Annotated in this window: 52 protein-coding genes, 9 tRNA genes and 1 rRNA gene (2 of these 62 running past the window's edge); 7 read left to right on the forward strand and 55 right to left on the reverse strand. The window is 46.5% G+C overall.

Annotated elements, in window-relative coordinates:
- The 13 genes from EL84_RS29695 to EL84_RS29755 form a co-directional block, all read right to left on the reverse strand.
- Positions 1 to 970 carry the beginning of a methyl-accepting chemotaxis protein gene (locus EL84_RS29695; RefSeq protein WP_047844063.1) on the reverse strand. 1,319 nt of this gene lie to the left of the window's left edge, so the window shows 970 of its 2,289 coding nt (coding positions 1–970); it begins with the start codon at positions 968 to 970; its stop codon lies off the left edge, out of view.
- A gap of 234 nt (positions 971 to 1,204) precedes the next feature.
- Positions 1,205 to 2,533: a peptidase U32 family protein gene (locus EL84_RS29700; protein ID WP_047844064.1), complete on the reverse strand. Its 1,329-nt coding sequence runs from the start codon at positions 2,531 to 2,533 to the stop codon at positions 1,205 to 1,207.
- A 17-nt stretch (positions 2,534 to 2,550) separates the two neighbouring features.
- Positions 2,551 to 3,480, reverse strand: coding sequence for a peptidase U32 family protein (locus EL84_RS29705; RefSeq protein WP_047844065.1), 930 nt, complete (start codon positions 3,478 to 3,480; stop codon positions 2,551 to 2,553).
- A gap of 14 nt (positions 3,481 to 3,494) precedes the next feature.
- On the reverse strand, positions 3,495 to 4,535 hold the full coding sequence (gene mltG, locus EL84_RS29710; RefSeq protein ID WP_235431606.1) for an endolytic transglycosylase MltG: 1,041 nt from the start codon (positions 4,533 to 4,535) through the stop codon (positions 3,495 to 3,497).
- 76 nt (positions 4,536 to 4,611) lie between these two features.
- A complete protein-coding gene (locus tag EL84_RS29715; protein WP_047844066.1) occupies positions 4,612 to 4,926 on the reverse strand; it encodes a DUF1292 domain-containing protein in 315 nt (104 codons plus the stop codon).
- Positions 4,927 to 5,226, reverse strand: coding sequence for a DUF1292 domain-containing protein (locus EL84_RS29720; RefSeq protein WP_017686820.1), 300 nt, complete (start codon positions 5,224 to 5,226; stop codon positions 4,927 to 4,929).
- A 12-nt stretch (positions 5,227 to 5,238) separates the two neighbouring features.
- Positions 5,239 to 5,655: a Holliday junction resolvase RuvX gene (gene ruvX / locus EL84_RS29725; protein WP_036616953.1), complete on the reverse strand. Its 417-nt coding sequence runs from the start codon at positions 5,653 to 5,655 to the stop codon at positions 5,239 to 5,241.
- A 128-nt stretch (positions 5,656 to 5,783) separates the two neighbouring features.
- A complete protein-coding gene (locus EL84_RS29730) occupies positions 5,784 to 6,044 on the reverse strand; it encodes an IreB family regulatory phosphoprotein (protein WP_036616950.1) in 261 nt (86 codons plus the stop codon).
- 242 nt (positions 6,045 to 6,286) lie between these two features.
- Complete coding sequence (gene alaS / locus EL84_RS29735; RefSeq protein ID WP_047844067.1) at positions 6,287 to 8,917, reverse strand: alanine--tRNA ligase; 2,631 nt, start codon at positions 8,915 to 8,917, stop codon at positions 6,287 to 6,289.
- Positions 8,918 to 9,352: 435 nt separating this feature from the next.
- The gene (locus EL84_RS29740; RefSeq protein WP_047844068.1) at positions 9,353 to 10,420 is read right to left on the reverse strand and encodes an AI-2E family transporter; all 1,068 of its coding nucleotides are present in this window, start codon (positions 10,418 to 10,420) and stop codon (positions 9,353 to 9,355) included.
- Positions 10,421 to 10,715: 295 nt separating this feature from the next.
- The gene (locus EL84_RS29745; RefSeq protein ID WP_017686815.1) at positions 10,716 to 10,925 is read right to left on the reverse strand and encodes a hypothetical protein; all 210 of its coding nucleotides are present in this window, start codon (positions 10,923 to 10,925) and stop codon (positions 10,716 to 10,718) included.
- 10 nt (positions 10,926 to 10,935) lie between these two features.
- Positions 10,936 to 11,457, reverse strand: a complete 522-nt coding sequence (locus EL84_RS29750) for a PRC-barrel domain-containing protein (protein WP_017686814.1) — start codon at positions 11,455 to 11,457, stop codon at positions 10,936 to 10,938.
- Positions 11,458 to 11,621: 164 nt separating this feature from the next.
- On the reverse strand, positions 11,622 to 12,773 hold the full coding sequence (locus tag EL84_RS29755; RefSeq protein ID WP_047844069.1) for a cysteine desulfurase family protein: 1,152 nt from the start codon (positions 12,771 to 12,773) through the stop codon (positions 11,622 to 11,624).
- 132 nt (positions 12,774 to 12,905) lie between these two features.
- Between EL84_RS29755 and EL84_RS29760 the strand changes: the two genes are divergently transcribed.
- Complete coding sequence (locus EL84_RS29760) at positions 12,906 to 13,238, forward strand: hypothetical protein (RefSeq protein WP_047844070.1); 333 nt, start codon at positions 12,906 to 12,908, stop codon at positions 13,236 to 13,238.
- Between the two features lie 177 nt (positions 13,239 to 13,415).
- Here the strand turns inward: EL84_RS29760 and cymR are convergent, their stop codons facing one another.
- Positions 13,416 to 13,835, reverse strand: a complete 420-nt coding sequence (gene cymR, locus EL84_RS29765; RefSeq protein WP_017686811.1) for a cysteine metabolism transcriptional regulator CymR — start codon at positions 13,833 to 13,835, stop codon at positions 13,416 to 13,418.
- A 321-nt stretch (positions 13,836 to 14,156) separates the two neighbouring features.
- Here cymR and mnmA point away from each other — a divergent pair, with 321 nt between their 5' ends.
- Positions 14,157 to 15,281, forward strand: coding sequence for a tRNA 2-thiouridine(34) synthase MnmA (gene mnmA / locus EL84_RS29770; RefSeq protein ID WP_047844071.1), 1,125 nt, complete (start codon positions 14,157 to 14,159; stop codon positions 15,279 to 15,281).
- Positions 15,282 to 15,412: 131 nt separating this feature from the next.
- On the opposite strand, the gene crcB is transcribed toward mnmA, so the two are convergent.
- The 4 genes from crcB to EL84_RS29790 are packed head-to-tail and all read right to left on the reverse strand — an operon-like array spanning position 15,413 to position 18,444.
- On the reverse strand, positions 15,413 to 15,772 hold the full coding sequence (gene crcB, locus EL84_RS29775; RefSeq protein WP_047844072.1) for a fluoride efflux transporter CrcB: 360 nt from the start codon (positions 15,770 to 15,772) through the stop codon (positions 15,413 to 15,415).
- Positions 15,769 to 16,170, reverse strand: a complete 402-nt coding sequence (locus EL84_RS29780; RefSeq protein ID WP_047844073.1) for a fluoride efflux transporter FluC — start codon at positions 16,168 to 16,170, stop codon at positions 15,769 to 15,771. The genes crcB and EL84_RS29780 overlap by 4 nt, the downstream gene beginning before the upstream one ends.
- A gap of 33 nt (positions 16,171 to 16,203) precedes the next feature.
- A complete protein-coding gene (locus EL84_RS29785; protein ID WP_047844074.1) occupies positions 16,204 to 17,511 on the reverse strand; it encodes a replication-associated recombination protein A in 1,308 nt (435 codons plus the stop codon).
- A 42-nt stretch (positions 17,512 to 17,553) separates the two neighbouring features.
- Positions 17,554 to 18,444 carry a LysR family transcriptional regulator gene (locus EL84_RS29790; RefSeq protein WP_047844075.1) on the reverse strand — a complete coding sequence of 297 codons (891 nt, stop codon included), beginning with the start codon at positions 18,442 to 18,444 and terminating at the stop codon, positions 17,554 to 17,556.
- A 136-nt stretch (positions 18,445 to 18,580) separates the two neighbouring features.
- Here EL84_RS29790 and EL84_RS29795 point away from each other — a divergent pair, with 136 nt between their 5' ends.
- Together EL84_RS29795 and EL84_RS29800 are read left to right on the forward strand one after the other, a co-directional pair.
- A complete protein-coding gene (locus tag EL84_RS29795; protein ID WP_047844076.1) occupies positions 18,581 to 19,324 on the forward strand; it encodes an SDR family NAD(P)-dependent oxidoreductase in 744 nt (247 codons plus the stop codon).
- The gene (locus tag EL84_RS29800) at positions 19,321 to 20,223 is read left to right on the forward strand and encodes a DMT family transporter (RefSeq protein ID WP_047844077.1); all 903 of its coding nucleotides are present in this window, start codon (positions 19,321 to 19,323) and stop codon (positions 20,221 to 20,223) included. The genes EL84_RS29795 and EL84_RS29800 overlap by 4 nt, the downstream gene beginning before the upstream one ends.
- A gap of 124 nt (positions 20,224 to 20,347) precedes the next feature.
- Here the strand turns inward: EL84_RS29800 and EL84_RS29805 are convergent, their stop codons facing one another.
- The 12 genes from EL84_RS29805 to EL84_RS29855 form a co-directional block, all read right to left on the reverse strand.
- Positions 20,348 to 22,528 (reverse strand): HelD family protein, encoded by a 2,181-nt coding sequence (locus EL84_RS29805; RefSeq protein WP_047844078.1) that lies wholly within the window; start codon positions 22,526 to 22,528, stop codon positions 20,348 to 20,350.
- 225 nt (positions 22,529 to 22,753) lie between these two features.
- Positions 22,754 to 24,532 carry an ABC transporter ATP-binding protein gene (locus EL84_RS29810; RefSeq protein WP_047844079.1) on the reverse strand — a complete coding sequence of 593 codons (1,779 nt, stop codon included), beginning with the start codon at positions 24,530 to 24,532 and terminating at the stop codon, positions 22,754 to 22,756.
- Positions 24,533 to 24,617: 85 nt separating this feature from the next.
- Positions 24,618 to 25,916 (reverse strand): NCS2 family permease, encoded by a 1,299-nt coding sequence (locus tag EL84_RS29815; RefSeq protein WP_047844080.1) that lies wholly within the window; start codon positions 25,914 to 25,916, stop codon positions 24,618 to 24,620.
- 244 nt (positions 25,917 to 26,160) lie between these two features.
- Positions 26,161 to 26,919, reverse strand: a complete 759-nt coding sequence (locus tag EL84_RS29820; RefSeq protein ID WP_017686791.1) for a ThiF family adenylyltransferase — start codon at positions 26,917 to 26,919, stop codon at positions 26,161 to 26,163.
- An 18-nt stretch (positions 26,920 to 26,937) separates the two neighbouring features.
- A complete protein-coding gene (aspS, locus tag EL84_RS29825; protein WP_036616911.1) occupies positions 26,938 to 28,716 on the reverse strand; it encodes an aspartate--tRNA ligase in 1,779 nt (592 codons plus the stop codon).
- Between the two features lie 213 nt (positions 28,717 to 28,929).
- Positions 28,930 to 30,183, reverse strand: coding sequence for a histidine--tRNA ligase (gene hisS, locus EL84_RS29830; RefSeq protein WP_036674544.1), 1,254 nt, complete (start codon positions 30,181 to 30,183; stop codon positions 28,930 to 28,932).
- 600 nt (positions 30,184 to 30,783) lie between these two features.
- On the reverse strand, positions 30,784 to 32,052 hold the full coding sequence (locus tag EL84_RS29835) for an SEC-C metal-binding domain-containing protein (protein WP_047844081.1): 1,269 nt from the start codon (positions 32,050 to 32,052) through the stop codon (positions 30,784 to 30,786).
- 631 nt (positions 32,053 to 32,683) lie between these two features.
- Positions 32,684 to 33,130, reverse strand: coding sequence for a hypothetical protein (locus EL84_RS29840; RefSeq protein ID WP_036616903.1), 447 nt, complete (start codon positions 33,128 to 33,130; stop codon positions 32,684 to 32,686).
- 104 nt (positions 33,131 to 33,234) lie between these two features.
- Positions 33,235 to 33,741, reverse strand: coding sequence for a type 1 glutamine amidotransferase domain-containing protein (locus EL84_RS29845; RefSeq protein WP_036616900.1), 507 nt, complete (start codon positions 33,739 to 33,741; stop codon positions 33,235 to 33,237).
- Positions 33,742 to 34,007: 266 nt separating this feature from the next.
- Positions 34,008 to 34,175 (reverse strand): hypothetical protein, encoded by a 168-nt coding sequence (locus EL84_RS32100; RefSeq protein ID WP_017686784.1) that lies wholly within the window; start codon positions 34,173 to 34,175, stop codon positions 34,008 to 34,010.
- A gap of 76 nt (positions 34,176 to 34,251) precedes the next feature.
- Positions 34,252 to 34,713: a D-aminoacyl-tRNA deacylase gene (gene dtd, locus EL84_RS29850; RefSeq protein WP_047844082.1), complete on the reverse strand. Its 462-nt coding sequence runs from the start codon at positions 34,711 to 34,713 to the stop codon at positions 34,252 to 34,254.
- 12 nt (positions 34,714 to 34,725) lie between these two features.
- The gene (locus EL84_RS29855) at positions 34,726 to 36,903 is read right to left on the reverse strand and encodes a RelA/SpoT family protein (RefSeq protein WP_036616894.1); all 2,178 of its coding nucleotides are present in this window, start codon (positions 36,901 to 36,903) and stop codon (positions 34,726 to 34,728) included.
- A gap of 373 nt (positions 36,904 to 37,276) precedes the next feature.
- Between EL84_RS29855 and uraA the strand changes: the two genes are divergently transcribed.
- Complete coding sequence (gene uraA / locus EL84_RS29860) at positions 37,277 to 38,593, forward strand: uracil permease (protein ID WP_047844083.1); 1,317 nt, start codon at positions 37,277 to 37,279, stop codon at positions 38,591 to 38,593.
- 156 nt (positions 38,594 to 38,749) lie between these two features.
- Here uraA and EL84_RS29865 read toward each other — a convergent pair whose 3' ends face one another.
- The 6 genes from EL84_RS29865 to EL84_RS29885 form a co-directional block, all read right to left on the reverse strand.
- Complete coding sequence (locus EL84_RS29865) at positions 38,750 to 39,265, reverse strand: adenine phosphoribosyltransferase (RefSeq protein WP_047844084.1); 516 nt, start codon at positions 39,263 to 39,265, stop codon at positions 38,750 to 38,752.
- 37 nt (positions 39,266 to 39,302) lie between these two features.
- Positions 39,303 to 41,711, reverse strand: a complete 2,409-nt coding sequence (gene recJ, locus EL84_RS29870) for a single-stranded-DNA-specific exonuclease RecJ (protein ID WP_047844085.1) — start codon at positions 41,709 to 41,711, stop codon at positions 39,303 to 39,305.
- Positions 41,712 to 41,751: 40 nt separating this feature from the next.
- A complete protein-coding gene (locus EL84_RS29875) occupies positions 41,752 to 42,711 on the reverse strand; it encodes a cation diffusion facilitator family transporter (RefSeq protein WP_047844086.1) in 960 nt (319 codons plus the stop codon).
- A gap of 73 nt (positions 42,712 to 42,784) precedes the next feature.
- On the reverse strand, positions 42,785 to 43,693 hold the full coding sequence (gene secF, locus EL84_RS31055; RefSeq protein WP_053061658.1) for a protein translocase subunit SecF: 909 nt from the start codon (positions 43,691 to 43,693) through the stop codon (positions 42,785 to 42,787).
- Positions 43,683 to 44,933 (reverse strand): protein translocase subunit SecD, encoded by a 1,251-nt coding sequence (gene secD, locus EL84_RS31060; protein WP_051447453.1) that lies wholly within the window; start codon positions 44,931 to 44,933, stop codon positions 43,683 to 43,685. The genes secF and secD overlap by 11 nt, the downstream gene beginning before the upstream one ends.
- 91 nt (positions 44,934 to 45,024) lie before the next feature.
- Positions 45,025 to 45,264, reverse strand: coding sequence for a post-transcriptional regulator (locus EL84_RS29885; RefSeq protein ID WP_036617497.1), 240 nt, complete (start codon positions 45,262 to 45,264; stop codon positions 45,025 to 45,027).
- 227 nt (positions 45,265 to 45,491) lie between these two features.
- Between EL84_RS29885 and spoVB the strand changes: the two genes are divergently transcribed.
- Positions 45,492 to 47,126: a stage V sporulation protein B gene (spoVB, locus tag EL84_RS29890; RefSeq protein WP_047844087.1), complete on the forward strand. Its 1,635-nt coding sequence runs from the start codon at positions 45,492 to 45,494 to the stop codon at positions 47,124 to 47,126.
- A 3-nt stretch (positions 47,127 to 47,129) separates the two neighbouring features.
- Here the strand turns inward: spoVB and EL84_RS29895 are convergent, their stop codons facing one another.
- Positions 47,130 to 47,843 carry a DUF421 domain-containing protein gene (locus EL84_RS29895; RefSeq protein ID WP_047844497.1) on the reverse strand — a complete coding sequence of 238 codons (714 nt, stop codon included), beginning with the start codon at positions 47,841 to 47,843 and terminating at the stop codon, positions 47,130 to 47,132.
- 228 nt (positions 47,844 to 48,071) lie between these two features.
- On the opposite strand from EL84_RS29895, the gene EL84_RS29900 reads away from it, so the two are divergent.
- A complete protein-coding gene (locus EL84_RS29900; RefSeq protein ID WP_036616878.1) occupies positions 48,072 to 48,464 on the forward strand; it encodes a TIGR04086 family membrane protein in 393 nt (130 codons plus the stop codon).
- A 125-nt stretch (positions 48,465 to 48,589) separates the two neighbouring features.
- Here the strand turns inward: EL84_RS29900 and yajC are convergent, their stop codons facing one another.
- The 18 genes from yajC to rrf all read right to left on the reverse strand — a co-directional run.
- Positions 48,590 to 48,901 carry a preprotein translocase subunit YajC gene (yajC, locus tag EL84_RS29905; RefSeq protein WP_036616875.1) on the reverse strand — a complete coding sequence of 104 codons (312 nt, stop codon included), beginning with the start codon at positions 48,899 to 48,901 and terminating at the stop codon, positions 48,590 to 48,592.
- Positions 48,902 to 48,968: 67 nt separating this feature from the next.
- A complete protein-coding gene (tgt, locus tag EL84_RS29910) occupies positions 48,969 to 50,105 on the reverse strand; it encodes a tRNA guanosine(34) transglycosylase Tgt (RefSeq protein WP_047844088.1) in 1,137 nt (378 codons plus the stop codon).
- Between the two features lie 43 nt (positions 50,106 to 50,148).
- The gene (gene queA, locus EL84_RS29915) at positions 50,149 to 51,177 is read right to left on the reverse strand and encodes a tRNA preQ1(34) S-adenosylmethionine ribosyltransferase-isomerase QueA (protein WP_047844089.1); all 1,029 of its coding nucleotides are present in this window, start codon (positions 51,175 to 51,177) and stop codon (positions 50,149 to 50,151) included.
- 6 nt (positions 51,178 to 51,183) lie between these two features.
- The gene (locus tag EL84_RS29920) at positions 51,184 to 53,271 is read right to left on the reverse strand and encodes a SpoIID/LytB domain-containing protein (RefSeq protein WP_152683092.1); all 2,088 of its coding nucleotides are present in this window, start codon (positions 53,269 to 53,271) and stop codon (positions 51,184 to 51,186) included.
- 105 nt (positions 53,272 to 53,376) lie between these two features.
- The gene (gene ruvB / locus EL84_RS29925) at positions 53,377 to 54,387 is read right to left on the reverse strand and encodes a Holliday junction branch migration DNA helicase RuvB (protein ID WP_036616868.1); all 1,011 of its coding nucleotides are present in this window, start codon (positions 54,385 to 54,387) and stop codon (positions 53,377 to 53,379) included.
- A gap of 55 nt (positions 54,388 to 54,442) precedes the next feature.
- The gene (gene ruvA / locus EL84_RS29930) at positions 54,443 to 55,057 is read right to left on the reverse strand and encodes a Holliday junction branch migration protein RuvA (RefSeq protein WP_047844091.1); all 615 of its coding nucleotides are present in this window, start codon (positions 55,055 to 55,057) and stop codon (positions 54,443 to 54,445) included.
- A complete protein-coding gene (gene ruvC / locus EL84_RS29935; protein ID WP_017686765.1) occupies positions 55,054 to 55,557 on the reverse strand; it encodes a crossover junction endodeoxyribonuclease RuvC in 504 nt (167 codons plus the stop codon). Before ruvC ends, ruvA begins: the two co-directional genes overlap by 4 nt.
- A 306-nt stretch (positions 55,558 to 55,863) precedes the next feature.
- Positions 55,864 to 56,556: a BofC C-terminal domain-containing protein gene (locus EL84_RS29940; RefSeq protein WP_047844092.1), complete on the reverse strand. Its 693-nt coding sequence runs from the start codon at positions 56,554 to 56,556 to the stop codon at positions 55,864 to 55,866.
- 202 nt (positions 56,557 to 56,758) lie between these two features.
- Positions 56,759 to 56,832, reverse strand: a tRNA-Pro gene (locus tag EL84_RS29945).
- 7 nt (positions 56,833 to 56,839) lie between these two features.
- Positions 56,840 to 56,918: transfer RNA gene (locus EL84_RS29950), tRNA-Leu, on the reverse strand.
- Positions 56,919 to 56,934: 16 nt separating this feature from the next.
- Positions 56,935 to 57,011: transfer RNA gene (locus EL84_RS29955), tRNA-Arg, on the reverse strand.
- A gap of 6 nt (positions 57,012 to 57,017) precedes the next feature.
- A tRNA-Gly gene (locus tag EL84_RS29960) sits at positions 57,018 to 57,092 on the reverse strand.
- 24 nt (positions 57,093 to 57,116) lie between these two features.
- Positions 57,117 to 57,194, reverse strand: a tRNA-Asp gene (locus tag EL84_RS29965).
- A 27-nt stretch (positions 57,195 to 57,221) separates the two neighbouring features.
- Positions 57,222 to 57,295 (reverse strand) — tRNA-Met (locus EL84_RS29970).
- Positions 57,296 to 57,312: 17 nt separating this feature from the next.
- A tRNA-Val gene (locus tag EL84_RS29975) sits at positions 57,313 to 57,388 on the reverse strand.
- 6 nt (positions 57,389 to 57,394) lie between these two features.
- A tRNA-Glu gene (locus EL84_RS29980) sits at positions 57,395 to 57,466 on the reverse strand.
- 4 nt (positions 57,467 to 57,470) lie between these two features.
- Positions 57,471 to 57,546: transfer RNA gene (locus EL84_RS29985), tRNA-Asn, on the reverse strand.
- An 83-nt stretch (positions 57,547 to 57,629) separates the two neighbouring features.
- Positions 57,630 to 57,671: ribosomal RNA gene (gene rrf / locus EL84_RS29990) — 5S ribosomal RNA — on the reverse strand; it runs 75 nt beyond the window's last position.

Consider the following 57,671-nt stretch of genomic DNA (forward strand, 5'->3'; position numbering starts at 1 on the left):
CTGTATCTTGTCCTGTACGATCCGAGATGGAAGATGCAACCACTTTATTATCCGGAGCAATTAGTTGAAGAATAGCTCCTGGCCCCAGATCAAGCGATTTCAATTGTTCCTCCAAAACTTCCAGTTTCAGTTCAATAACCAGAACATACGACTGAGTCGTCCCCTGCAAGTTTTTCATGGAACGTGCAATTTTAAACGTTGGCGTTGAGCCACCTTCTTTGACCTCTGTTGGAAGCCAGCGATAACCGCCCGCCTCAATTAACTCACTGTACCATGCTTCCTGGCGAATGCTGCCCATGGATGAACTGTTGCTGCCGGTACCCATAATGGACTTTGTATCGTCCGTAGGTACCAAATAAATCGCTTCCATAGATTTATTTGTAAATGCAACATTGGACAGTTGCTTGTTGATTGAACTTGAGTTCACGAATGTATCATACGCAGTCAAATTCGTATCTGACATTTTTTGTAGCAAGGACTGCATTTCCGGATCAAAGAAAATCTGTGTGGATGTATCGACAAACCTCTCCAAAATGATGTCCATTTTTTGCTTGGTCTGATCAATGGTCTCCTGATTGGCACGCGAGGCATTTTTCTCTATCGTACCCTTGGCTTTTGAATAGGATAATAGACCTAAACTCACTACAAAAATCATGATCCCCGCAAAAAAGATCAAGAACAGTTTAACCCCTACGGATTTGACCGGATTTGCCTTCCTAATTTGTTTGAAAGAAGACCCTCCAAGGTTTTTCCAATCCCGGTTTTTTAATTGTTTTTTTACCCAATCGGTCTTGATCCAGCCCAGCTTCAATTTACTACGGTCAAACTTAAGTAATTTTTTCCCATTCCCTGTAATTTTACTTTTACCTACTTTTTCTTTCTTCACTTTCTGAACCTGCTCAGGGTTAACCTGCTCGGCTTTTGTCACTTGCTCCCCACTGTCTTTCTGCTTCTTTTGAACCATTCCCATTCACCTGCCAGTTATTTACTTGTTGGATTTTTCTTTCTCTCCCCTATAAATATGTAGTATTCGACAGCTTTCTTCGTTCCCCTTTCACTTTCCAGAAATATTTTACAACTTTATTCCTATTTTTCTATAAAAAAAAGACCCCCATCTGCCGATAAACGGAGGTCCCCATGTAAATTTCATAACACTATGTTGTTAAATCATAATACAATATTGACACATTGTAGGTATTTGAGCCTACTTCTTTTTTCTCATCATATCGAAGTACGAAACCGGTTGATCTACCTTCATTTTAATCAGTTGCAACGGGTGACGAGCAGCATCTAGAACATTGCCTACTTCATCCTGTATTTCACCGACGACCTGTTTGAAAAAGTGACCTCCCGGACCGAAAAATTCGATTTCCTGTCCTGGTTTGAAGTGATTGCGCTGTTGAATGGTTGCCATTCCTGTTTCAGCATCATACCCCATGACCAATCCAGCAAAGTCAAAAGGTACGGCCTTTTCTTCCGGTTCATAGATATGATCTTCATGGTCTGGTGTATCATAGAAAAATCCGGTATTCAGCGGGCGATTTGCCGCTTTGTTCATTTCTTCAACCCATTCAGGTTTCAGAACATAATTTTCCGGGTCCGCCATATAGGCATCAATAGCTTGACGGTAGACGTTAACCACAGTTGCCACGTAGTGGATCGATTTCATACGTCCTTCGATCTTGAAACTGTCCACACCCACATCAATCAACTCGGGAATATGGCCAATCATGCACAGATCCTTAGATCCCATGGAGAATGAATTATCTTGTTCCTGGAAAAGGGGAAGCTGGTTCTCACCTAGTTTGAATGGCGCAGGGGCCTTCATCTGCATGTCCTCTTCGCTGACCCACACCGTATCTTCTCTCGCATCCTCAAACAGATCATACTTCCAGCGACAAGATTGGCAACAGCCGCCGCGGTTGGAGTCCCGATCCGTAAAGTGATTGGAGAGCACACAACGTCCGGAATACGAGGAGCACATCGCCCCGTGAATAAAGGCTTCAATTTCGATATCCACATTGGCCTTGATCTCTTCGATCTCTTCAAAGCTGGTCTCACGTCCGAGAACAACACGTGGAAGTCCTTCATCTTTCCAGAACTTCACGGCTTGCCAGTTGAGTGTGGATTGTTGAGTACTTAGATGTACCTCAAGGCCTGGCACAGCACGAAGCGCTACTTCAATAATAGCCGGATCGGCTACGATGATCGCAGAGATTCCCGCATTATAGAGGTTTTGCAGGTACGTTTCGATACCCTCAACATCCTCATTATGTGCATAGATGTTTGTCGCTACGAACACCTTGGCTCCATACTTTTTGGCAAACTCCACACCTTCACGCATCTCTTCAAAGCTGAAGTTATCCGCGTTGGAACGCAGTCCATAGGCCTGTCCACCGATATATACGGCATCTGCACCGTAATGGATCGCAAATTTCAGTTTTTCCAGATTACCCGCCGGAGCTAGCAGCTCCGGTTTGTCCAGACGGTTACGTTTCCCCGAGAACTTCCGCTGTACCGCCACTGTTTCCATTCTGTTCACCTCGTCTATTAATACACTTGTTCTTTATAGAAAAATCCAAACGACAATTCACGTTCAGGGTCCTGTAACTTCCGCACCTCAGCGAGCCACTCTTCAGAGAACGCATATGCATCAGCATCGGCTACATAACTGTCAATCGCTGTCCGATATGCACGTACAACAGCTTCATTGTAGGTGAGTGATTTTAACATACCTTCAATTTTGAAACTGTGCACACCCGCCTCCATCAACAGATGAAGATCTTCGAGGATACATATATCCTCTGAGCTCATAATGTGTGTACCGTTAATATCCTCGTAGATCGGGAATTTCTCATCCCGACGTTCAGCCTCGATCAGGAACAATCCCCGCTCTTTCCCCAGATGTCCCTCAACCGGCCGCCCTTGATGAGCCATGTAACTTTGTACCAGACTGCGCTTGGAATGATAAATATTCGTCATGCCATGCACCTGAACCTGAGCTTCCACCTTCAAAAAAGGAACCATTTCCGTCAACTCGTCCATATTCAACTCTCGGGCAAGTACAACTCGACTAGCTCCCTTGGTTCCCCAATAGTTAGCCGTCGCATAGTTCGTTGAAGTCATCTCCGCATTCCAGTGCAGCTTCACATGTGGAGCGTATTCCTTCATGGTAGCCAGCACGGATGGATCATTAAACTCCACACCATCAATACCGATTCTGCCAAGTGCTTGAACATATTCAGGCAATTCTTTCAACAGTTCGTTGGACATCAGATTAGTCATGGATACATACACACGCGCCTGATGTTTGGCTGCAATGGCAACCACCTCTGCTGTCTCTTCCACGCTAAAGTTGCCTGGAAGACGCATGCCGAATCGATCATCTCCAATGACCAGAGCATCTGCTCCAGCCTGGAGCAGCACTTCTGCCTCTTTCACATTCGCTGCTGTAACGAGCAGTTCATGTTTCTTACTCATATAATCCCCTCCGCTTATTGCGCAGCCTTACTTTTGGCTATATTTTGCTGGTGTTCCTTATACGTTTTGGCAAATAGATGTCCAGACGAGCCATCCTTTTTTGTCACATAGAACAGATACTCCGAAGCTTCCGGATTTAGCGCTGCCTCAATGGACGGAAGACTTGGACTGGCAATTGGACCGGGTGGCAAGCCTTTGTTCAGATACGTATTATAGGGACTTTTCACCTTTAGATCCTTGAAAAACAATCGTTCCTTCGGTCTGTCGAGCAGATATTGCACGGTAGCATCAATCTCCAGCTTCATATCCTGATTGATCCGATTGTAGATTACACCTGCAACCAGAGCACGTTCCTCGTCCACTACAACTTCTTTCTCCACGAGTGACGCGATCGTCAGCAGTTCATGTAGGGAAAGGTTCTTTTCCTGGAGCTTGGCTTCCAAATCAGGAATGGAATTAATCTTGGTCTGGAATTCTTCCAGCATCCGTTGCATCACATCATGCGTGGAACTTCCCTTTTTCAGCTCATACGTCTCCGGGAATAGATACCCTTCCAATACGTAGCGAAGTTCTTCATCCACTGGAATGTCTTTGATGATATCTACATCAAAGGCCGAAGGATCATTGGCCAGCTTGATGAATTCATCCCGATCTGCAACATGCTCATAAGAAAGCTTACCCGCCATTTGCAGAACGTTATAACCCTCCGGAATCGTAAATTTCACCATTTCTTCCGGTACAACTTCGCCACTACTCAGCTTGCTAACAATCTCATCATATGTCACGCCAGGATTCATTGAATATGTACCCGCCATGAAATTAGAACCTAGTTTCTTCCACTTTAAATACCCTTTGAAGGTTAACCCGCTTCGGATAAGGCCTTCTTCTTGAAGCTGATCCGCGATTTTCGAAGTTCCCGATCCGCTCTTAATCTCGAATACGACCGGTTCTGTAGAAGCTTCCACAGGACGCATCATACTCCACACGTAACCGCCTGCGCCTCCGACAAGGACTACAATGATAAGCAGTATGACTACAATTGCTTTCCCTTTCAAAAAAGAAACAACTCCTTTACACAACCAAAAAGAGCGGACTTCTCCGCCCTCCCGGTTTCTTCAATTTGAAGCTGATTTAATCTTCGTCAATGGGGAGTGTACACTCATCATACAGTTCCGAGATGTTCTCCCACTCATCGTCATCGTCGATCGTAACTAACTCTGGCATGATCTGGTCTTCACTTCCAGGTGATACCCGCAGAAGTTCAACCTCGTCATAAGGTCGCAACGAACTGCGGAGCACCGCGTACTGCTGACCGTTCACTTCGAACTCAGCCAACAAGTCATACGGTTGTGATTTACCGTTCTCTTCCTCGAGCTCAACATGAGCACCGAATGCCAGACGCAGTGAATCTGTCCATTTCAGGTCTTTGCGGCTATATTCCGTCATTTAGTTCGCTTCCTCTTCATCTTCAGCAAGAAATGTATTAAACGTCTCCTCGACGATATCCCATTCGGCATCATCTTGGATGACGAAAAGTTTAATATCGTCGCCCTCTTCTTCATAACGGAATGCATATACATCCGTTTCGCCATCTTCAGGTTCAACCGGAGCAACCATCATGTACTTGGCCTCCGAACCATCTACTTCAAACTTCATGATGACTTCAAATTCCTCTTCATTACCCTCGTCATCCGCAATGTAAATAATTTCCGCTTCTTCTTCCATACCCAGTTGATCTTCAGCCATTGTTGATCCCCCTCACCTTCTACTATTGGCATCCAAATAATTTTGCAAAATCAAGCTTGCGGCCATTTTGTCCACAACCTGCTTGCGTTTTTTCCGACTGACATCCGCTTCAATCAGCGTACGTTCTGCTGCCATGGTTGTCAGCCGTTCATCCCAAAGGTGAACAGGTAAATTCAGTTCATCCCGCAGGCGATCGGCAAAAGCAATGCATATCTCACCGCGCGGTCCTACGGTGCCGTTCATGTTTTTGGGAAGTCCGACTACGATCTCACTAATCTCATGCTCACGCACAAGTTCGGCAATCCGAGCGAACTCGCCTTCATCACGGCGGCGTTCTAGCACTTCCAATCCCTGGGCAGTCCAACCGAAGGCGTCACTCGCGGCAACTCCGATTCTTCGGTCCCCATAGTCCAAACCTAATATTTTCATCCATGCTCTCCCATCCTGGGGCCTGCTCAGGTCGATTACAAATAATCGCCTTCTCAAGCTTCAGGCTGTCTTCTGTCGGTTCATTTCCCGCTGCCTGCAAGGCTGCAACACAGCGGAAGCGGCGTACATTACCGGTGATTGGCCAGATAGGAACGTACAAGCTCTTCAATCAGCTCATCGCGCTCCTTTTTACGGACCAGACTACGTGCGTTGTTGTGACGAGGAATGTATGCCGGGTCTCCGGAAATCAGATACCCAACAATCTGGTTGATCGGATTATACTCCTTATCGACCAATGCATCATATACCGTGAGAAGAATCTCTTTGGATGATGCTTCCTGTTCGTCACCTTTCACATTAAATTTAACCGTCTTATCCATGGAGTCCATTGATGACACCTCGCTCCTGCATGAACATGGGGACCATGTCCTGCCGAATTGATTTCTGTTTATATAATAACATATTCTGACTGCCACAAGTAAACAAAGGATAAGGCAATTGTGTTTTTTGCTTGTCCTTTACTGGCTTCAGCATATTGCATCATTCGATTCCACACGCTCTCGGGTACAAAAAATAAACGAACAGAACCATTTCGATTTATTTTTTGACGATTGAAAGCCACTCAATGGATTTATGCATTATGCCCGCTAACCAGCGAAACTGCCAGTTTCAGCGCTTCATCCAGCTTGGTCGCATCCTTACCTCCAGCTTGCGCCATATCTGGACGTCCACCGCCACCGCCGCCGCATATTGCTGCGACTTCTTTGACGATTTTGCCTGCGTGCAATCCTTGTTTTACTTGTTCAGCAGGTACTGCTACAACAAAATTCACTTTGCCGTCCGCTGGAGCACCCAATACGAGTACCGCGTTAGGCAATTTTACTTTCAACTCATCTGCCACTGTACGCAGCGCATCCATGTTCGGAGCATCTACGCGTGCTGCCAGCAATTGTGTATTTCCTGCTTGTACCACTTGATCCGTCAATTGACCAGCTTCCATGGCACTCAGCTTGCTTTGCAGGGATTCAGTCTCTCTGGCTGCTTCTTTCAGTTGTTGGTTCAGACCTTCAATCCGTTTAGGTACATCAGCCACATTTGCTTTGAGCAGTGCTGCTGATTGTTTAAGCAGTTCCAACTGGCTTTCCACATACAGATATGCGCCGCGGCCAGTTACAGCTTCGATCCGGCGTACGCCGGAGCCAATTCCGCTCTCGCTCACCAGTTTGAAGATTCCAATCTCTGAAGTATTATTTACGTGACAGCCGCCACAAAGTTCCAAACTGTAGTCTCCGACTTGAACAACACGTACAATATCTCCATATTTTTCGCCAAACAGGGCCATTGCACCCATTTCTTTAGCTTCATCAATAGCTTTCAGCTCGATGTTCACGTTCAGACGATTCCAGATCTGTTCATTCACCTGACGTTCAATCTCTGTCAACTCTTCCGGCGTAATACTACCGAAGTGAGAGAAGTCAAACCGCAGACGTTGTGGCTCTACGAGCGATCCTGCCTGGTTTACGTGTGTTCCGAGCACATCTTTGAGTGCCTTGTGCAACAAGTGGGTAGCCGTATGGTTTTTGATAATGTCGCCACGTTTTGCTGAATCCACTTCGGCGTTGATCACATCACCTACACGCAGTTCACCAGACTCCACAGTCACCAGATGTACATGTTGTCCAAGTGGAGCTTTGAACAAACCTTGTACTTTCGCTGTTACACCAGCACCTCGCAGCAAGCCCTGATCACTCACTTGACCGCCACTTTCCGCGTAGAACGGAGTCTTGTCCAGAACAACCTGACACGTCTGTCCTTCGCCTACAGATTCAACAAGGGCGTCACCAGCTACGATGGCTACCACTTTTGCTTCCGTCAACAGGTCAGTATAACCAACAAACTCGCTTTTAACCTCCAGATCAGCAAGTGGTCCGCCTTGAACTTTCATGCTCTCGTTCTCTTGACGCCCAGCACGTCCAAGCTCACGTTGTTTCTGCATGGAAGCATCAAAACCTTCACGGTCCACAGTCAGACCATGCTCTGCTGCATAATCTTCTGTCAGGTCAAACGGGAAACCGTACGTATCATACAGTTTGAAAGCTTCAGGTCCGCTAATAACGGTGCGTCCTTCGGATTTGGCTGTGCCGCTGATATCAGCCAGAATAGCCAGACCATCTGTGAGTGTTTCGTGGAAACGCTCTTCCTCGGTTTTGATTACTTTGGCGATGAACTCCTGTTTGTCTACTACCTCAGGGTAGTACATGCCCATCACTTCACCAACGGTTGTTGTCAATTCATACAGGAATGGACGGTCAAGTCCAAGCACTTTTCCATAACGAACTGCACGGCGAAGCAAGCGACGGATGACATATCCACGTCCTTCATTACTTGGCAGAACACCATCACCTACTGCAAAAGCAACCGTACGGATATGATCGGCAATGACTTTCAGTGCAACATCAATCTCTACGCTGTCGTTATATTTCACACCCGCAAGAGCGGCTGTTCTTTGAATCATCGGTTGGAACAGGTCTGTGTCGAAGTTGGAATCCACATTTTGCAGAATGGAAGCAAAACGCTCCAAACCTGCACCTGTATCAATGTTTTTGTTAGGAAGCGGTGTGTAGCTACCATCTTTGTTATGGTTGAACTGGGAGAAAACCAGGTTCCATACTTCCAGGTAACGTTCGTTTTCCCCACCTGGATACATTTCAGGATCACTCATGTCGTTTCCGTAAGCTTCGCCGCGGTCATAGAAGATCTCGGTACAAGGTCCACATGGGCCTTCGCCGATATCCCAGAAGTTTTCATCCAATTTAATGATACGCTCAGCAGGCAGTCCTACTTTTTCGTTCCACAGTTTGAAAGCTTCTTCATCTTCCGGATATACCGTTACGGAAAGACGTTCCGGATCGAATCCGATCCACTCTTTGCTTGTCAAGAATTCCCACGCCCAAGTAACCGTCTCTTCCTTGAAGTAATCTCCAATAGAGAAGTTGCCAAGCATTTCGAAGAACGTATGGTGACGACGCGTTTTACCAACATTCTCAATATCATTGGTACGGATACATTTTTGGGAGTTCGCTAGACGCGGGTTCTCCGGCTTCTCACGTCCGTCAAAATATGGTTTGAGCGGTGCCATACCTGCATTGATCCACAAAAGAGAAGGATCGTTGTGAGGCACGAGCGATGCGCTCGGCTCGATTTTGTGACCTTTACTTGCAAAAAACTCTATCCATTTGGACCGGATTTCACTGGCTTTCATACTGGATGCCCCCATTAAATTATAATAGTCCGTTGCGTATTCGCTCCGGTTGGTCAACATTGTTTTTGTAAAAATAAACACAAAAAACGCCCCTGAATAATCAGGGACGATGTTATCGCGGTACCACCCTGGTTATTGCTGTTTATCCCTTGCTGCCCGGACAAACAAACAATCTCCTCGTTCATGCGAAATAACGGTCGCTCCCGGCAGGGTTGTCCTGCACTCCGAAATTAGCTTTCCGCCGCTTCATCTTTCAAGACTCTTCCAGCCATCAGTTCAGGCTCACCCTGATCCGATGAAGTCTATTCTCTGAGAAAAGGAACCCTCGGCGTACTTTATTTCATCATCGATTTCATGTTCTCAACATACACACTCATTATATCGATAGCACAAGCGGGTGTCAACGCGACCTCGTTGATGTTTTACCCCTGATAATTAGTCGGTCCTTCGTTTGATGTAATAGGCGAAAAAGTGTTGCACAATCACCTTCAGCACGGCAAAAACGGGTACTGCCAGAATTAAACCTACAATGCCTGCCAATTCACCTCCGACGAGCAGTGCAAATATAATCGACAGTGGATGCAGATGCAACGTACGTCCCACCACCTGAGGAGAAATAACGTTACTCTCTAACACCTGGCACAGTGTGTTCACAATGGCAACAAGTAGTACCATTTTAAACGATACGGTTGATGCCATGACCACAGCAGGAGCAGCTCCAAGGAACGGCCCCAAGTAGGGCACAATGTTAAACACAGCTACAATGCTTGCAAGTAGCAGGGCATACGGCATATCAATGATGATATAACCAATGTAGGCAAAGATACCAACAATGACACAGACAATAAACTGTCCCCGAATGTAGTTCCCCAGTGCAGTATCGATCTCTTTCATCACCGAGACAATCGCTTTACGACGTGAACGCGGAAGATACGCCACAATGGTGCGCTCAAACACCTCAAAGTCTTTTAACATATAAAAGATCAGAAATGGCACGATAAACACATTAAATAACACATTAATAGTCGCCCCGATATTGTCCATGAGCACAGCAATTCCCTGAGTTAGTCGATCCTCCATCTGAAAAAACCAACTGTTCATGCCTGTTCGCACACTTGGCGGCATTAATTTGTGATCCATATTGTTCATCAGGCTCTGGGCACGCATGGACAGTTCCGGCATATGCTCGTTGAGTTCCCCCAGCTGTTCAATCAATACCGGAATGACATTCATCAGAATGACACCGAGGCAGGTCAGGAAAAAAGCATATATGAGTAGTACCGCAATCGTACGCGGCACCTTGCGCCCTCCCAGCATGCTGACAATCGGATTAAGTACATAGGATATGATAAGGGCTACGATAAAGGGTGCCAGCACTGTTTTCAGGAACGCATATATGTGAAGCAGTAAAGGCCGCAGCAGCCAAATAAAATATAAAATGATCAATCCGAGCAGCAGCCAGATCGCGTAACGGAACAGCTTGTTTTTGGTTAATTGCTCCACTTGCATCTCTCCTTTTGGACTGGCTCTGAGAGTCAGTATATGTAGGAAAGGTAATATTTATTAACACAGCGCAGAAGTGGAAAGGAGCAATCCGAACATTTTTTTCTTGAACCCAAAAAACGCCTCCTTCATTAGAGAAGGAAGCGCATTTTGCAGTACGGGTTAGCATATAATCATACATACACCAGCCGAACCACTATGTAACCGCATCTATATACATCTGCCAACAATTAACGACAGCCTCCCATGACAGACATTGTCATGAAACCGCATATAGAGGAAGTTATTCTGCTTATTAAGAAGAAGCGTGAAGATGAGGGAAGTCTTGTGGCAGCTCGTCCCCGAAAAACAGATCATCCAGGGAACTCAGCGTACCGTCTTCTTCCACCTGATATACAGACATTTTCTCACCGTTCACCGTTAATTCGATAAAGCATCCCCAGCAATAAAACTGGTGGGAACCAATTTTCCCGATATCTTTGGAACTACAGTTTGGACATTTCATATTCATTCACCTATCCATTAACAGAATGAATGGCATTTTCCAAGCGTTGTTCACTCAGAGACGGCACCATAATGGCACTTTCCCCGATGGACATATCGCTTGTACATGGCAGCCATTTGCGGCCCTCGATCAGATCGGACACAAAACCGTCCGTAATTTCAATCCCTATTATTGTATTTCCCAACTCTTGGTCAAAATAAACATCGGAGACACGCCCAAGCAGCAAACCTTCTTCGGTGAGCACGGACATCTCCTTCAATTTAGACCGACCGAGGAGGTACGTGTATTTTATGTCGTCGGCTCCCGTCTTGCGGACAGCCTGTTGATTACGGATCATGACGGCATCTTCGCCGTAGGCAACGATATCTTGCCACTGCACGATTTTGACATGATTGGTAAACAGACCTTTGTTCTCAAGCTCAATGCCTTCGATCTCCCAATCATCATTCACAATGAAATCCTGGATTTTACCGACCTGCTTCCCGTCCTCAACATCAAAAACGGCAAGTCCGATCATTTCCTGAAGCTTCATCGCTGGGTCCCCCTCATCTTCTTATCATTAAATAGGCGCGGCGCTATTGCTAGGTATGCCCAAAGTTGATGAGTGGCAATCAGACGCCGATCATCAAAACCGCTTCTATCCAACCGATGAAATGGAACTTCTTCCCTCCTTCTGTTCCATGTGTAAAGTTCCCCTTAGGGTCTATTACGCAGTCGTCCAAGAATGGTTCCAATTTTTTCGGCGGTTATCATGATTTCTTCCGTAGTATTACCCAATCCCCAGCTAAATCGAATCGCAGAGTGTAAAAATGTTTCAGGCAATTTCATCGCTTTGAGCACATGAGAGACTTCGAGTGAACCGGAAGTGCAGGCAGAACCGCTTGCAACAGCAATCCCTTCCATATCCAGATTCATTAACATCGTCTCTGTGGACACTTCCGGAAAGCTGATATTCAGGATGTTTGGCAGCGTATGCTCCAGGTGTCCATTCACGTGAAAGTGCTCCGTACCCACATGAATTTCAAGCTGTTCCAACAAAAGTTTGCGCAATTCCAAATCATGCTGACGATGCGCCTCCGTCTGTGCTGATGCAATCTTGAGAGCCTCTGCAAATCCGGTAATACCTGCGATATTTTCCGTACCAGCGCGACGCTGACGCTCTTGCAACCCACCGTGAGCTCTTGCTTCCAGCACAATTCCTCGCCGTACATAGAGTGCACCCACGCCCTGAGGTCCGTTGATTTTATGCGCAGAGAAGCTGATCAGATCCACAGGCAGTTCCTTACAGGAAATATTCTGGCTGCCCAGAGCCTGAACCGCATCGGTATGGAAAAGGATATTATGCTGACGGGCAAGCTCACCTACCTCGCGAATCGGCTGAATGGTGCCCACTTCATTGTTGGCATACATCATGGTAATCAGCACCGTATCCGGCCGAATGGCCTCTTGCAACTCATCCAGATTTATTCGTCCATGACGATCCACAGATAGATAGGTTACTTCATAACCTTGCCGCTCCAATTCCTGACACGTATGCAAGACAGCGTGGTGCTCAATTGCGGTTGTAATGACGTGTTTCCCCTTATCCTGCCTGGATGAGACTGCTCCAAAGATTGCCAGATTGTCGCTCTCCGTGCCGCCTCCGGTGAATACCAATTCGTCCGGGAAACAGCCCAAAGACGCCGCAATGACATCCCTTGCTCCGCTGACAGTCCGTTTGGCCTCACGCCCAAAGGCATGGATACTTGATGCATTGCCAAATTGTCCTGTCATGACGTTCATCATCGCTTCTGCGACTTGTGGATGCATAGGTGTCGATGCGGCGTGATCCAAATAAATTCGTTTCATTTATCTTCACCCCGTTATATGTTAAATTTCTATCTCATGGCAAACTATCAAAATTGGAAACTGAAACGGATGCTCTATTGTCGCATCTTCGTGTATAATGTTCTATATCCATTTCAAAAAGGAGAGAGAGACATGAGTGATCCCATTCTCGGGCAGATTCTAAATCAGCTTCAACAAATGGACAAACGATTCGACAGCATCGACGTACGTCTTGAAAAGATGGAAGACAGACTGAATACCATGGAAAGCAGATTGGACACCATAGAGGAACAAACTAAAAACATTCCGCTTCTTCAACAAGCTGTTCTGGAAACATTGACTATTACGAAACATCTTGACGCTTCCCACTCTGTCTCTGAACGCAAAGTAACTACCGAATTAAATACCCATCAGCACAGCATTGATATTTTGAATCGCCGTCAGTTACGCATGGAAGCTGATATAGAAACCTTAAAAAGTCGCTGATTTACAAGTGATCCAGTTAAGTTCACACTTGACCATCTTGTTAATCCCGCGGCTGAATACATAGCCCTGCTCAATTAAAATGATCTGTAGAAATTGAAGAACAAAGTACCCATTGGCATGTCTAAAGCCCCCAAATTGGAGGCTTTATTGTGTCTTCTGTGATGCGAATTAGTGACCTTAAATGTAGAACATGTAGCTATCTTTTTTGTCCTGATCCTGGAAGGTAATCAAGTCTTTCAGTGTTGTGGAATCCAACACTTCCGCAATGCCATCACGAATACGCAACCACAGATCACGTTTCGCCGGATCATCTTCCTCTGTGAAATCTACTGGAGAGATTGGCCCTTCCAGTACACGGATTACATCGCCTGCAGTCACGGTTGCAGGATCACCCGCAAGGATATAACCGCCGTAAGCACCTCTAATGCTTTTCACCAATCCTGCATTACGTAGTGGAGCAATCAGTTGCTCCAAGTAATGCTCCGAGAGCTGGTTGCGCTCAGCAATGCTTTTAAGTGATGTAGGGCCTTCGCCTATTCTGGCAGCAAGCTCCATCATGATTGTGAGGCCGTAACGGCCTTTTGTCGATATTTTCAAAGGAGTCACCTCTTTCAATTTTCAGAAACGATTGGAAACTTTATATTTAATCCTATGGTCCATGACCGTCTATTTCACGATCTGTCCACAGCGGAGATGCATTGAGATTAGCATAAACCTTCTAATCCTCCGTATTCCGATCATAACCCTCAGCTAATGTTAACATATCTGCATGCTTTATGGAAAAGAAAGATTGACGATATTCCAAAATGTGCGCCTGTGGTGGACACTATCCAAAATTGGCCGGGTGTATCGTATCTTGAGTCCGGTTATGCTAGAATAAGAAACGAAACACATTTATATATAGAAATGGTGATAACGATGTCCAAAACAATTGAAAATACACGGGTCGTCGTTGGCATGTCCGGAGGTGTCGATTCTTCCGTTACCGCACTGCTGCTGAAAGAGCAGGGGTACGATGTCATCGGCATTTTCATGAAAAACTGGGATGACACCGACGAGTTCGGCCACTGTACCGCTGAAGAAGATTCAGAGGATGTACGCCGCGTATGTGAACAGATCGGCATTCCTTACTACACTGTCAACTTCGAGAAAGAGTATTTTGATAAAGTATTTACCTATTTCCTTGATGAATATAAGTCGGGCCGCACGCCAAATCCGGATGTCATGTGTAATCGTGAGATCAAATTTGGTGAATTCCTAAACAAAGCTCTGGATCTCGGCGCAGATTATGTAGCTACAGGACACTATGCTCGTCTGATTGAAGAAGATGGCACACTCAAGTTGCTTCGTGGTGTGGACAATAATAAGGACCAAACGTATTTCCTTAACGCACTCAATCAGAACCAACTGTCCAAAGCCATGTTCCCGATTGGTCATCTGCCCAAACCGGAAGTACGCAAAATCGCAGAAGCGGCTGGTTTGTATACTGCCAAGAAAAAAGACAGCACAGGTGTCTGCTTCATCGGTGAGCGTAATTTCAAAGAGTTCCTGAGTAACTATCTGCCTGCCAAAGGCGGAGACATGGTCGATATCGCAACCGGTGAAGTCAAAGGTCGCCACGACGGTCTGATGTACTACACACTTGGACAGCGCCAAGGTCTTGGCATTGGTGGTTCCGGCAATGGTGAACCCTGGTTCGTTGCAGACAAGAATCTGGAGGAGAATCAACTGCTTGTTGTTCAGGGCGATGCCCATGCAAGCCTGTACTCCACTGGTCTTACCGCAACGGGTGTGAACTGGATTGCTGGTGCAGAGCACATGCCTAATGTGCCATACCGTTGTACTGCCAAGTTTCGTTATCGTCAGCCGGATCAAGGTGTAACATTGACCTGGCAAGAAGATGGAAGTGTGGATGTGCAATTTGACCAGCAGCAAAAAGCCATTACACCAGGACAAGCCGTTGTTTTCTACGACGGAGAGGTCTGCCTGGGTGGGGGTACGATCGATCAGGTGCAAAAAGTACCTGTACCCGCAATGCAATAATAGAGCTTGTCCATTAAAATGCGGATTATACACAATACCGTGTATCCCTATTAAAAAAGCCGTCTTTCATGTATACCATGAAGGATGGCTTTTTTCCTGCTTATTTTTGCAAAAAAATAAAAAATAGTTCGTTATGCAGTCAACCAGACTCCTGCCCAGGCGGCCAACACCCCAACTAGAACCGAACTGACAACGTAGAGCGCCGCGCTTGCGTATCGTTGTCGACCCATAAGTCCTAACGTCTCATAACCAAAGGTAGAGAACGTCGTGTACGCACCGCAAAATCCGGTTCCCCACATCACCCAGATTCCATCTGAGATCATTGCAGATTGATGCCACCCATATAACAACCCAAGCAACAATGAACCACTGATGTTGATGATCCATGTTCCCCACGGAAAAGCCGTCCCCAGCAAGCCAGAGACCCATTTTCCCAGACTGTAACGCAGTACCGCACCCAGCACACCTGCAAAACCAATCCACAGGATCATGAGGCATCACCCTCTTGTTTTTGTGCTCCCAACATACGCTGTCCAAGGCTCATACCCAGCGCACAAAGCAACAACCCTGCCAACAGACTTACGATCATATAAATAGCGGCATGGACCCACTCTCCACCCTCCGATAAACGAACAATATCCAGTGTAAACGTGGAAAATGTCGTAAATGCGCCAGTAAAACCTGTACCAATCGCCAGTCGAAGTTGTGATGTTATTTTGCCTGGAACAGCTATGGTAAAGAACCAACCCAAAAAAAGGCTGCCCATCGCATTGATTAACAGCACCGCCCAAGGGAACCCCCCATGGACAGTTGGTATCCCTAACTGTATGGCATATCGGGTCAATGTACCGAGAGATCCACCCGCCCCTATATACAAAAGCTCTTTCATGTTGTGTGCATCTCCCGAGTGATCTGACTGATCTTATAGATCTCTGCGCCGCTGTTGGTTCAGCCTGATCTTCGATTCGTTACCCTGCTCCGTTGCCTCATAGAATACTCTCCGTGAGAGCTGCTTTGGCAAATATTCTTGTTTCACGTAATGCCCCGGATAGTTGTGTGGATATTGATAGCCCTCATGTCCAAGCTTCACGGCACCTGAGTAATGCGTATCTCGCAAGTGAAGCGGAACTTCTGCCGATTTCACCTCATCAATCGCGTTCATGGCTTTGGAAATGGCGGTGTACACCGCATTGGATTTTGGACTTTCGACCGCGAACAAAATCGCTTGTGCAATGTTCAGCTTGGCTTCGGGCCAGCCGTTATTCCGGTACGCATCAAGTGCTCCAATCGCCTGAGTCATGGCTTGCGGGTTCGCAAGTCCAATATCTTCACTGCTCGCTGCAATCAGACGCCGAATGAAGGTCATCGGGTCCATGCCGAGCTTCTCCACCGCGTATAGAAACCAAAACAACGCCGCATCACTGGAACCACGAATACTCTTGTGAAATGCAGACAGCACATCATACTGTGTGGATTCATCTGCCTTCACAATGGGGCGCCGAATAGACTCTTCAGCTACACCAAGCGTGATATGAATGGACCCATCCTTCTCCGGTGGCGTGGTCAACGCAGCCAGTTCAAGCGCGTTAAGCGCACGCCGAATATCCCCGTTGGCCATCGTGGCAATATGCTCTAGCGCCTCATCGTCCGCCTGTAGTTCCATGAACCCCAGACCTTTGTCCGCATCACTCAATGCTCTGCGCATCGCAATAAGCGAATGTTCCTTGTTCAGTGATTCCAGCTGGAACAGGGTGGAGCGACTCATCAAGGCTCCATTGACATAATGAAAGGGATTCTCTGTTGTCGCGCCGATAAAAATAATCGTGCCCTTCTCTACCGCTGGCAATAGCGCATCCTGACGTGAACTGTTAAACCGATGTACCTCGTCGAGGAACAGAATAGTTTTGGTTCCATACAGCTGTTTGTTCGTTTGGGCCTGTTCGATGACTTCACGCACATCCTTGACGGAAGCTTCCACTGCATTCAGACGTACGAACTGTCCTTGCGTTTGCTGGGAAATAATATGTGCCAAGGTTGTCTTGCCACATCCCGGAGGGCCGTATAACAAGATGGACGAAATCTGATCAGCCTCGATGGCGCGCCGGAGTAATTTCCCCGGTCCAATAATATGTTCCTGTCCAATATATTCATCCAGATGCTCTGGCCGCAAGCGGTCCGCGAGCAGTCTAGCTTGTGGTTTTGAGTCCTGTTGAAACGAAAATAAATCCATTGCTCATCACTTCCTTAACGGATTGCCTTGCCTTGATTACAATTACACTTCTGATGGTTCTCCACTCTCTATCATATCATACTCTCGCGGTAACATAGCCATAAATGCATGAAGTGCACTGCTGACAAAGGCATCCTTGCGAGTAATAAAATGAGTCATCATGCGATTCATACCTACGGGGAGTGTATGCGTGCGCAATAATCCATTTTTGATCTGATGCCTAATCACAATCTCTGGTAACAAGGAAATTCCCATACCGGACGTAACTCCACTAATAATCGCTTCAAGGGTTCCAAATTCCATAATTACTGGGCGGGTAACACCACCCACCTCTAACCATTCCTCCAAAACCTGACGATAGGAACACCCCATGCTGTAGACAAGAATAGGTTTACTCTTAAGATCTTCATCCGTAGGACCCATACCAGAATAGACAACAAATAGTTCCTCATCAAATACGGGAATAGAAACGATATCAGGATGATCACAGGGACAGCCTATAAATGCTCCCTCCAATTCATACCCAATAACCTGATCCATAAGCATCTGCGAATTGCCAGTAACCAGTGACAAGGAGACATCTGGATACTGTTTATAATATCTGACGAAAAGTTCAGGTAGTCGCACGGCCGCTGCGGTTTGTGTAGACCCTATTCGCATTGGACCCGATGGTGTGCTCGTCGCCCGAAGCGCCTTGGAAGCATCATTCAGCAAACCAATAATTTTATCTGCATAGGTCAGCAACATTTCTCCGGCTGGAGATAACGTCATGCCTCGGTTATGACGAATGAACAACGTTGTACCTACTTCTGCTTCCAGATGCCGGATTCGTGCCGTTACGTTGGATTGAACATATCCCAGTTTAGAAGCAGCTTTGGTCAGATTCCCTTCCTGTGCAACACACTGAAATATTCTAAGATCCCCGCTCTCCATGGTCCCTCCACTCTGACATCATTCAAAATGATATCCGCTTCATTACCAATCATTATACTTCATGTGTAAACCGGACTACAATTCATGTAGATCCCAAACCAGTCATCTGACTGGATGATGATAAGGAGTGTTCAGCATGACATACTGGAAAAATAGAGTTGCTCTGATCACAGGTGGTGGAACAGGTATAGGCCGTGCTGTAAGTGAGATGCTTGCTGGACGCGGAGCCTTAGTCGCTGTCAACTATTCCCGCTCACAAGATGCAGCAAACGAGACTGTTCAACACATTTTGGATACGGGAGGCCATGCATTCGCCGTTCAAGCTAATGTTGCCAATGATCTTGATGTCCGGCGGATGGTCACTACAGTAACTGAAACCTACGGCCCGATTACTGCACTTGTAAATAACGCCGGAATCACGCACCATATCCCCATGCACGATCTGGAGTCTGTTACAGATGACGTCTGGAATGAGCTACTTGATGTGAATGTGAAAGGCATGTTTCATTGCGCTCGTGCAGTGACGGAAGGCATGAGACAGGCTGGCGGTGGTTCTATCGTAAATCTGGGCAGCATCGCAGGCAGTACGGGCTCGGGCTCCTGCCTCCCTTACGCCGTCTCCAAAGCGGCAGTTCATGGGCTGACCTTATCACTTGCGCACGCACTCTCACCACACATTCGGGTGAATGCTATCGTCCCTGGCGCAGTTGCTACAAGGTGGTGGGCTGGAAACGAGGAGCGAATGTATCGTCTTGGCGGAGATGTGTTATTACAACATATTGCCTCACCTGAAGATATCGCACACATGATCTGTGCTGCGCTGGAACAGCAATCCATGACCGGGCAGCTAATTACTGTAGATAGCGGACAGACGTTATGAGCTCTAGTCATGATAAAGATACCCGGATCATCAAACCATTGAAATATACACTATTGATCATTTTGACAACGTTAATCATGGGCACTTCTTTTCCAGTTGGCAAGATCGGCATGTTATATGCCCCACCTTTCCTGCTCATGGGCATACGTTATATACTGGCAGGTGGCTTGATGGCCTTGTTCCTTCGTAAACGTCCTTTGCCTACTGGATGGCAGTCATGGTTGAAAATAATCCTTATTGGTCTGTTCCAATCTGCAGGAGTGATGGGCTGCGCCTACTACAGCATGAACTGGATTACATCCGGTGAATCCGCCATTATTACGTTTACTAATCCGCTACTGGTCATTATCCTCAGTGCCCTCTTATATAGAGTGACCTACCGTTTCAGTCAGTGGATCGGTGTTATACTCGGTTTAATAGGGATAATGTTAACTTTTGGGTGGCAGATGAGCTTTAGCCCCGGAACCTGGATTGGATTTGGTGGAGCGATCTCCTTTGCCGTGTCCACATTGCTCATCAAACGCTGGGGTGATGGCTACGATACTTTTGTCTTAACTGCCTATCAGATGCTCGCTGGAGGTGCTGCGCTTCTTCTACTGAGCGTATGGACTGAACAGCCTCACTTTATGGTCAATACCACCTCGGTTATGGCGCTACTCTGGTTAACGCTTGTTTGCTCCATCATTCAGTTTTCACTCTGGTTTTATCTGCTTCAGAATAGTGACCCGGCCCAAACCAGTTCGTATCTGTTTCTGGCACCGTTCTTTGGTGTATTATCGAGTTGGATTTTACTAGGAGAACACGTTCAGTGGTTTGCATTGGCAGGCGGTTTATTCATTGGTGTTGGTATATTCCTGGTGAACCGTCGCTCATCCAGAATGAGAAATAGCGTAACATAAACTTGAACTCCCCCGTCGTTCTTCCTTGAAAAATCAAGCGATTTTCGTACAAAAGCATTAAAAGGCATGCGCTTATGGGACTTTCCCATGAACGTCATGCCTTTGTTGTATAAATAGACTTTATCTAGCCAAGCTCTGGCCAACCCTGAATGGTTACGGACTCGCCATCGGGATTATGTGTTGCAGCCGCATAGATCGGCAGTTCAACGTCATGGAACAACCACAATTCGTGCAAGGCCCGTGTACAACCAACGTACAACAGCTTTGCATCACCTGCATTTGGCAAATAATGCTTCTGATCTACGTCTGCCACAATAACGGCATCAAACTCCAACCCTTTAGACAGATAGACCGGTAAAACGGAGTGCCCACCTGTGTACTGCTTTTTGCCACCATCGATCAAGTTTAGATCCCAGCCTGCGGCCTGTAGGTCACGGTGAAGTTCCTCTGCTTCATGCAGTGTACGAGTCAGGATGGAGACCGTTCGGTAGTCTTTGACCGTTAACAGCTTCAAAGCCTGCTCCAGACTCGCCGTCCGCCCTTCGCCTCCATAAGCCAACGTCCGAACCGGATCACCACTACGGAAAACAGGAATCGCCGTAATCCCACTCTTGACACCACGTTCCAGAATCGTGTTGGCATAATCGATAATTTCCATCGTTGAACGATAACTTCGGGTCAATGCAAAGTATGCATTCTGTTCCTCAGGAAATAAAGAACTCATCTCTTCCCACGCATGAACACCACGGTACTCATGAATGCCTTGAGACAAGTCACCCAGTATGGTGAAGGAATGCCCTTTGACGAACTGATCCAATAACGCCACATGAAAAGGGGAAAAGTCCTGCGCTTCATCGATCACAATATGATCAAACCGCTCCGAGCCCTCGATATCATGGACCAATGTATGAATGTATACCAATGCAGGCAGATCCTCTTCACGGACGATATCCTGTTTCAGATCTGTTGCCGTTTGTTTCATGACTAGTTTTGGAATCAGCCCGCTGAGCGTGGCTGGCACAGAGCCGCCCTTTCCAGCTTTGAACAGCTGTTTGTATAACGTAAGCGGCTCGTATTGAGGCCATTTTTTGGCATAGGCTTTCTCACGAGTAGACGCTTTTTTCTTGCGTTCTTTGCGCACAGCTTCTGGCATCGGTTTCTTAAGTTCCATCTCAATCCAGCGGTGAACCCGCGCCATGACCCGTTCTTTGCGTTTGGCTAGTGGATAATGTTTGTATTCCTCACCGAACCAGTTCTCGATCTCCGTCTTGCTGAGCACCTTACCATCCCATGGACTGAAGTCCATATCCGGTACGGAATCCGCTTCCATCCCCGACAACCATTCTCGAATAAGCTCCATGAAACGGATGGATCCTTTGTAACGCCCAGGTACATCATCATTCAATTCAGGTCGTGCATCAGGTTTTTCGAACCAGGTGTTCAATGTATCCGACGTATTCGCCAAAGGCATATCCAGCCCCAGCAGGTTCATCGCCCAATCCGGGAATGTCCGCTGTTGAATGTCCCCTACTCCAAGTTCCGGAAGCACATCCGAGATGTAATCCAGAAACATGTGGTTGGGCGCAAAAATAACCATTTTCTCTGCAGATACCTGCTCCTTGTACTGATATAGCAAAAAGGCAAGCCGATGCAGGGCAACCGTCGTTTTCCCGGATCCAGCTACACCCTGAATGATCAATGCAGTGTTTCTCGCCGCACGAATAATCAGATCCTGCTCCGCTTGAATCGTAGATACGATATCACGCAGTTTGTTATCCTTGTTCTCTCCCAAACGATAAACGAGGAATTCATCAGATACCGCTGGCTGGTCGCTGTCACGGTTATATGTATCCGCCACACGTTCCAATATCCGCTGCCGAATGACAACGTTTCGTTTCAGATATACGAGACCTTCAATAAGCCCTTCCGGGGCTTCATACGTAGCGGAGGCTTCCCCTCCCGTAAATGAGTAAAACAGGCTTGCGACAGGAGCACGCCAGTCGATGACGAGCGGATGCTCTCCCACCTCTTCGCGGTCTACGCCAATTTTGCCAATATACAGCGGTTTCCGTGCACCACTGCCCTGTTCTTCGAAATCCAAGCGTCCGAAATAGGGTTGCTGCGCGCTCTTGGACAAGGCGGTGCGGCGCTCTTCGCGTCCAGCTTCCAGCACTTGTTCTGTGAAGTCGTGGCCGGTGTATACCGGAATGTTCTGCAGTCGTTCCAGCTGACTATCCACTTCCTCCATCGTTCGCTCTAACCTGTACTCTTCTTCTTGATAGGCACTTTGAAAGCTGTCTGACATGTTTCAGTTACCTCCTAAGAATATGTTTTGCTCTGCATCGCCAATCACTGACGACGCAAAAGGATACCCACTATATCATATTGATGTGTAAAAAGCTACAGCAGCCTGGTGATCTCATAAAAGAAAACCGTTGCTCACGCTCGTACTGAACGAATGAACAACGGTCTTAAGTTGAACTATATTTGAATCTTATCTTTTGAAATAGTAGTCAATTTGTTTCTGATTTCAACCTTGTCCTTCCTGTGCCACAAACTGTTTTTGAGCTAACTCACGGTATACCGGATGATTGCTAATTAATTCCGTATGCGTTCCTGTTCCGGTAACATGTCCATGCTCCAATACAACAATCTGATCGGAATCCACCACTGTGGACAATCGGTGCGCGATCACGATCGTAGTTCTTCCTTCCATCAGATTGGACAATGCTTGCTGTACTTCATACTCCGAGGTGCTGTCCAAACTGGATGTCGCTTCATCCAACATAAGAATATCCGGACTGCGCAGTAAGGCACGAGCAATAGCAATCCGCTGACGTTGGCCCCCGGATAACTTGATTCCCCTCTCGCCCACTTCCGTGTCATAACCCTGTGGCAGCTTGTCGATAAAGTCGGCAGAATAGGCCATCTCAGCAGCTCGTCGGATCTCATCCATCGTGGCCTCACGACCTAATCCGTACGTGATGTTGTCTTTGATCGTACCCGCCATAAGTGGACTTTCCTGAGATACATACCCGATCTTGCTGCGCCAGGAGGCCAACGAATAATCCGTTATGGCTTGTCCCCCATATGAAATGTGGCCTGAATCGGGCATATAAAACTGCTCCATCAAAGAGAACAGCGTTGATTTGCCGCTACCGCTTGGGCCGACAATCGCTGTCACTTTTTGTGTAGGTACCGTCAGATTGATTCCGTGCACCACTTCCTCACCTGTGACATAGGAAAAGTGTACATCATGGAATGCAATCGTCTCATTTCCTTTTGGCGCTACCTTGGTGCTGTGATTTGGCTCTTCCTCATCGGCAAGGATCGCTTGTATCCGCTCCGTTGCACCTACGACTTTTTGCAAACGGGAGTATAACGTCGTGAATTGTCCCATTGGCATAATGACCTGGAATAACAGTAAAATGAACGCAACCAGTTCACCAGGCGACAACAGTCCAGACGCTACGCGCATTCCCCCCATACCCAGAATAACGACTAGAACGGCAGTCATGACAAATGTAAACAAGGGACCGATCAGTGCAAGAATGCGTGCTTCCTGCAAGCCAAAAGCAAACATTTTACGAATCCGGGAATCCCCTGCTTCCACTTCCTGTTTCTCCGTGCCGTAGGCTTTGACCAAGCGAATCTCGCCAATAACCTGACTGAGCACGGACGTAAGACCTGCCATCTCGTCCTGCTGCTTCTTGGAGATCTTGTACATTTTCTTACCCACCGGCAACAGAATCAACAACGTAAGTGGCACCAGACTCAAAATAATGAGCGACATCACCCAATCCAAGTAAAATAGTAATGCCACGCCACCCACAACAGCGACGATGTTGGATACAAAGGAAACCAAATAATCCGCGATCAACGTCATGATCTGGCTTGTATCATTCGTAATCCGACTCATGGTATCACCTGTACGATTGCGATCGAAATACGGCATTCGTAGCGACAATACCTTGTTCCACAGCTTGGTGCGTAGTGTTGCGACCACGCGTTGTCCGGCGTAATTTAACATATAAATGCTAATACCCGATGCAATCGCCTGAATCACAAATGCCCCCAGCAACAATAAAATTACAGATTTGTTCAATGCCGAAGTGGTTAATCCATCAATCAGACCTTTGGTCATCAATGGCACGATCAGTCCGGCTGTAGTTTGAATCAGGGTTAAGATGAGGGCCAGAATCAAGATCAGTTTTGGCGGGTTCGTGGAAGCGATAAGCTTGACGAAATCCTTAAATCCCTTTTTTCCTACCTTCGGTTCATTCTGCCCTGTTTGTTGCTGCTCTTCCATTCCCGTTCCTCCCGTTCTCCATCTGCTCACCAGAGATCATACGTATGAAGTTACATGACGTTGCCTTATGTTGTTTAACACAGCTTTACAAGATACCATGCAACACAAAATTGGCTAAAAAGAGAATGGAAATGCCATACATGACCACAGGTACCTGTTTACCTTGACCTGCTGCCAGCTTCGCTAAGGGATAGGCAATAAATCCAAACGCCATACCGTCCACGATGCTATATGTAAATGGAATCATGACCATGATCAGAAATGCTGGAAATGCCTCTGTGAAGTCACCAAAATCCATATCTTTCACACCTTGTACCATCAGGCCACCAATAATGATCAAAATGGGCGCAATTGCACTGTCCGGAATGTAACCGAGGAGCGGGATGAAGAAAAAAGTAGCTCCGAATAACACGGCTGTAACGAGCGGAGTCAAACCTGTGCGACCGCCTGCTGCAATTCCGGCTGTAGTCTCGGCTGCAGCAACTGGAGGGCTGCTTCCGAATACGCCTGCCAATACGGTACTAATGGATAGTGCGCGTAGACTTCCTTTGAACCGCTCTGGACGACCAATCATCTGTGTCTGAGCGGTAATTAATCCGATATTTTCGAACACCACAATTAGCAGTAGCAAAAATACCGCGATCCAGAATGCGACATCAGCCAGTTTCATCAAAGATAATTCGCCAAACAAGCCGCCGTATTGACGCAGCGCATCCATAGCTGATACGGACTCACCCGGGTTCACTGCACCAAGTACATAGGCAAGGCCTGTCCCGACCAGAATACTGATCAGAAGTCCACCCTGTACGTTACGTATAAATAAAATCAAGGCAAGCACCAGCGTAACGCAGGCTGTAATGACATTGGGATCATTGAAATGCCCAATCGCAACAAACGTGGTCTGATGTGCGATAACGATTCCACTTTTTTGCAAACCGATAAATGTCAGAAACAAACCAATCCCAACCGTAATGCCATGCTGCAGATTTTTCGGGATTGCTTCGCTGATCATTTTGTATAGTGACGTAAACGCAACAATGGCAAACAGTACACCTGTAACGGTTACAACGGCCAGCGCTTCTTGCCAGCTTAATTTCATGGAATGTACAAGTGTATACGTGAAAAATGCATTAATCCCCATTCCGGGTACTACGATAATCGGTGATTTTCCGCCAAATGCCATGAGCAAACAGCCTGCAATGGACGTCAGCAGGGTTCCAACCATAGCTGCTTGCAAGGGCATTCCGGCATCGGAAAGAATTGTAGCATTGACCATAACGATATAGACCACGGCAAAATAAGAAATGGCTCCCGCCACAACTTCCTTCTTCCACTGGTCTCCTGGCTCCATGCCAAGACGTCTGGTCATCCATCCGTGTTTCATTTCGTTCTATTCCCCTCTCTGTAGCCGCAAATTCATTATGTATGTATCATCATTTCGCGCAGCAGTGAATATCATACACGGTTTTGACTTTGAAGTACATGACGTAACTCTGACATTTATCTAGGAATACAGTTCGGCTATCATAGACGGTTGACGTCCCATCCGCTCCTCTCTTGCGAAGTATGATCACACAAAAAAGCGCAGATGCCTTATCAGCATCCACGCTTCTTCAGTTGGCAGCAAGTTACTGCTGCTCGTTCTCTGCAATTTCTAACAAATCCTTAATCGCAACACTGACCATAATCAGTCCGGCTACCGGAGGCACAAAAGAGTTACTCGCTGGTGGCTGTTTAGCCTTACGAATTTCCGGAGCATTCTCGGGAACGATTTTCTGTGTTACGTCCTCGCGTGGTTTCATCGGCTTTTCAGTCGAGAAGACCACTTTCACGCCTTTTTTGATGCCGTCTTTACGAAGTGTGGTACGCACAACACGGGCAATCGGGTCCATGGTCGTTTTCGAAATATCCGCAACCTGGAATTTCGTTGGATCCATTTTATTTGCCGCACCCATGCTGGAAATCATCGGAATTTTACGTTTCAGGCACTCTTTAATGAGATGGATTTTGTAGATAATCGTGTCGGATGCATCCAGCACATAATCCAGTTCATATTTGAACAATTCCTCATACGTTTCTTCCGTGTAAAACATATTCAGGGCAATCGCATCACATTCCGGATTGATCAGTTTCACACGTTCCACCATCAGATCCGCTTTTTTCTGCCCCACTGTCGTAGTCAGAGCATGAATCTGGCGGTTAATGTTGGTGATGTCCACGACGTCTTTATCAATCAGGATGATGCGCCCAACGCCGCTACGGGCAAGAGCTTCTACAGCAATACCACCTACGCCGCCAATACCGAGCACAGCGACTGTACTATTCTTCAACGTATCCAGACCTTCAGGTCCGATCGCAAGTTCTGTTCTTGAAAATTGATGGAGCATTGAGAATCGATGCCTCCTTTATTTCTTTTCCGCTACCGGTTTACGGGCTACGCGGATATGAAGTTGTTCCAATTGTGAGTCATCCACTTCGGAAGGTGCATTCATGAGCAGATCCGTTGCACTTGCCGTTTTCGGGAAGGCAATCGTTTCACGCAGATTCGTGCGACCTGCCAGCAACATCACGAGGCGGTCCAGACCAAAGGCAATACCACCATGCGGTGGAGTTCCATATTCGAATGCTTCCAGCAGATAGCCGAATTTCTCATTAGCTACTTCTGTAGAAAGTCCAAGGGCAGCAAACATTTTCTCCTGAACATCACGTTTGTAGATACGCATCGAACCGCCACCTACTTCATAACCATTGAGAACAAGGTCATAGGCTTGAGCGCGGATTGCACCCGGATCAGTGTCGAACAGATGTACATCTTCGTCTTTTGGACGTGTGAACGGATGGTGTTCTGCCACATAACGTTTCGCATCTTCATCATATCCGAGGAGTGGGAAGTCCACAACCCAAGCAAATTTGAATTTGCTGTCATCGATCAGTCCAAGTTGACGGCCGATTTTCAGACGCAATGCGCCCAGAACGTCAGCAACCACTTTTTTCGTGTCTGCGGAGAAGAGCAACAAGTCGCCATCTTCAGCACCAGTACGTTCTTTGACAGCTTCGATTTCTTCAGGCGTGAAGAACTTCACGATTGGCCCTTTGAACTCGCCGTCTTTTACTTGAATCCAAGCCAGACCTTTCGCACCGTAACGTGCAGCAAATGGTCCGAGATCATCGATCTCTTTACGGCTCCATGTGCCACAGCCTTTAGCGTTCAGCACTTTCACTTCTCCACCTTTTTCGATGACAGAAGCAAATACTTTCACACCACTGTTTGCTACGATATCGTTCATTTCAACCAGTTCCATACCAAATCTCAGATCTGGTTTGTCTGAACCGTATTTACCCATTGCATCTGCATACGTAATCCGTTGGAAAGGTAGTTCCAGCTCAATTCCTTTGGTTTCACGCAGCAATTTGGCCATCAGTTCTTCCATCATTGGCAGCAGGTCATCCTGTTGCAAGAAAGAAGTCTCGATGTCGACTTGAGTGAATTCTGGTTGACGGTCTGCACGCAGATCCTCATCCCGGAAACAACGAGCGATCTGATAATAACGCTCAACGCCACCCACCATCAGCAACTGTTTGTAGATTTGTGGGGATTGTGGCAAGGCGAAGAATTCACCTTCATGCACACGGCTCGGTACGAGATAATCACGTGCACCTTCCGGGGAGCTCTTAGTCAGGATTGGTGTTTCCACTTCAACGAACTCTTCTCCATCCAGGTAGTCACGGAACACTTTGGATGCTTTGGAACGCAGTTTCAATGTTTCGAACATTTCCGGACGACGCAGGTCCAGGTAACGATATTTCAAACGAAGGGATTCATCAACTTCGACACCATCTTCAATGAAGAATGGAGGTGTTTTGGCTGCATTGAGCACTTCGATTTCTGTGATTTGAACTTCAATTTCGCCAGTAGGCAGGTTTTTGTTAACTGTTTCAGCATCACGTTTAACGACTTTACCCGTTACAGCGATAACATACTCGCTACGTACGCGATCTGCGATTTGCAGAGCTTCACCGGAGTAAGCCGGGTTAAAGACAACTTGTACAATCCCGCTGCGATCACGCAGGTCGATGAAGAGTACGCCCCCTAAGTCACGACGGGTTTGAACCCAACCGTTCAATGTTACTGTTTCACCGATGTGTGCGGGTGTTAATGCGCCGCAATGATGACTTCTTTTCATAACCAAACTCCTCATTATGTGAATTTCCGTTCTGTATGGGCAGTTAGTGCCTGCTCTTTAACAGTCCGGTTACGTGTAGACCATGTATTCGAAAAGGCATGTTACCTCTGGCTCGCCAACTTCCGCTTAATTGGAATCGTCGGTGAACCTCAGTACTTTTGCCGGATCAATTGTTTTACTCGAAAGTTTTGATCTTAATGTAACACTTCGTGCTTATTTACCTTCGCGAATTGTCGCTACCAGGTCATCAAGTTTCACGGTTTGTTGCTCACCCGTATCCATTGATTTGAGGGCGATCTCACCACGCTCCAGCTCGTCATCACCAAGGATGGCAGTGTAGCGGGATTTGAAACGGTCAGCTGATTTCATCTGTGCTTTCATCTTGCGACCCAGATAATCACGTTCCCCAGACAGTCCAGACTGACGAAGTTTGAACAACAGACGGTTCACTTCACGATCAGCTGCCTCTCCCAGAGCAACAAAGTATACATCCAGTGGAGCCAGCGTAGTAACCTCAATGTTTTGGTGCTCCAGAATCAGTTGAATACGCTCCAGACCAATACCGAAGCCGATGCCCGGCTGATCAGGTCCGCCGATATCTCCAACGAGACCATTGTATCGACCACCGCCGCCAACGGTATCAATTGCTCCAATACCTTGGGCTTTTAATTCAAAAGCAGTCAGCGTGTAATAATCCAAGCCCCGTACCAGACGATTGTTCACAGCATAATCTACTCCGAAATCATCCAGGTATGCCTGCAGCTTGGCAAAGTGATTCAAAGACTCTTCATCCAGGCTATCCAGTATAGATGGTGCCCCAACGAATTTGTCCTGATCGACCTTACAGTCGAGTACACGCAGCGGATTACGCTCCATGCGGGACTGGCAATCCTTGCATAGGCTGTCTTTCATCGGTCTGAGGAACCCAAGTAACGTCTCGCGGTATTCTGCACGGCTGGTTGAGTTACCAACGGAGTTGATCTCCACTTTGACATCCTTCAAGCCGAGCTCTACACACAACTGGTAGCCCAGTGCGATCACTTCCGCATCAATCGCAGGGTCTAGCGCACCGATGGCTTCTACACCAAACTGGTGAAATTGACGCTGACGACCTGCCTGCGGACGCTCGTACCGGAACATCGGACCGATGTAATAGAGCTTGCTCACATCCGGTTCACCGTAGATTTTATTCTCTACATACGCACGGACAACACCTGCTGTTCCCTCTGGACGAAGAGTCATGCTGCGATTGCCTTTGTCATCAAAGGTATACATTTCTTTCTCAACGATATCGGTAGTCTCTCCTACACCGCGTACAAATAAAGAAGTCTGTTCGAAGATCGGTGTACGAATCTCACGGTAATTAAACCGTCGACACAGATCTCGTGCTTTTTCTTCTACGTACTGCCATTTCTCGACAACTCCAGGCAGTAAGTCCTGCGTTCCAGTCGGTTTTTGAAAAGCCATCTTGATCCCTCCAGCATTGATTTTTCTATATAACAAAAAAATCCCTCGCCCTGTCGCTGTGTATACAGCAAACAAAGGGACGAGAGATTGTGTAATATACATTCACCCGTGGTACCACCCACATTCCGGAAACCTGACACTTTAGCCGTTCAGGCGATCTCTGATGATTCAGGTTTGCCCAAGGCATTCTGATCAAGCAGATATTCCGCTCTACGTGTAACGCACGTCCTGCGCAGGCCAGCTACTGGTCAACAGATCATATCTGCTGTGTTCGCCGTCTGTTCTCGGGGAAGTCATTCGTCCGCTCATCAAGAGAATCCTTACAGCCTGGGGATTCCTCTCTGGTCATGTGGGCACGGAGTACTTGGTCCCGTCATCAAATCAGTAATATAGTTCAAAAATCGACTTGTATTGACTATAGTCAACGTATTATTTTCTGATTGTAATGAACCACAGTGCTAAAGTCAAGGGTTAACACGAAAAGATAGCTCTAAAAAATTTTACTCACACACTGCACCGGGTGGGGGAGTGACAGAAATCACGGATAATAGAAGCTGGATTCATCATATGAATTCCAACTTCTATTCGCTTCTTATTCCTCTATTGTTGCAGCATCCACTTCAACAGATCCGGCGCGCTCGCCCATAAACGGGAATGCATAATGACATATTCAATCGCTTCGTCGGAGTCGCCCATGCCGACAAAGTCAGGGAGGTTATGCGGCAGCCGTTTCAAACCCAACAGGTAATCAGGCACATGTTTGTTCACACCCCGGGCTACACGATACAGCATTTTGAGCTGGGAGGTGATTCCGTTTTTCTTATACTCCAGAATGATCTTGTCATAGGCAAAGGCCGCTGCGGCGTCATCTCTTCCATACTCCTCCAGCAATTGCCCTGCCTGTTCCAATTGGTTGCTGTACAGATACACAGCAGCGAGCAGGTAACGTGCTCCGGTATTGTCTTCCGTATTAAGCTCTAGCATATGCTCCAGGATCTGTGCTGCTTCTTTCGTATCTCCACCAAACCAGCAGGATTCGGCATAGCTTTTGCATATCCGGATATAGGGACGAGTCTCATGAAGCCCCCAGAAGTCCCCTTTGTTCTCCTCAAAGAATAGTTCGCCCAGTTCACGTTTGCCAGCAGCGATTCCTTCCTTGAGGTAAGATCGTGCATCATTCTCATTGTCCGATTCCTCAGCCAAAATGAGATATGCATCAGAGCTGTCAGGATACATCTCAATCGCTGTTTCCGCCAGATGTACTCTCCGTTTGGAAGAGCTCGCTTCCCTCGCCTTAGACAGCAGAGCCTGTGCTTTGTCTTTCGATGTGCCTGGACCGTTCAGCATCAATAGCTCGTCCGTTTCACCGCCCATGCCGTATTCTTCGATGTAACTATTCATCTCCTTAACCTTCCGGGAGATCGTGCCTGTCGTTACCTCATATTTATCAGCCAGCTCAGCCTTTGTGACATTGAAGCCGTATTCCTCGGACAGCAAATACTCAATTGCAGCAGAGAACGAGCCTGTCTTCTTCACAGTAGGGCGGGTCTGACGGGAGTAGCCGTTCCATAACACCAGAGCTTCCAAAATTACCTCGGGCTCGTATTGGTTCCTCATGTTCTCAATAGTCTGCAGGGCCAGCTGTTCGTGAGCCGGGTGCTCCCATTTCAAATCGCTTGCCACCATCTTTTTCAGCTTGGTCAAGGTCAGTTTGCCCTCAGGCTGCATGGAGGCTTCCCGAACCGGTTGCTCCTTTGATATTATCCCCAGTATGGATTCTACTGCAGAGGACTCCTTGTTCAGACAACATTTCTTATATTTTTTCCCACTACCGCATGGGCATAAATCATTTCTTCCAACCTTACTCAAAACTAATTCCCCCTTAAATCTGTCTCTAGCCATTCGCATGAGAACTCTGTTGCTTTAGCATTGTAGGTGTCATTTCTCAAACGAGGCATTCTATATAACTTTCAAATTCCATCGATCAAGCAGAAACGGCTGCCCCTTACTTATATAAAAAAGGCGGGGCCGTTTCAGCGAGTATATGTTCATCTGGAATATGACGGATCACTCTGGCGATGAGTTCCTCATACTCTCTGTCATAGAATTGGATTCGCCTGAACCCAATCACTGGAGCTAGATTTACCGTCCAATGTAGCCCAACTATGAAAACAATTCGCTGTAGAATATATAAACCCATCTCTCTATTCTAGCAAAAATTGAATAAAGGGGTAAGCTCTACCCAAAACATACACATTCTCAGCTCAAAAAAAATAGCCTGCACACGGTGTGCAGGCTCAAAGGATATATAAAAAAAGGGGGTCATGTGTGTTATTATAAGCCCACTATGTTAAAGGCTTATGTATCTAATATTACAGTAATATTACAAAAATGATAGCGCTTTATAAATTAGTTTTTTAATATCCTCCTGATTAAAAAGCCCTTGCACATCACTCGACTGTGTGGTCGAGCAGTGCAAGGGCCAAGAAGTATCTACACGTTAATTCAAATCTTCCACATAGGCATGGTTGGAACGAAGCTTATGAACAATCTCGTCATAATCCTCATCTCTTACTTTGGCAGACAGAACATAATGCAGATCATCATAATCGGCCGAAGACACATCTGCAGCATTCAGCAGGTCTCCATCCTCATTCACTCTGTCACGAGTATCCCGTTCTGCATCACGGTCCACATTGGCTACTACAGGGATCACATTTTCGCTAGCTGGAACACCAGGGGCTGCACCTACACCCATTGCTCCGTTGGTGCCTACGCCACCTGCTGTATTATAAGGCACCAGTGGCACCATAACACGCGTGTCTCTACCTACCGCACTGTCCAGTTGACCTACTTCCAAATGCTCTGTACGGAACGTCTGAAGTGAAGTTCTTGCTCCCTCTGCCTCGTCCTCGGTTCGAAAATACGCCTGAATATGTTTTGTCATGTCAAACCCTCCTTTTTCGGAATGAAATGCAACGTGAAGTTTGTAAACGTCACGATGTAACGTAGTTAAGATACATCAATGTATGTCAGTTGTACTGGCTGAAGTTATATAACTTTTAGCAGTTCACGTACAAACGCTGGCTCATCTTCAGGTGTTCGGGATGTAATATAGTTTCCATCCACAACGGCCTCATGATCCTTGAACTCTGCTCCTGCGTTTACCATATCATCCTTAAGTGGTGGATAGGATGTAATGGTACGGCCTTTCAAGAGACCGGCACTAGCCAAAATTTGCGGACCATGACAGATCGCAGCAATTGGTTTCTTCGCACTGTTGATCTCGGTGACAAATTTCAAGATGTGCGCATCACTTCGCAAATTCTCAGGGGATGATCCACCAGGAATCACGACTGCATCATAATCTGAAGCGGATGCATCACCAATCGCCTTATCTGTGGTATAGGAGGCCTTTCCTCCTTTACCTTTAAGGGTCTCACCGGCTTTTAATCCGATAATCTCCACTTCATGTCCAGCTTTTTTTACTTCGTCATACGGGACCTGCATCTCCGAATCTTCAAAGTCATTCGCCAATAAAAAAGCAACTTTACTCATAACGTATGTTCTCCTTTCCGTGTTCGAACTTTCTTTATAAAATCGGGTCTTGCAGTACATTGGCACTTCGTTGTGCCTCGTTTTGTTATTACCCTCACCAGAGCAATTTATAACAATTCAATGTAATTTCATTTTGTAACGAAGTCTTCAAACGAATAGTTAAAAAGATCAACTCACGACAAAAAGTCCTGATTCGGGAAGGAATCAGGACTTTTTCAAAATCTGTATAATCCAAATATCGGATGTTTATATCCCTGTGTAGACATTCAAGATCGCGGAAGATGACTCTGCTTCCCTTTGTCCGAATCCTGAAGTGCCCAGATCGTTGCAACATACTCAGCAGCCGAACGGGCAAGGTGCAATGATTCATACAGGTTGCCAGGGAGTAACAAAGGTTCTGAACGGGTACGTGTTTCTTTCGCAGATTGGCGCATAATTGGATGGATACTCCTTTGATCATGAAATGGTCATCAACGAATTATCCCTTATTATGGCCTGAACCCCATGGAATTATGCACGTGGTTCCTGACGAACCGGACTTTCAAGCATCAAAGTCACGGGTCCCCAGTTGGTAAATGTTACATCCATCATCGCTCCGAAACGCCCGGTTTCAACCTGGATACCTTTATCCCGTAGCAGTTGATTAAACGTTTCATATAACAGTTCTGCCGCTTCAGGTCGGGCCGCAGCCGCAAAGCTCGGACGCTTTCCTTTGCGACAATCTCCGTACAGGGTGAACTGGGAAACAGACAATACAGCACCGCCTACATCAAGCAGACTGAGATTCATCTTCTCCTGATCATCCTCAAATATCCGCAACCCACTAACTTTGTCAGCCAGATACTGGGCATCCTTCTCGGTGTCCTCATGGGTAATGCCTACGAGCAGCATTAATCCGGACTGGATCTTACCTGTCAGCTCGTCTCCCACGGTCACCTGAGCCTCTTTACAGCGTTGTACAAGCACCCTCATCTTACAGGCTCCTTACTGCATAATCCGATGCACCGAATAGACATCTTTCACACGTTTGATCCGTTCTACAACGGATTGCAGATGATCCGTATTACGAATCAGAATTGTGACGTGCACCAATGCTAATTTATTTTTATCTGTCCGTCCTGTAACGGCAGATATGTTGGTTTTACTTTCAGATACAGCCTGAAGTACCTCGTTGAGCAAGCCATTCCGATCATGGCCTGTAATCTCAATATCCACACTGTAACTTGCTTCGATATTCTCTTCCCACTCGACCTCAATAACACGTGCTGCTTCTTCTCCGTCTGCACTTGTCGGAATATTCGGACAGTCACTACGGTGTACGGAAACGCCGCGTCCGCGTGTAACATATCCGATAATGTCATCCCCAGGTACAGGATTACAGCATCGTGCGAATCGAACAAGCAGATTATCGATGCCTTTGACACGAATACCGTTGGTTGGACGATTTCTGCGCTCAGGCGCAGGTTTCAGCTCGCGCATCTCGGAATTTAATTCCAGCAAACTGGACTCTTCCTGCTCTTTACGCAGTTTTTCGGTTGCTTTGGTTACAATCTGTGCAGCAGTAATCCCACCGAATCCAACAGCCGCAAGCATGTCATCAATATCGTTAAACGCATATTTTTTGGCAGCTTCCATCAACTTGTCATCCGTCATCCACGCAGAAGGATCAAGCCCCATGCGCTTCAGTTCACGCTCACAGCTCTCCCGACCTTTTTCAACGTTTTCTTCACGGCGTTCCTTCTTGAACCATTGCTTGATCTTCGCTCGTGCATGAGAAGATTTCGCAATTTTCATCCAGTCCTGGCTCGGTCCGTAAGAATGTTTGGACGTCAAAATTTCGATGATATCACCTGTCTTCAGATGATAATCGAGCGGAACAATCCGACCGTTTACTTTGGCACCAATGGTCCGATTACCAACCTCCGTATGGATTCGATAAGCAAAATCCAAAGGAACAGAGCCGATTGGCAATTCGATGACTTCTCCTTTTGGCGTAAATACAAATACCAGATCCGAGAAGAAATCCATTTTGAGTGACTCTACGAATTCTGATGCATCCTGTGCTTCGTTTTGAAGTTCAAGAATTTCACGGAAGAACGTAATCTTGTCTTCAAAATGATTTCCGTTCGCAGCGCCTTCTTTGTAGGCCCAGTGGGCAGCAATACCAAATTCAGCAGTCCGGTGCATATCCCATGTCCGGATCTGTACTTCTGTTGGTTCGCCATTGGGACCAACTACCGTTGTATGCAGCGATTGATACATATTCGCCTTTGGCATCGCAATGTAGTCTTTGAAGCGTCCAGGCATCGGTTTCCATAGCGTGTGTATAATTCCCAGGGTAGCATAACAATCCTTGATATTATCCACAATAATACGAATGGCAAGCAGATCATAAATTTCGTTAAACTGCTTGTTTTTGGTGGTCATTTTCTTGAACACGCTGTAGATATGTTTCGGGCGGCCCGAAAGGTCTGCCTGAATTCCCATCTCATCGAGCTTGTTCGTAATTCCATCCATAACCGTATCAATATATTGCTCACGTTCTGCACGTTTTTTGTGCATGAGGTTAGCAATTCGGTAATACTGCTGCGGATTCAAATAACGGAGGGCGATGTCCTCCATTTCCCATTTGATTGCAGAGATACCCAAACGGTTTGCAATCGGACAGAAAATTTCCAGCGTCTCATATGAAATCCGGCGCTGGCTTTCTTCCGACTGAAACTTGAGTGTCCGCATATTATGCAGACGGTCAGCCAATTTAATCACGATGACACGGATGTCCTGCGCCATGGCGATGAACATTTTGCGGTAGTTCTCGTTCTGCTGTTCTTCCTTGGAGCGAAACTGAATACGTTCCAGCTTCGTCAAGCCGTCAACAAGCATGGCACACGTATTGCCGAAATGATTGCGGATCTCTTCAAGTGAGACCGTAGTATCCTCTACTACATCATGAAGAAGCGCTGCTATTATGGAGATGGTGTCCATCTGCATGTTCACAACAATGTCGGCAACCGCAAGCGGATGCAGAATATACGGTTCTCCCGATTTTCGCGTCTGTCCATGGTGGGCCTGATCAGCAAATTCGTAAGCTTCTCGTATGCGCACCAGATCGGGTTCTTTGATATATGCCCCGGCCTTCTCGAGTAATTGCTCTATGCCCATTCTGATCTGATCCGTGTCCTTTCTATACCAAATGGAACCCGTGACAGTGCTGCAACACAGGTTCCCCGTAAAAGTAATTTCCTATAATTATGACGCTTCACCCGTTTCCCGTCAACTGCTGACGAATAAGAGCGCTTATCCAATTTTTATATTGGTGATCTGAATTACTTCTATCCCGTTTCCCTATGACTCACAGGGGATTGGATGTATTTCTTATTTCTTATGTATTATTGCCGTTATTTGCTGAAATAGAAGGAAAATTCATGAAAATATAAATTCCATCGCTTTGCTACGTCAAAAATGTTATTGATTAATTAAGAGAAACTCTGTAATCTATTGAAAGTTTGTGTTTCGGAAAAGGAGATGAAATTCATTGCAACGCAAAATCCAGGTTAATCAAAAGATGCCACTTGGCTCAGGTTCACTGCTTAGCCTTCAGCATTTGTTCGCCATGTTTGGTAGCACAGTACTTGTACCAAACCTGTTCGGTGTTGATCCAAGTATGATCCTGCTGATGAACGGAATTGGAACATTGTTGTACATACTGATGTGTAAAGGAAAGATCCCTGCATATCTCGGGTCCAGTTTTGCCTTTATTGCTCCTGTCACTTCAGTATTGAAAACACATCCAGAGAACGGCTACTCCATGGCACTTGGAGCTTTTATCATAACAGGACTTGTTTTCTGTTTCGTGGCCCTCATTATTAAATTTGCGGGTACCGGATGGATTAACGTAGTCTTCCCACCAGCGGTTATGGGCGCCATCGTTGCTCTGATCGGACTGGAGCTTGTACCCGTGGCTGCCGGAATGGCAGGTCTGATTAATCCCGATATCCTTAAATATCCCAACTGGGCACCTCAAGCCAAACCAATCATTTTATCCATGGCCACGCTTGGTATCACTGTCATTGGTGCCGTAACGTTCCGTGGATTCCCCAAAATCATTCATATTCTAATCGGTATTGTAGTCGGTTATATCCTTGGCTATTCTATGGGTCTGGTTGATAAACAGGCTATTGGAAACGCTGATTTCATCTCACTACCAACCGTAACAACGCCTACATTTGACTGGTCCGTTATTTTCACCATTTTACCTGTAGCGCTTGTGGTTATCGTTGAACATATTGGACATTTGCTTGTAACGAGCAGCATTGTAGGCAAAGATCTTTCGAAAGACCCTGGGCTTCATCGTTCCCTGCTTGGTAATGGGGTCTCCACCATTCTGTCCGGTTTTGTAGGATCAACTCCCAATACAACCTATGGTGAGAACATCGGTGTAATGGCCCTGACTCGCGTATACTCCACATATGTCATTGGTGGCGCAGCAGTCATTGCAATCGTACTCTCCTTCTCAGGAACATTCTCGGCGCTTGTAGCCAATATTCCTGTGCCAGTTATGGGTGGCGTATCCCTGCTTCTGTTCGGGGTTATTGCAGCATCTGGTCTGCGTATTCTGGTTGAACAGAAAGTCGATTTTGCCAAACCGACCAATCTGCTGCTTACTACACTTGTATTGGTCATTGGACTGAGTGGTACAGAAGTTACCTTCTATGGCGTTCATCTGAAAGGGATGGCATTGGCAACCATCGTCGGAATCCTGATGAGCTTGTTGTTCAAACTGTTTGAAGTGCTAGGTTGGTTGAATGACGATTCGCGTAAACAGCCTATCACTGAAAAAACACCAGATTAATTCCATCTCATATACATCAAAAAGCCTGTTCTCTCCAACCTTAACGGATGGAGAGAACAGGCTTTTTCGCAATCATTAATGCTGTATATTATTTCCCGGGAAAAGGGAAAAGCAATTCAGGTTTTAATCACAACACTCCAAGTGGAGATTTTAAACTTAGTAGTTCATCAATGTGAATACATCGATTTTCTCAGGTAATTTAGCACGACCATTCAGATCAGACAGCTCGATCAGGAAGGCAGCACCGACAACGTTCCCACCCAATTGTTCAATCAAGTTGATGGAAGTTGCAATCGTTCCACCCGTTGCGAGCAGATCATCTGCGATCAGGACATTTTGACCTTTTTCAATCGCATCTGTGTGCATCGCGAGTGTATCCTTGCCATACTCGAGATCATAACCAACTTCAATCGTCTCTCCAGGCAGTTTTCCACTTTTACGAATCGGAGCAAAACCGACACCAAGAGCGTATGCCAGAGGGGCGCCCACAACGAAACCACGTGCTTCAGGTCCAGCAATGACGTCAATTTTGAGATCAGAAACCATCACTTTCAGTTCATTGATCGCCTTGCGGTACATTTCTCCATCTTTCAACAATGTTGTAATGTCCTTAAAGCTGATTCCCGGTTGTGGAAAGTCAGGAATGACACGAATATAATCTTTAAAATCCAAAATAATCTCCTCCTAAAATAAATACACAAACTTCCATCTAAGATACGCCCTTCATCCGGGATATCATCCATTGTGTCAGTTGCGGTGTGGCTGCATCCAGCATCACCTGTTCTATCTCGGCCATATTTTCGAGCGCCTGATAGTGACGTGAAGCGGTTAGTTCACGCTTAGGCGGGTTATCCACAAACGCAATTTTGCCGTTATCACGGGTAATGAAGGATAACTCTTCGAATACATCCAACATCATCGTAATCATGCGCGGCGAACAACCACACTGACGACTGAGCACAGGAGTAATCTCTTGTTCCTCCACGGGTTCAGCTTTCCATTTCAACACCTGCATATAAATACGCTTAAAGAGTTCTCTGGAAGGCATCTGAAGGCGATCTCGGCGGTTGCCTGATCCGTGCAGAAGGATGATATTCTCAGCTCCACTGAACAAAGCCAGCATGGCATTAAGTTGTTCCGGGGTTTCCGGCGTATCAAACACAAATAACGTCCGGACTTGTTCCTGTCCATAATGCTGTGCAGCAGCATTACACGGAAATAACCCGACCTTTCTATCATATACCCAAAGGCAAGGTTCATACAATGAATTTCCCTCGGAAACATCTGTTTCTTTCCGAACAATAGCACCAACAGAACCAGATTTATATCGCAGATGCACCTCAAGTGAGCTCAAGAAATGTTTCATCGCATTTAATGGCTCGGCATTACCGCGCAAATCAAACACTTGGACCTGAGGAACATGAATGTCCTGAAGCATCAATTGAGGTTTTCTCATCCCATTCCATTCATTGATGGACAGTTCTCCCATCACATCAATAACGGAACCTGGGAGAAGAAAATCTGCTAACGCTCCCTTGCCAAAAGCGACGGTTTCCAGTTGCTGACCATCCTGTTCCAGAACCAGTTTCAGATGGCGTTTCTCTCGTCCCATTGTTCTGGTTTCCTTCACAGTTACACTTCTCAATACAAACCGTGGCGAAGGATTGCTCATTCCAAAAGGCTGCAATCTGTCGATCTCCTGGATCACTTTCAGCGGAACATCACTGATTCTGCATTCATCATCCGCAAGACGTTGAGGTACAAAGTCCTCTTCAGTTAATACAGATGCAGCAAACTCATTCAAACCAGCCTCAAGTTCCTCCAGCTGATCCCGATGCAAGGTCATACCTGCTGCTGCAGGGTGTCCCCCGTAATGGTCCATAGTGTGTTTATTGACTGTGAGTGCCTGATAGATATCCAAGCCCTCAATGGAGCGCGCAGAGCCCTTGCAGACACCGCTCTCTGGATCGATCCCAAGGATAAGTGTAGGTCGGTAATAACGCTCCAGCAATTTGGAAGCCACAATACCAACCACTCCAACGTTCCAGCCCTCACCAGCCAATACGATTACATCTGGAACGGATCCTGAACGAAGCTGTATCTTTTGTTCCAACTGTGCCGTTGCTTCTTGTAATATGCCCTCTACGACTTGCTGCCGCTCCCGATTCAATAGATCAAGCTGGCCCGCAAGCGTATGAGCTTCATCCAGATTCTCGGTGGTGAGAAGCGATACCGCTCTCCCGGCATGATCCAAACGTCCACTGGCATTAATACGAGGTGCCATGGCAAAGGCAATATTAATGGAAGTCACCTGACTCTGATCCACACCACTGATTTCCAGCAATGCACTTACACCAGGAAGACGTGAACCACGCATCGATTCTATTCCATAACTGACAATAACCCGGTTCTCCCCTTCCAAAGGCATCAGATCGGCAACGGTGCCGATGGCCGCAATCTCCATCCATTCACCGGGCACTTCCCCGATTAATGCCTGAGCGAGCTTCAAGGCTACTCCCGCTCCTGCCAAACCTTTAAAAGGATACGGGCATCCCGGAAGTTTTGGATTAATAAGTGTAAAGGCTTCGGGCAAAATTTCAGGCGGCTCATGGTGATCTGTCACAATGACTTCGATGCCCAGCGTGGCCGCATAGGCAATCTGTTCAACAGCACTGATTCCGGTGTCCACGGTAATAATCAATGAAACGCCTTGTTGATGCGCCCAATCCAACGCATGGTTGTGCAATCCATACCCTTCATTCGAGCGATGAGGGATATATATATCGTACGAAGCCCCAAGATGACGCATCAAATGGATCATGAGCGATGTGCTGGATACGCCATCAGCGTCATAATCCCCGTAGATCAAAATATGTTCTTCCCGCTCCAATGCCAGCTTGATACGTGGCACAGCTTCATTCATGCCGAGGAGCAGATAGGGATCATGCATCTGATTAAGGTCAGGATGCAAAAAACGTTCGGCCTCCTTCTCATTGTGCACTCCTCGACTCACAAGCAAACGTCCAACAAGGGGTGAAACGGAAAGCGCCTGCGAGAGTCCCGCAGCCGCCTCCAAATCGATATTCGGTGTATTCCACCGGTATTGCGAATAAAGCAATGATAACGCTCCTTTCCTGATCTACTGGACCCACGCTTCACTACTGAATTAATGTCGCTTCGTGATCGGGCAGTTCATGATTGGATTTATAGGGATAACCTGGATCATAAGGTATCGCTTGAATCTGTACTTCTTTCACATGACTGAAACGGGTGAGCAGTAATGTCTTGGCACGATTTGCAATCTCCTGTGCTTCCAGTATCGAGATCCTCGGATTCACACTAATGACCAGCTCAATCGTAACGTCATGTTCCTGTTCACGTGCAACCAAATGCTCAATGGTAATGATGCCATATACCCGCTGTACGGTCTCTTTAAAATCGGACGCTTCTTCCTGCTCCAGCTCCTGAACGAGTGAACCATAGACTGTGTCCACAATCATTCGGTAACCCTTGTGAAGCACAAAACAGGAAGCAATCAACGCAGCCGTGGGGTCTAGGTAGAGCAGCATGCTCAATCCCGTCTCTTCACCAGCCATCGATCCTATAATGCCGATTAACACGGTGAGCGAACAATAGAGTGCACGGCGATGTTGCTGTGCATAGGCCAGCGCCTGAGACTGGTTTCGTTTACGGAAATATCTGTACTGAAATTGAAAAATCGCTTCTTTCACAGCCAAAGCTGCAACAGCCACCAAAAGTACCGACTTGCCGGGTGCTTCCGGTTCACTTCCGGAGAGACTACCCAATGCGGAGATCGCAAGCTGTAATCCACCCATGAGAATCAGCACAGATAACAATACTGAGATTCCGGGTCTAGCAACACGTGAATGTTCTTTAAACCGTCCCCTGCGAGCCTTGCTCTTATCGCGTACAGACTTGGAGGGAAAGAGACCAGCCAGGGCAGAACCAGCTTCAGAAGCAGAATACAAGCCGTCAGCGAGCAATGATTTGCTGTTTGCCATATAACCGACTCCCGCTTTGATCACCGCAAGTCCCAAATTACCGGCAATACCGCTCCATGTGGCAGCCTGAGCAGATGGGATATGTTCTCTGGTCATGAATATTCCCCCTTAATTCTGTACATAAAGTTGCAAAACCGCGCCTGGCAGACGCGGCTTCACAATAAGATGTTTAGTTAGATTCTTTAGCTACTGTTTTTGGCTTATCCACTTGTTTACCTTTGAGCATCAGCCATAGTGGAGCGGCGATATAGATTGAAGAATATGCACCGAAAAGTGTTCCGATAACCATCGCAAGCGAGAACATGCGAATGGATTCTCCACCAAATATGAACAAACAGATTGAAGCTGCAAACACGGTGAATGTTGTATTCAGGGAACGTGTCATCGTTTGAGCCAAACTGCGATTGACTACCTCACGCAAGTCGGCTTTGGTTGTCTTTTTGGCAAAACGCAGATTCTCACGAATCCGGTCAAAGATAACGATCGTATCGTTGATCGAGAACCCGACAATGGTCAATACTGCAGTAATAAAGGTCAGATCGACTTCCAAACGGAAGATGGAGAACACACTTATTACAACAAATGCATCATGGAAGAGTGCGATAACCGCAGCCAAACCAAAGCGCCACTCAAACCGGATCGCAACATAGATCATGATCCCGATACTTGCAATGAGTACCGCGTAGATCGCGTTGCGTTCCAATTCTTTGGCCATCTCTGGATCGACGGTATTTACTTCATAGGAAGCTGATGCATCCAGTTTGGCAAATTCCTGTTTAAATTTGCTCTCTTGGGTCTCATCCAGTTCATTGGAGAAACGAACATTTACACGGTCAGCCCCCGGCGTAATGGTAACATCACCCTCATCAACACCGATGTCCTTAACGATAGGTTTAATCTGCTCCGCTGTGATTGCTTTGGAAACCGAGATATCCACGTTCGATCCAGCACGGAAATCAACCGCATAATTCAAACCCAAAGCCAGAATGCTGATGATCCCCGTAATCGTCAGAATAATCGAGAAAATATAGGCAATCTTACTACCTTTAACATAATCAAAATTCCAATTAAAGCGCACGAATTTCACTCTCCTTCACTCCGAAGTACTTAGGCTTCTTCAACACGTTACCCCGTACAAGCAGGGTCAACAGGAAGCGGGAGAAGAAAATATTCGTGATAATACTGGTGACAATATCAAAAATCAGCACGAGTGCAAAACCTTTAACCGCACCTGTTCCCAAGAAGAACATAACAGCCGCAGCAATAATGGTTGTGATGTTGGAGTCAATGATTGTTCGGAAGGAATGTTTACCACCCGCTTTAACCGAAGACAAGATCGACTTACCACTGCGCATCTCTTCTTTAATCCGTTCGTACGTGATGATATTGGCATCCACCGCCATCCCTATACCCAGGATAAACGCCGCAATACCTGGAAGGGTAAGCACGAATTCTCCTAAATAGAAGATTGCAAGTACCAGCCACGTATGTGTGATCAAGGCAAAACTCGCGATAATACCAGGAATGCGATAAAGCCCAATCATGAACACTAGAATAATAACGGAACCAATCAATCCTGCTTTAATGGTCTGATCCAGAGAAAGCTTGCCAAGTGTTGCACCAACACTTTGTGAATACTTCTCTGTAAGTTTCAGTGGCAATGCACCCAGGTTAATGGTGTCACGAAGCTGGTTTGCTTCGTCACGTGTGTAAGCACCCGAAATTTGAGCGGAACCATCTGTCAACTGTTGTCTAACGGTTGGAGCAGATAGAAGCTCATCGTCCAAATAAATCGCGAGAGGTTGTCCGATCAAACGTTTGGTAATCTCGGAAAATTTGGCTTTATCTTTCACTTGAATGTCAATCATCGGCTCATTCAATTGAGTGAACACAACTTTGGCTGCATTCTCAACAAATTCATTTCCGCGAAGCTCAATTTTGGTGTATTCGCCTTCCTTGTCGTTCTCAGCTTTACTACGGAAGGTCAAAACAGCCGGCTCTTTCATTTTGGCTCTAACTTCAGCCTCATCCGTAACCCCTGCCAACTTCAATCGAATCCGGTTGCTTCCTTCAGTGGTTACCTCCGGTTCGCTTGTTCCGAGCGCATTGGCGCGGCTTTCAAGACTTTTGGCCGTTTGCACCAAAGATGCTTTGGTGACTTGTTGACCTGCTTCGAGCGGCTCTGCTTCATATAAGATCTCGTAGCCTCCCTTTAAATCAAGGCCCAAGCGTATATTTTTGAGCAGTTCCGGGCTTGTTCCCACCATTACCCCTGTGGTGACAAGCACGACCAGAATGAAACTGATAATTCTTTTCATGCCGTTCCTAGATCCCCTTTCGTTCTCAATATTCCTATTATAGCGATGCCGTAAAAAGCAGTCAATTTTCAACAAAAAAGATCCCTTTCGTCTAGAAAGAGGACCCCCGGTATGCAGACACGGTCATAAAGTTCATAAAGCTTGTTGCTTTCAGTGACAAAATGTCGTTCACCAGCTGGTGAAGCGGTGGAATGCCCTGTTTTTCATATTTATGACTGACGCAATTCCAGACATCTTTGCTGGTGACATATTCGTAACCGACAAGCCTTAATTCCTCCGCTTTGCTACGGCAGAGCATCTCTATTGACTGTTCCAACTCCACATCATTCATTTCTTCCAACGGGGAGCCTCCCTTCGTACATCCAAGCCTTTATGCGGCATCAATATTACATGATTCGACTTCGCCTGATCATATTCCTTCTTGCTGATTATGGTTCTTTTTGTTAATCGTGTCCAAGTTGTCATGAGAAGATAAAGGACTGGCATAGGATGAAGAACAACGGCTTTGTCCCGTTTATGTTGATAGCCTGTACTTTCAACCGGGAAAGAGGGGTAGTCTTGAAGAAACAGACATTTATCCAGGGGGCCATGATCCTGCTCGCGGCAGGCATAATTAATCGAATACTTGGTTTCATTCCGCGCATTGCGCTGCCACGAGTCATCGGTGCAGAAGGTGTTGGCATCTACCAATTGAGCTATCCCTTTTTTATCGTACTAGTGACATTAATTACGGGTGGTATTCCGCTCGCCGTAGCCAAGCTCGTAGCCGAAGCTGATACCGGTGCCAATCGTTATTCCCCCCAGCGAATCCTGCAAGTAAGCTTAAGCTTTACGTTGACCCTGGGTGTTGTATTCATGTTTTTGTGCATCCTATTTGCACCCTGGGTTACCAAGTACGTGCTCACAGATGAGCGGGTATACCATACGTTCGTTAGTATGAGCCCCATGATTGCCATTATCGCCGTATCTGCTGTCTACAGAGGGTATTTCCAAGGTAAGCAAAACATGATGCCTACTGCCATTTCATCCATTGTTGAAACCATCATTCGTATCGTCTGTGTCATTTGGTTTGCCTGGCTTCTTCTCCCCCACGGTATTGCCCAAGCTGCTGCTGGTGCCATGCTGGGAGCGCTCGTTGGAGAATTCGGCGGTATGCTTGTACTCTTGTGGAAGTATAACAGGCAGAAGAAAGAGTTACCGCTCGCTAACCAACAGAACATGTCCAATCTCACAGCCAAACCTTCAGCCAAGCCTTTAAACCCAATATCTTCAGTTCTGAAAGAAACAGGTACTCCACAGCCGGGATTAATCCGGCGTTTGCTTTCAATCTCTATTCCTGTTACAGCAGGCCGATTGGTTGGCTCCTTATCCTATCTGGCCGAAACCATCGTTACTGCCCAGAGTCTGGCTCTGGCAGGCATATCCAAAGGACTTGCTACAGCACAATATGGTGCATTACAAGGTATGATTATTCCTCTGTTGCTGCTGCCGGGGGCACTAACCTCATCGCTCGCGACATCACTTGTGCCTTCACTGTCCGAAGCTTCTGCTCAGGGAGATCGCGCTCTGATTCACAAAAGAATGCATCAGGCCTTACGTTTGGCACTTGTGACAGGTGCTCCGTTTTCCGTGTTTATGTATGTGCTTGCCGAACCGATGTGTCTTGTTCTGTATAATGATGCATCGATCGGAAGCATGCTGAAACTAATGGCTCCCTTTGCTTTGTTCATTTATATTCAAGCTCCTCTTCAAGCTGCATTACAAGCTCTTGACCGTCCGGGTAAAGCATTGCTAAATACGTTTATCGGTGCTGTTATCAAAATCACGTTGATTTTAACGCTTGCTTCCCGGCCTGAATATGGCATCTTCGGTGCAGTCATCGCCATCTGTGTGAATTCTACGGTAGTTACCCTGTTACATGCCCAAAGCGTACGTAGCCTGCTACAGTTCCGCTTCAAAATGATGGATTGGGTCAAGACGGGTGCAGGAATGTTTATCATGGGAGCAGCGACCCTACTCGTATACGAAGAGACTGCCATGATATTGCCTTTTTGGGTGAGGATGCTTCTCGCTCCTTTTGTCGGGCTTATCGTGTATTTCATCGTCATGGGCTGGACCAAAATGATTGACTTTCATGATCTGTCCCGTGCTCCTTTGATTGGTTCATGGTTCAAGCGTCGTTCAGGCAAATGATTTTCATTTTTTATCATCTTTTGGACTGACATATATCTTCCCATTGTGGTCAATGGAGCATATAAATACATCCTTGAAATCCATAATTCCGTTCTGTTGAATTTGATTTTTCAGCCAAAATCTCGTTTTCTGAATGATCTCCAGATTCTGATCCTGGACCTTTCCGTCCATAATCAAGGGTAGTGGCAGACCTTCATATTTGATATTTGGAAATCCGTCAATCTGATTTTTCTCTGTTTTGGATTTACCGGAAGAAGCCCCTTCTGAATCAGAGCCGCAAGAACTGCTGCCGTTAGAAGTATTCTCATCCTTGGGAAAAACGGTCAGCTTGCCTGTGGTCTCCAAAATAGCGAAATCAACCTCACCGATACTGTCTACATTCTGTTCACGGAGCTGTTGTAATAGATCATCCAGATTATATCGTTGCTTCCGCATCTCATCCCGGTGAAGAACGCCTTTGGAGATTAAAACAGTAGGTTTCCCATCAATTATCAGGCGAAGACGCCGACTTTTAAGACCTATAAACGCCATTCCGATCTGTACAATGATCAAGGTAAGCATGGGGGCAATCCCGTGAGAGAGCGGTTTATCAATATCTTCAATGACAAAAGCAGCCATTTCAGCAAGCATAATGGAGACAACAAGATCAAACATGGATAGCTTACCAATCTCACGTTTACCCATAACCCTCATTGCACAGTACACCAGAAAGTACATGAGAATGGTTCGAAAGATATGTGATCCGACATCTGGGAAGTTCACAACAGGGGTCCTCCTTCGAAACTGAGTTTTTAACAGTTAGCTGGGTAGTGCAATCCCTATTTTGACCTGAACCTTACATGCTCATGCAGAAATAATCCGTTCATTTAATGGAAAACAGTTCATAAGTCCGAAGGCTTGACCATACACTGTATTAACTTATAACTTGTACAAGGGGGTTGCTTCATGCAATTGATCCGCCGCTTGGTTTCGTTTCGAGTGTCCAATCCGATTCTGTCAGGCCTCTGTCAGGCTTTTGTATGGATGTTTATCGGGGCATTTATTCTCTCCTTGTTTCTCTGGATGAGCGGAATGCGGGAACAGGACCTCTCATTGTATACCTATGTTGTTCATGGCTTGTCATTATTGGTTGGTGGTTTTGTCGCAGGCAAACGTTCTGGTGAAAAAGGATGGTACTACGGAGGGATTACCGGAATCGTATATGGACTGCTTGTGCTGTTGATCGGATTTCTCGCGCTGGATGCTTCGTTTAATTGGAAGGATAGTTTACAACTTCTTAGCGCGTTCTTCATTTCAGCTCTCGGTGGCATGTTCGGTGTTAATACGCATCGCTCCTAACTGACTGGTAAAGAACATCGACCTTCCCTCATAAATCAAAAAAGAGAACCGGTTCTCCAAGGAGATCCGGTTCTCTACTAGGGAATACGCCACAAACGCACCCTCGTTATTCTATGTTACAGTAACTATTCAACAGCCGTATCACGAGCTACAGCCGTGCTGATTGCATTACGGTCAAATGTAAGCTTAGTTACATCGTTTACACGCAATACAACCACATCGTCCGTAATCTCAGCGATCGTACCGTGAAGGCCACCAATCGTTACAATTTTATCGCCTTTTTTCAATTGGCTTAGCATGGAATTCCGTTGCTTTTGCTTTTTGTTCTGTGGACGAATCATTAAGAAGTAGAAAATCGCAACCATGAGTACTAAAGGTACAATCAAAGATACGATCCCACCGCCTTGCGCTCCTGCTAGAGGCATTCCTTGAAACATTCAAACTCCCCCTTATCGACTATACATACAGATATTACTTGTTACGACGGTTTCCTCAAAAACTCAATCAGAAACCTTTGTCATTGTCATGAAGACCATATTGATCGAAAAATTCATCCCGGAAATCAAGCAAACGATCTTCCATAATGGCTTTACGTACATTACGCATCAAATTCTGCAAGAAATGAAGATTATGGATTGTCGTCAAACGCAGGCCAAATGTTTCATCTGCTTTGATCAAATGACGCAGATAAGCTCTGGAATAGTTGCGACAAGTGTAGCAATCACATTCAGGATCTAATGGTCCAAAATCATTTGCAAACTTGGCATTGCGAACTACCAGACGTCCTTGGCTGGTCATCGTTGTTCCGTTACGGGCAATCCGAGTTGGCAGAACACAGTCGAACATGTCCACTCCACGAATTGATCCCTCAATCAACGCATCGGGCGAACCTACCCCCATCAAGTAACGTGGTTTATTGGATGGCAACAAAGGTAACGTATAATCCAATACACCATACATCAAATGTTTCGGTTCTCCAACACTCAGTCCACCAATAGCATACCCCGGGAAATCCATGGAAGTCAAATCTGCGGCGCTTTGACGGCGAAGATCTTCATGCATGCCTCCCTGTACGATGGCAAAGAGACCTTGGTCATGCGGACGAGCGTGACTTTCGAGACAACGTTCTGCCCAGCGGCTTGTTCTTTCGAGTGATTTTTTTACATATTCATATTCAGCCGGATAAGGTGGACATTCGTCAAACGCCATCATAATATCGGAGCCAAGTGCATTCTGGATTTCCATCGCCACTTCAGGAGAAAGGAACTTTTTGTCTCCATTCAGATGAGAACGGAAGTTAACGCCTTCTTCCGTAATCTTGCGCATCTCGCTGAGAGAAAACACTTGGAATCCGCCGCTGTCTGTCAAAATTGGACGATCCCAGTTCATGAATTTGTGCAATCCGCCAGCTTCACGGATGATTTCATGTCCTGGTCTCAGAAACAGGTGATAGGTATTACTCAAAATAATCTGAGCATCCATTTCTTTCAACTCTTCAGGGCTCATTGTTTTGACAGTCGCCTGTGTACCTACAGGCATAAAGGTTGGTGTCTCAATAATACCGTGAGGTGTATGTACACGTCCCAGACGTGCACCGGATTGTTTGCAAGTTTTGATATGTTCATACGTAATTGCTGCCATTGGTTTTAATCATCCTCTAAAAGTTAATCGTTATACCGTTATACTAATATATCAACATGGCATCGCCGAAGCTGAAGAACCGGTATTTCTCTTGGATGGCTTCCTCATATGCCTGCATAATATGTTCCCTGCCTGCTAGTGCACTAACCAACATAACTAACGTGGATTTCGGGAGATGAAAATTCGTAAGCATCCCATCGATCACTTTGAAGGAATAGCCCGGATAGATGAAAATGCTGGTCCATCCGCTGCTCGCTTGCAGTATTCCATTTTCAAATTTGCTACCTACCGTTTCCAAAGTTCGGCAGCTCGTAGTCCCAACCGCAAAAACACGGTGTCCATTCTCTTTGGTCTGGTTAATCAGGTCTGCTGTTTCTTGTGACAAGGAGTAATACTCCTCATGCATGACATGATCTTCAACAACGTCAACCGACATTGGTCTGAACGTTCCCAGTCCTACGTGAAGCGTAATGAAGGCGACATTAACACCTTTGGCACGAATCTGATCCAACAATTCATCCGTAAAGTGCAGTCCCGCTGTAGGTGCAGCCGCCGATCCTTCATGCTTGGCATACACGGTCTGATACCGTTCGCGGTCATCCAATGTCTCCTTGATATAAGGTGGCAACGGCATCTCACCAAGACGATCCAGAATCTCTTGAAAGATTCCATCATACGTAAACGTAAGTGTACGTGCCCCCATCTCGCCCTCTTCTTCAATGATTGCCTTCAATTCATCACCAAATACGATGACCGAACCGGCTTTCAGCTTTTTACCCGGCTTAACCAGTGCTTCCCACTTGTCGCCTTCCACATTTTTGAGCAATAACACTTCCGCTTTTGCTCCGGTATCTTCTTTTGTACCGAACAGACGGGCTGGTAGAACGCGTGTATCATTCAGAATCAATGTATCACCGGGATTCAGAAAATCGATAATATCAGGAAACGTTTGATGATTAATCTCACCACTATCTTTGTTCAAGGTAAGCAAACGGGATGCCGTGCGATCAAGTAACGGCGTCTGTGCTATCAATTGCTCTGGTAATTCAAAATCATATAAGTTCACATTCATTTAGTTTCATTCCTTAACAATAGTCGCATTTTGATAATAGTGTTTCAATATTGCCTGGTAATCATACCCTTCATCTGCCATGCCTTTGGCTCCCCATTGGGACAAGCCCAATCCGTGGCCATTGCCCTGACCGATGAACATGAAGGTCTGACCCTGCGTCACCGCTCTCGCTTGACCATCACCACTCATAACCACAAGTGCATTACCGGATGATGTTCCTGCGCCAGAAGAAGACAATACAGAGGCACCATTTGAGCCGGTTTTACTGGCTGTTTTGCCGTCAGCGCCTAATACAGTATAACTTCCGGTCCCTGCAATATCAAATAAAGTGCTCGGTAATCCACCGAGCGCAGAACGGTATGTATCGGCATATTTCACCGTCATAGCCTGTCCATTGGCAGTGACTTCAAGTGCTCTTCCGGAAGGTCCACGCTTGGTCACTTCCAAGGTTGAGATTGAAGCAGGAACAGACGCTGTTGTTTTACCCTGAAGGGATTTAACCAACTGGGCAGACGTGAAAGGTCCTCTCACCCAAGCATAATCGTTGGATTGAGCAACTTTTGCCAACACAACAGCTTCGTTGCCTGGATTCATTTTAGCTACAGGTTCAACGGTGGATTGAATTAACGGAACGGCACGCACATTGGTGTTCTGAGCGGTTACCGTTACTTTTGCCAGTCCCGCATTGGTCTTGGTTGTTAATTCTTTGATGTTATCCTCACGAATGTACCCACTAACACCTGTACCCAGCAGCACATGGTACCACGTATGTAATCCTGCCTGGGCTGATGTATCTCCTGAGCTAACCACATTGGTGAACACACCTGCTCCGCCGTTCCATACCTCAGAAGGATGAGCCGTCTGGCCGCCAGCATTGGAGGAGAATACAGCTTCGATGATTTTCCCACCGCTCTTGACCACTTCTCCAGCAGTTGCATCCACTGCACTGGTTACTTTATCGTTCTCCGAACCAATTCCGTTGTAGGCTTGGCTGAGCGTTGTATCCACGACATTCGCAATTTTGAAACGTTCACCCTGTTGAAGCGCGTAGGATCGAGCAGCTACGGCTTGAACTTTCAGAGCTTCAGCAGGCCAGGAGGAATACACCTCTGCCCCTACGACAGAGTACAGGTATTGCTCCAGTGGAACGACGTTGACCAACGCCAGATCACCACTTACGATGCTGATTTCCATATCTCCACGATACGTTCGCTGGGAACGTTCCACTACTTTGATACCATTGCCATTCCCTTGTACCAATGCTTTGGATTCAGTACCTGCAATGGTGTAATGCGGAGCTGTTTTGAGTGCATCCGTACTTAATCCTGCATCCTGGCGGATGATGAGCCCTGCATTAGTGTTGACAGGTGAAAGGCTTACCCCCGGAGCTTTGGCTTCCACACTGTTCTTCAATGCGGTTAATTCCGCATCCGTTGAAGCTTCACCCACCCATACCGCGTATGCTTGGCTTCCACCACTCAGTTGAAGGACTGGATAGACACTACTAACTCCTGTTGATAAAAGGGTGGCTTGTGCTGCCTCTGCTTCCTGAATCGAACCATAGGTTCCAGCAGACAGGCGTTTACTTCCCGTTACAGCTGGCTTTTGACCAGCCAATTGAGCTGCTGCTACCTTTTGTACTCGTGTAACAGCTTGTCCTGCCAGTGCCTCCGTTGCATAGTTGCCTGTGTAGAGCTGGTAAATGGCATTTCCATTCACAGACGTTGTGAACAGCAACGGTTTATCTGCGGTTGCCTGCAACAATTTTGCTGCTGCAGATGCTGCCTTAAAGTCCGCTGTTTCCAACACCTTTACTCGGAATCCGTCTGCACTGAAACGGACCTGCCCTGCCGGAAGGCTTACATTTGCGCCACTCTCCGATTGGATACTCCATTGTCCGGCCGACTCAAGCGTAATGAGTGGTGTAGTTGATTTATACGTACTGCCCAGATTTGCAAACATGGCAACCCGGATCGTCTGTCCATCATTTCCTGCTGCGTATGCAGGCACTTGCAGACAACCCACTGTCAAAAGAGCTGCCGCCAGTACCTTCAATCGACGACTCCACTTCTTCGTTCGTATTGCTTTTCCCACAATCCGACTCCTCTCCATGCATTTCTTTCATTTTATATCGGATTAACACGTAATTATTTCAATGTTTATGGTTAACGTTAAAATGAGCATGTTCAACAGATTTGATTATTTCCCATCTCTTGGTGGAACAGGAAGACCCAAATGATGATAGGCGAGATCTGTTACGATCCTGCCCCTTGGTGTACGCTGAATCATACCAATCTGAAGCAGATACGGTTCATAAACATCCTCGATCGTCTGACTTTCTTCACCGATTGTAGCAGCAATGGTATCCAATCCTACGGGACCTCCCCGGAAGCTGTTGATCATCGATTTGAGCATCTTATGGTCAATGTCATCCAAGCCACGTGGATCGATCTGGAGACGTTGCAGCGCTTCTTCCGCCAGTGTCTGCGTTATAATCCCATCACCACGCACCTGTGCAAAGTCGCGTACTCGTTTTAACAAACGGTTGGCGATCCTCGGTGTCCCACGTGAGCGCAATGCAATCTCTTGCGCAGCATCTCCCACAATCTCCACACCCAAAATTTCGGTAGAGCGTGAGACGATATAAGCCAGCTCGTCAACCGTATAGAATTCCAAGCGACTTATAACACCAAATCGATCTCGAAGTGGAGCAGACAGCAAGCCAGCACGCGTTGTAGCCCCAATCAGAGTGAATGGTGGCAGATCCAGCCGAACGGAACGTGCACTTGGACCTTTACCAATCATAATATCCAATGCCGAATCTTCCATAGCGGGGTACATGACTTCTTCAACCGTACGATGCAAACGATGAATCTCATCAATAAACAAGACATCGCCTTCCTGCAGATTGGTTAACAATGCTGCAAGATCACCCGGGCGTTCAATGGCCGGGCCTGACGTAGTTCGTAAATTAACACCCAATTCGTTGGCAATAATGTTGGCAAGTGTTGTTTTACCCAGTCCGGGTGGTCCATATAACAAAACGTGATCCAATGCCTCATTACGAAATTTGGCAGCTTCAATATATATCTTTAAATTTTCCTTCACCTGATTCTGCCCGATATATTCATTCAGATACCGGGGACGAAGACTCAACTCAACATTTTGGTCCTCCATCATCAGGTTCGCGGAAATAATCCGATCATCCATGTTCATCCCTACCTTTTTTTGCAGGCTACAGCTATATTATAATATGCAATTTGTATTATCCCGTAAACAGCATTTGCAGCGCCTTTTTCATCAACACATCAACGGAATCTGCTGTAGTAACATCCTTTTCCAATTTGAGCCATACTTTATCAAGCTCACTGTCAGTATACCCAAGTGCCTTGAGACCTTCACGTGCCTCATCCCAGGCTGAACCACTTCCCGACTCTTCCGATGGAGGAGCGAACAACCCTGTTGCATACGCTGCCACGCCAAAGCTATCCAGCTTATCCTTGAGATCCAGAATCATGCGTTGTGCAGTCTTCTTGCCGATGCCTGGCAGTTTGGTCAAAAACGTAAGATTCTCCTGGTAAATCGCCGTAACCACATGCTCTGGTGTACCTCCAGCGAGTATGCCCAAAGCTACTTTTGGACCAATACCGGATACTTCAATCAGTTTACGGAACAAACGCTGTTCATCCCGTGTCACAAATCCAAACAGCAACATCGCATCCTCACGCACATGATGGTGAGTGTACACGGTAATTTCGCCTTCTTGCTTCGCAAAGGCAAATGGATTCGGACAGAATACGCGATACCCTACACCATGAACATCCAGCACAATATAATCATTCTCTACATGAATGAACTGTCCTCTTAGAAAATCAATCATTTTCGCAATACCTCATTCAACTTGGAATTTAATGTATAAGAGTGTGCGTGGCACACGGCTACAGCCAATGCATCCGCTACGTCATCCGGCTTAGGAACGACCTGAAGACGCAAGAACATTTTGACCATCTCCTGTACTTGCTTCTTCTCCGCTTTACCGTACCCAACAACAGCCTGCTTGATCTGCATTGGCGTATACTCTGCAATAGGCAAACCCTTCTGTGCGGCAGCGAGTACCATGACTCCTCTAGCCTGACTGACTGACATCGCTGTTGTAACGTTCCGATTGAAAAAAAGTTTCTCCAGCGCTACTGCGTCCGGTTTGTATTTATCAATCAACTGCACCATACCTTCATATACGTGAAGCAACCGTTCCTCTTCAGGGGTATGAGCTTCCGTCTGAATACATCCATATTGTACGGGTACCACCTTACTGCCGATTTTATCCACAAAACCAAAACCAACAATCGCAATCCCCGGGTCAATTCCCAAAAAACGCAAAACCATCTCTCCCTCACAAAAGCGAACATATGTATCGTTCATTTCATTATAACAAAAGATAGACCCTGCGGCAGGAAAAACTTTGTCTAACTGATTACTCGTCTTTATTCGCGAATTTTTTACATGTTTATTCGTATTTTCAACTATTTTAGTATAAACGACAAAAAGGACATCTCTTCGATGTCCTTCATCACATTCCACGTATTTTAGATTCAATCGCTTGGTTACGTAAACCACCAATGTTATTGCTTGCCACCATCGTTTCAGTACTTCACAATTTTAATACCGTAGGTGAGGACGTTTGGATTACCCGCCATTACGGATTAAATGATGGTCTTCATCCACGGCATAGTCACTGAACGTAGAGATCACGCTATCATACTCATCCTTGTCTTGAATCCGAATACCCTGCTGCAATTGCTCCAGTACGCCTTCAGGCAAAGAACTTTCCAACGTTCCAACATCCAATTGAAAGAACGTACGAATAACCTTCTCTTCTGCAGGCTTACCCTCGTACAAATTAAGGTTCCCTACAGCATCTATGCTGATATAAGCCTGTTGTTTACAAAGCGGTGAAAGGTCATCTACACGTTGCTTCAAATGCAACTCATCTGATGTTCCAACGGTAGCATCCCATTCCGGATGTTGAGCCAGCAGCATCTTCAACTGTGGTCTAGCCATCTTGCCTAACTGCTCTGTTTCCACTCCGCAGATGTACTGTGTCTCCAAAACCACACTTGTTAAATGAACCGGATCTGAATCAAGTTGCTCTACTAACGCCTGAATCTCCTGTTCAGATCTTGTTTCCTGCGTAACAGGACCCATCACACTGGTTGACTCACTAAAATTAGTTGTCAGCAAACGCTCAATCGCCGATGAGATAGACAACCCACTGTAAGCCAATATCGTAACTGCAAGCAAAGCCGCCGTCATCCATACTGTTCGTTTCCACCTTCGCCAGCGTCTCTTGAATTGTTTTCTGAAGTTAAACGTGTTCACATGAACCCCTTCTATCACTTTTTAAACCTATTGTGACCTAAAGATTGAGACTTTATGCACAACTAACTTGTTGACTGAAGAAGGAACACGCATATGTTAGCTTAGAGAATTTGTCATAGTTAATATCGAACCTGCATTTATAGAATCTTATATAGATAAATAAAAAAAGCACTATCTAATTATAGATAGTGCTTTTTAGAGATCGGGATGACACGATTTGAACATGCGACCCCCTGGTCCCAAACCAGGTGCTCTACCAAGCTGAGCTACATCCCGTTATATATACCGGCGAGAGGACTCGAACCTCCACGGTTTCCCACTCGATTTTGAGTCGAGCGCGTCTGCCATTCCGCCACGCCGGCAAATTTGAAGTTATAATGGCGCGCCCTGAGAGATTCGAACTCCCGGCCTTTTGATTCGTAGTCAAACGCTCTATCCAGCTGAGCTAAGGGCGCAAATATTGGAGCGGAAGACGGGAATCGAACCCGCGACCCTCGCCTTGGCAAGGCGATGCTCTACCGCTGAGCCACTTCCGCATATGGTATTAATAAATATAAAAATGGCGGAACCGACGGGATTCGAACCCGCGATCTCCTGCGTGACAGGCAGGCATGTTAGGCCAACTACACCACGGTTCCAGATCACTTTCTCAAAGGAAAGTATAATTGCGGGGGCAGGATTTGAACCTGCGGCCTTCGGGTTATGAGCCCGACGAGCTACCGGGCTGCTCCACCCCGCGTCGTTATAAAGTTTATATGGTGGAGGCTGAGGGGATCGAACCCCCGACCCTCTGCTTGTAAGGCAGATGCTCTCCCAGCTGAGCTAAGCCTCCATAATATGACCCGTAGGGGATTCGAACCCCTGTTACCTCCGTGAAAGGGAGGTGTCTTAACCCCTTGACCAACGGGCCTTAATGGCTCCCCGAACAGGGCTCGAACCTGTGACAACTCGATTAACAGTCGAGTGCTCTACCAACTGAGCTATCAGGGAATATATGCATTTGCAGTGCAAATGCAATTCATCGTACAACATCAACATGCAGAGCCTGTTTTCTATGTATGATGAAAGAGTTCGCTTGGCGGCGTCCTACTCTCCCAGGACCCTGCGGTCCAAGT

The sequence above is a fragment of the Paenibacillus sp. VT-400 genome (assembly GCF_001029205.1).
Classification (GTDB): Bacteria; Bacillota; Bacilli; order Paenibacillales; family Paenibacillaceae; genus Paenibacillus; species Paenibacillus amylolyticus.

Excerpts from the sequence above, each read along its gene's own strand:
- EL84_RS29875 (WP_047844086.1), bottom strand. The coding sequence starts at position 42,711 with ATGACCAGAGAACATATCCCATCTGCTCAGGCTGCCACATGGAGCGGT.
- EL84_RS29840 (WP_036616903.1), bottom strand. The coding sequence starts at position 33,130 with ATGACAAAACATATTCAGGCGTATTTTCGAACCGAGGACGAGGCAGAG.
- tgt (WP_047844088.1), bottom strand. The coding sequence starts at position 50,105 with ATGGCAGCAATTACGTATGAACATATCAAAACTTGCAAACAATCCGGT.
- dtd (WP_047844082.1), bottom strand. The coding sequence starts at position 34,713 with ATGAGGGTGCTTGTACAACGCTGTAAAGAGGCTCAGGTGACCGTGGGA.
- EL84_RS29900 (WP_036616878.1), top strand. The coding sequence starts at position 48,072 with ATGCAATTGATCCGCCGCTTGGTTTCGTTTCGAGTGTCCAATCCGATT.
- ruvB (WP_036616868.1), bottom strand. The coding sequence starts at position 54,387 with ATGGATGATCGGATTATTTCCGCGAACCTGATGATGGAGGACCAAAAT.
- EL84_RS29730 (WP_036616950.1), bottom strand. The coding sequence starts at position 6,044 with ATGGACTCCATGGATAAGACGGTTAAATTTAATGTGAAAGGTGACGAA.
- EL84_RS29855 (WP_036616894.1), bottom strand. The coding sequence starts at position 36,903 with ATGGGCATAGAGCAATTACTCGAGAAGGCCGGGGCATATATCAAAGAA.
- EL84_RS29815 (WP_047844080.1), bottom strand. The coding sequence starts at position 25,916 with ATGAAACACGGATGGATGACCAGACGTCTTGGCATGGAGCCAGGAGAC.
- crcB (WP_047844072.1), bottom strand. The coding sequence starts at position 15,772 with ATGATCCTGTGGATTGGTTTTGCAGGTGTGCTGGGTGCGGTACTGCGT.
- EL84_RS29805 (WP_047844078.1), bottom strand. The coding sequence starts at position 22,528 with ATGTCAGACAGCTTTCAAAGTGCCTATCAAGAAGAAGAGTACAGGTTA.
- EL84_RS29885 (WP_036617497.1), bottom strand. The coding sequence starts at position 45,264 with ATGAATGATGTGGAGTTGGAACAGTCAATAGAGATGCTCTGCCGTAGC.
- yajC (WP_036616875.1), bottom strand. The coding sequence starts at position 48,901 with ATGTTTCAAGGAATGCCTCTAGCAGGAGCGCAAGGCGGTGGGATCGTA.
- EL84_RS29810 (WP_047844079.1), bottom strand. The coding sequence starts at position 24,532 with ATGGAAGAGCAGCAACAAACAGGGCAGAATGAACCGAAGGTAGGAAAA.
- EL84_RS29795 (WP_047844076.1), top strand. The coding sequence starts at position 18,581 with ATGACATACTGGAAAAATAGAGTTGCTCTGATCACAGGTGGTGGAACA.
- EL84_RS29780 (WP_047844073.1), bottom strand. The coding sequence starts at position 16,170 with ATGAAAGAGCTTTTGTATATAGGGGCGGGTGGATCTCTCGGTACATTG.
- EL84_RS29700 (WP_047844064.1), bottom strand. The coding sequence starts at position 2,533 with ATGGAAACAGTGGCGGTACAGCGGAAGTTCTCGGGGAAACGTAACCGT.
- EL84_RS29790 (WP_047844075.1), bottom strand. The coding sequence starts at position 18,444 with ATGGAGAGCGGGGATCTTAGAATATTTCAGTGTGTTGCACAGGAAGGG.
- ruvA (WP_047844091.1), bottom strand. The coding sequence starts at position 55,057 with ATGATTGATTTTCTAAGAGGACAGTTCATTCATGTAGAGAATGATTAT.
- hisS (WP_036674544.1), bottom strand. The coding sequence starts at position 30,183 with ATGGCTTTTCAAAAACCGACTGGAACGCAGGACTTACTGCCTGGAGTT.
- secD (WP_051447453.1), bottom strand. The coding sequence starts at position 44,933 with ATGAAAAGAATTATCAGTTTCATTCTGGTCGTGCTTGTCACCACAGGG.
- alaS (WP_047844067.1), bottom strand. The coding sequence starts at position 8,917 with ATGAAAGCCAGTGAAATCCGGTCCAAATGGATAGAGTTTTTTGCAAGT.
- queA (WP_047844089.1), bottom strand. The coding sequence starts at position 51,177 with ATGAATGTGAACTTATATGATTTTGAATTACCAGAGCAATTGATAGCA.
- EL84_RS29785 (WP_047844074.1), bottom strand. The coding sequence starts at position 17,511 with ATGGATTTATTTTCGTTTCAACAGGACTCAAAACCACAAGCTAGACTG.
- EL84_RS29820 (WP_017686791.1), bottom strand. The coding sequence starts at position 26,919 with ATGCTCCATCAATTTTCAAGAACAGAACTTGCGATCGGACCTGAAGGT.
- EL84_RS29755 (WP_047844069.1), bottom strand. The coding sequence starts at position 12,773 with ATGAAACGAATTTATTTGGATCACGCCGCATCGACACCTATGCATCCA.
- ruvX (WP_036616953.1), bottom strand. The coding sequence starts at position 5,655 with ATGAAAATATTAGGTTTGGACTATGGGGACCGAAGAATCGGAGTTGCC.
- EL84_RS32100 (WP_017686784.1), bottom strand. The coding sequence starts at position 34,175 with ATGCGCCAATCTGCGAAAGAAACACGTACCCGTTCAGAACCTTTGTTA.
- EL84_RS29705 (WP_047844065.1), bottom strand. The coding sequence starts at position 3,480 with ATGAGTAAGAAACATGAACTGCTCGTTACAGCAGCGAATGTGAAAGAG.
- EL84_RS29800 (WP_047844077.1), top strand. The coding sequence starts at position 19,321 with ATGAGCTCTAGTCATGATAAAGATACCCGGATCATCAAACCATTGAAA.
- EL84_RS29745 (WP_017686815.1), bottom strand. The coding sequence starts at position 10,925 with ATGAAATGTCCAAACTGTAGTTCCAAAGATATCGGGAAAATTGGTTCC.
- EL84_RS29720 (WP_017686820.1), bottom strand. The coding sequence starts at position 5,226 with ATGGCTGAAGATCAACTGGGTATGGAAGAAGAAGCGGAAATTATTTAC.
- EL84_RS29760 (WP_047844070.1), top strand. The coding sequence starts at position 12,906 with ATGAGTGATCCCATTCTCGGGCAGATTCTAAATCAGCTTCAACAAATG.
- EL84_RS29715 (WP_047844066.1), bottom strand. The coding sequence starts at position 4,926 with ATGACGGAATATAGCCGCAAAGACCTGAAATGGACAGATTCACTGCGT.
- aspS (WP_036616911.1), bottom strand. The coding sequence starts at position 28,716 with ATGAAAAGAAGTCATCATTGCGGCGCATTAACACCCGCACACATCGGT.
- mnmA (WP_047844071.1), top strand. The coding sequence starts at position 14,157 with ATGTCCAAAACAATTGAAAATACACGGGTCGTCGTTGGCATGTCCGGA.
- EL84_RS29750 (WP_017686814.1), bottom strand. The coding sequence starts at position 11,457 with ATGAAGCTTCAGGAAATGATCGGACTTGCCGTTTTTGATGTTGAGGAC.
- EL84_RS29895 (WP_047844497.1), bottom strand. The coding sequence starts at position 47,843 with ATGTACTTTCTGGTGTACTGTGCAATGAGGGTTATGGGTAAACGTGAG.
- EL84_RS29845 (WP_036616900.1), bottom strand. The coding sequence starts at position 33,741 with ATGAGTAAAGTTGCTTTTTTATTGGCGAATGACTTTGAAGATTCGGAG.